The 57,671-nt window shown below is 52.7% G+C and carries 50 protein-coding genes (2 of these 50 running past the window's edge); 19 read left to right on the top strand and 31 right to left on the bottom strand.

The window, feature by feature from the left end; genetic code table 11:
- A protein-coding gene (locus tag HVE01_RS05175) for a MurR/RpiR family transcriptional regulator (RefSeq protein ID WP_146942822.1) crosses the window boundary here: on the top strand, positions 1-517 show its 3' portion. It extends 371 nt beyond the left edge of the window; 517 of the gene's 888 nt are visible here — the last part of the coding sequence; its start codon lies beyond the left edge, outside the window; the stop codon is at positions 515-517.
- Between the two features lie 23 nt (positions 518-540).
- Here HVE01_RS05175 and nirD read toward each other — a convergent pair whose 3' ends face one another.
- The 4 genes from nirD to HVE01_RS05155 form a co-directional block, all read right to left on the bottom strand.
- Entirely contained in the window at positions 541-930 is a 390-nt protein-coding gene (nirD, locus tag HVE01_RS05170) for a nitrite reductase small subunit NirD (protein ID WP_146942820.1), read from the bottom strand.
- 62 nt (positions 931-992) lie between these two features.
- Complete coding sequence (gene nirB, locus HVE01_RS05165) at positions 993-3,515, bottom strand: nitrite reductase large subunit NirB (RefSeq protein ID WP_146942818.1); 2,523 nt, start codon at positions 3,513-3,515, stop codon at positions 993-995.
- Entirely contained in the window at positions 3,515-4,822 is a 1,308-nt protein-coding gene (locus HVE01_RS05160; protein ID WP_146942816.1) for an NAD(P)/FAD-dependent oxidoreductase, read from the bottom strand. The genes nirB and HVE01_RS05160 overlap by 1 nt, the downstream gene beginning before the upstream one ends.
- Positions 4,823-5,306: 484 nt before the next feature.
- Positions 5,307-7,418 (bottom strand): TonB-dependent receptor, encoded by a 2,112-nt coding sequence (locus HVE01_RS05155; RefSeq protein WP_146942815.1) that lies wholly within the window; start codon positions 7,416-7,418, stop codon positions 5,307-5,309.
- Between the two features lie 650 nt (positions 7,419-8,068).
- Here HVE01_RS05155 and HVE01_RS05150 point away from each other — a divergent pair.
- From HVE01_RS05150 to arfA, 3 genes are all read left to right on the top strand, one after another.
- Positions 8,069-10,807: a nitrate reductase gene (locus HVE01_RS05150; protein WP_146942813.1), complete on the top strand. Its 2,739-nt coding sequence runs from the start codon at positions 8,069-8,071 to the stop codon at positions 10,805-10,807.
- Positions 10,767-11,654, top strand: coding sequence for a uroporphyrinogen-III C-methyltransferase (cobA, locus tag HVE01_RS05145; protein WP_146942811.1), 888 nt, complete (start codon positions 10,767-10,769; stop codon positions 11,652-11,654). Before HVE01_RS05150 ends, cobA begins: the two co-directional genes overlap by 41 nt.
- 174 nt (positions 11,655-11,828) lie before the next feature.
- Positions 11,829-11,978 (top strand): alternative ribosome rescue factor ArfA, encoded by a 150-nt coding sequence (gene arfA / locus HVE01_RS05140; protein WP_083001613.1) that lies wholly within the window; start codon positions 11,829-11,831, stop codon positions 11,976-11,978.
- Between the two features lie 160 nt (positions 11,979-12,138).
- Here arfA and HVE01_RS05135 read toward each other — a convergent pair whose 3' ends face one another.
- The 8 genes from HVE01_RS05135 to HVE01_RS05100 form a co-directional block, all read right to left on the bottom strand.
- Positions 12,139-12,387 carry a hypothetical protein gene (locus HVE01_RS05135; protein WP_241006797.1) on the bottom strand — a complete coding sequence of 83 codons (249 nt, stop codon included), beginning with the start codon at positions 12,385-12,387 and terminating at the stop codon, positions 12,139-12,141.
- A gap of 302 nt (positions 12,388-12,689) precedes the next feature.
- Positions 12,690-14,540, bottom strand: coding sequence for an ABC transporter ATP-binding protein (locus HVE01_RS05130; protein WP_146942807.1), 1,851 nt, complete (start codon positions 14,538-14,540; stop codon positions 12,690-12,692).
- 165 nt (positions 14,541-14,705) lie between these two features.
- Positions 14,706-16,313 (bottom strand): gamma-glutamyltransferase family protein, encoded by a 1,608-nt coding sequence (locus HVE01_RS05125; protein ID WP_146942805.1) that lies wholly within the window; start codon positions 16,311-16,313, stop codon positions 14,706-14,708.
- Between the two features lie 8 nt (positions 16,314-16,321).
- Positions 16,322-17,845, bottom strand: coding sequence for a tripartite tricarboxylate transporter permease (locus tag HVE01_RS05120; RefSeq protein WP_146942803.1), 1,524 nt, complete (start codon positions 17,843-17,845; stop codon positions 16,322-16,324).
- Between the two features lie 8 nt (positions 17,846-17,853).
- Complete coding sequence (locus HVE01_RS05115; protein ID WP_146942801.1) at positions 17,854-18,351, bottom strand: tripartite tricarboxylate transporter TctB family protein; 498 nt, start codon at positions 18,349-18,351, stop codon at positions 17,854-17,856.
- A 27-nt stretch (positions 18,352-18,378) separates the two neighbouring features.
- Positions 18,379-19,329 (bottom strand): Bug family tripartite tricarboxylate transporter substrate binding protein, encoded by a 951-nt coding sequence (locus tag HVE01_RS05110; protein WP_125746069.1) that lies wholly within the window; start codon positions 19,327-19,329, stop codon positions 18,379-18,381.
- Between the two features lie 96 nt (positions 19,330-19,425).
- Positions 19,426-19,956, bottom strand: a complete 531-nt coding sequence (locus HVE01_RS05105) for a chromate transporter (protein WP_125746071.1) — start codon at positions 19,954-19,956, stop codon at positions 19,426-19,428.
- Complete coding sequence (locus HVE01_RS05100) at positions 19,953-20,510, bottom strand: chromate transporter (protein WP_146942799.1); 558 nt, start codon at positions 20,508-20,510, stop codon at positions 19,953-19,955. The genes HVE01_RS05105 and HVE01_RS05100 overlap by 4 nt, the downstream gene beginning before the upstream one ends.
- A gap of 187 nt (positions 20,511-20,697) precedes the next feature.
- Between HVE01_RS05100 and HVE01_RS05095 the strand changes: the two genes are divergently transcribed.
- Entirely contained in the window at positions 20,698-21,366 is a 669-nt protein-coding gene (locus HVE01_RS05095; RefSeq protein WP_125746075.1) for a GntR family transcriptional regulator, read from the top strand.
- A 97-nt stretch (positions 21,367-21,463) separates the two neighbouring features.
- Positions 21,464-22,012, top strand: coding sequence for a DUF1415 domain-containing protein (locus HVE01_RS05090; protein ID WP_125746077.1), 549 nt, complete (start codon positions 21,464-21,466; stop codon positions 22,010-22,012).
- A gap of 58 nt (positions 22,013-22,070) precedes the next feature.
- Here HVE01_RS05090 and HVE01_RS05085 read toward each other — a convergent pair whose 3' ends face one another.
- The 8 genes from HVE01_RS05085 to HVE01_RS05050 all read right to left on the bottom strand — a co-directional run bounded on the left by HVE01_RS05085 (position 22,071) and on the right by HVE01_RS05050 (position 30,710).
- Complete coding sequence (locus tag HVE01_RS05085) at positions 22,071-22,565, bottom strand: GNAT family N-acetyltransferase (protein WP_146942797.1); 495 nt, start codon at positions 22,563-22,565, stop codon at positions 22,071-22,073.
- A 23-nt stretch (positions 22,566-22,588) separates the two neighbouring features.
- Positions 22,589-23,581: an LLM class flavin-dependent oxidoreductase gene (locus HVE01_RS05080; protein ID WP_146942795.1), complete on the bottom strand. Its 993-nt coding sequence runs from the start codon at positions 23,579-23,581 to the stop codon at positions 22,589-22,591.
- A gap of 133 nt (positions 23,582-23,714) precedes the next feature.
- Entirely contained in the window at positions 23,715-24,401 is a 687-nt protein-coding gene (locus HVE01_RS05075; RefSeq protein ID WP_125746083.1) for an SDR family oxidoreductase, read from the bottom strand.
- Between the two features lie 76 nt (positions 24,402-24,477).
- Positions 24,478-25,764, bottom strand: a complete 1,287-nt coding sequence (locus HVE01_RS05070) for a nitrate regulatory protein (RefSeq protein WP_146942793.1) — start codon at positions 25,762-25,764, stop codon at positions 24,478-24,480.
- A 115-nt stretch (positions 25,765-25,879) separates the two neighbouring features.
- Positions 25,880-27,232 (bottom strand): NarK family nitrate/nitrite MFS transporter, encoded by a 1,353-nt coding sequence (locus tag HVE01_RS05065; RefSeq protein ID WP_125746087.1) that lies wholly within the window; start codon positions 27,230-27,232, stop codon positions 25,880-25,882.
- A 301-nt stretch (positions 27,233-27,533) separates the two neighbouring features.
- Complete coding sequence (locus tag HVE01_RS05060) at positions 27,534-28,553, bottom strand: patatin-like phospholipase family protein (RefSeq protein ID WP_146942791.1); 1,020 nt, start codon at positions 28,551-28,553, stop codon at positions 27,534-27,536.
- Between the two features lie 105 nt (positions 28,554-28,658).
- Positions 28,659-29,756, bottom strand: a complete 1,098-nt coding sequence (locus HVE01_RS05055; RefSeq protein ID WP_125746091.1) for a CZB domain-containing protein — start codon at positions 29,754-29,756, stop codon at positions 28,659-28,661.
- A gap of 228 nt (positions 29,757-29,984) precedes the next feature.
- Positions 29,985-30,710: a murein L,D-transpeptidase catalytic domain family protein gene (locus HVE01_RS05050; protein ID WP_125746093.1), complete on the bottom strand. Its 726-nt coding sequence runs from the start codon at positions 30,708-30,710 to the stop codon at positions 29,985-29,987.
- Between the two features lie 127 nt (positions 30,711-30,837).
- Between HVE01_RS05050 and HVE01_RS05045 the strand changes: the two genes are divergently transcribed.
- Positions 30,838-32,478: a L,D-transpeptidase family protein gene (locus HVE01_RS05045; RefSeq protein ID WP_146942789.1), complete on the top strand. Its 1,641-nt coding sequence runs from the start codon at positions 30,838-30,840 to the stop codon at positions 32,476-32,478.
- A gap of 136 nt (positions 32,479-32,614) precedes the next feature.
- Here the strand turns inward: HVE01_RS05045 and HVE01_RS05040 are convergent, their stop codons facing one another.
- Positions 32,615-34,303 carry a peptidoglycan DD-metalloendopeptidase family protein gene (locus HVE01_RS05040; protein ID WP_125746097.1) on the bottom strand — a complete coding sequence of 563 codons (1,689 nt, stop codon included), beginning with the start codon at positions 34,301-34,303 and terminating at the stop codon, positions 32,615-32,617.
- A gap of 634 nt (positions 34,304-34,937) precedes the next feature.
- Here HVE01_RS05040 and HVE01_RS05035 point away from each other — a divergent pair.
- Together HVE01_RS05035 and HVE01_RS05030 are read left to right on the top strand one after the other, a co-directional pair.
- The gene (locus HVE01_RS05035; RefSeq protein WP_146942787.1) at positions 34,938-35,858 is read left to right on the top strand and encodes a LysR family transcriptional regulator; all 921 of its coding nucleotides are present in this window, start codon (positions 34,938-34,940) and stop codon (positions 35,856-35,858) included.
- 99 nt (positions 35,859-35,957) lie between these two features.
- The gene (locus HVE01_RS05030; RefSeq protein ID WP_146942785.1) at positions 35,958-36,998 is read left to right on the top strand and encodes a glutathione S-transferase family protein; all 1,041 of its coding nucleotides are present in this window, start codon (positions 35,958-35,960) and stop codon (positions 36,996-36,998) included.
- Between the two features lie 116 nt (positions 36,999-37,114).
- Here HVE01_RS05030 and HVE01_RS05025 read toward each other — a convergent pair whose 3' ends face one another.
- Entirely contained in the window at positions 37,115-37,597 is a 483-nt protein-coding gene (locus HVE01_RS05025) for a PRC-barrel domain-containing protein (protein ID WP_089038892.1), read from the bottom strand.
- A 49-nt stretch (positions 37,598-37,646) separates the two neighbouring features.
- Entirely contained in the window at positions 37,647-37,844 is a 198-nt protein-coding gene (locus tag HVE01_RS05020) for a CsbD family protein (protein ID WP_146942783.1), read from the bottom strand.
- A 507-nt stretch (positions 37,845-38,351) separates the two neighbouring features.
- Between HVE01_RS05020 and HVE01_RS05015 the strand changes: the two genes are divergently transcribed.
- Both HVE01_RS05015 and nfi read left to right on the top strand, forming a co-directional pair.
- Complete coding sequence (locus HVE01_RS05015) at positions 38,352-40,064, top strand: DEAD/DEAH box helicase (RefSeq protein WP_125746107.1); 1,713 nt, start codon at positions 38,352-38,354, stop codon at positions 40,062-40,064.
- A gap of 178 nt (positions 40,065-40,242) precedes the next feature.
- Entirely contained in the window at positions 40,243-40,935 is a 693-nt protein-coding gene (nfi, locus tag HVE01_RS05010) for a deoxyribonuclease V (RefSeq protein ID WP_146942781.1), read from the top strand.
- Here nfi and HVE01_RS05005 read toward each other — a convergent pair.
- Positions 40,928-41,644 carry a glutamine amidotransferase gene (locus tag HVE01_RS05005; protein WP_125746111.1) on the bottom strand — a complete coding sequence of 239 codons (717 nt, stop codon included), beginning with the start codon at positions 41,642-41,644 and terminating at the stop codon, positions 40,928-40,930. The two genes, nfi and HVE01_RS05005, sit on opposite strands and share 8 nt — an antisense overlap.
- 122 nt (positions 41,645-41,766) lie before the next feature.
- Between HVE01_RS05005 and tpx the strand changes: the two genes are divergently transcribed.
- Positions 41,767-42,270, top strand: coding sequence for a thiol peroxidase (gene tpx, locus HVE01_RS05000; protein ID WP_146942779.1), 504 nt, complete (start codon positions 41,767-41,769; stop codon positions 42,268-42,270).
- A gap of 21 nt (positions 42,271-42,291) precedes the next feature.
- On the opposite strand, the gene HVE01_RS04995 is transcribed toward tpx, so the two are convergent.
- Together HVE01_RS04995 and HVE01_RS04990 are read right to left on the bottom strand one after the other, a co-directional pair.
- On the bottom strand, positions 42,292-42,963 hold the full coding sequence (locus tag HVE01_RS04995; protein ID WP_125746115.1) for a gamma-glutamyl-gamma-aminobutyrate hydrolase family protein: 672 nt from the start codon (positions 42,961-42,963) through the stop codon (positions 42,292-42,294).
- 29 nt (positions 42,964-42,992) lie between these two features.
- Positions 42,993-44,000 carry an amidoligase family protein gene (locus tag HVE01_RS04990; protein ID WP_146942777.1) on the bottom strand — a complete coding sequence of 336 codons (1,008 nt, stop codon included), beginning with the start codon at positions 43,998-44,000 and terminating at the stop codon, positions 42,993-42,995.
- Between the two features lie 128 nt (positions 44,001-44,128).
- On the opposite strand from HVE01_RS04990, the gene HVE01_RS04985 reads away from it, so the two are divergent.
- Entirely contained in the window at positions 44,129-46,627 is a 2,499-nt protein-coding gene (locus HVE01_RS04985; protein ID WP_146942775.1) for a mechanosensitive ion channel family protein, read from the top strand.
- On the opposite strand, the gene HVE01_RS04980 is transcribed toward HVE01_RS04985, so the two are convergent.
- Positions 46,544-46,975 carry a hypothetical protein gene (locus tag HVE01_RS04980; protein WP_125746121.1) on the bottom strand — a complete coding sequence of 144 codons (432 nt, stop codon included), beginning with the start codon at positions 46,973-46,975 and terminating at the stop codon, positions 46,544-46,546. The two genes, HVE01_RS04985 and HVE01_RS04980, sit on opposite strands and share 84 nt — an antisense overlap.
- 65 nt (positions 46,976-47,040) lie before the next feature.
- Entirely contained in the window at positions 47,041-48,093 is a 1,053-nt protein-coding gene (locus HVE01_RS04975) for a J domain-containing protein (protein WP_146942773.1), read from the bottom strand.
- A gap of 112 nt (positions 48,094-48,205) precedes the next feature.
- Here HVE01_RS04975 and HVE01_RS04970 point away from each other — a divergent pair, with 112 nt between their 5' ends.
- The 6 genes from HVE01_RS04970 to HVE01_RS04945 all read left to right on the top strand — a co-directional run bounded on the left by HVE01_RS04970 (position 48,206) and on the right by HVE01_RS04945 (position 55,226).
- On the top strand, positions 48,206-49,636 hold the full coding sequence (locus HVE01_RS04970; RefSeq protein WP_125746125.1) for a hypothetical protein: 1,431 nt from the start codon (positions 48,206-48,208) through the stop codon (positions 49,634-49,636).
- 124 nt (positions 49,637-49,760) lie between these two features.
- Positions 49,761-50,450, top strand: a complete 690-nt coding sequence (locus HVE01_RS04965; RefSeq protein WP_125746127.1) for a CBS domain-containing protein — start codon at positions 49,761-49,763, stop codon at positions 50,448-50,450.
- 558 nt (positions 50,451-51,008) lie between these two features.
- Entirely contained in the window at positions 51,009-51,788 is a 780-nt protein-coding gene (locus HVE01_RS04960; RefSeq protein ID WP_146942771.1) for a ThuA domain-containing protein, read from the top strand.
- Complete coding sequence (locus HVE01_RS04955; RefSeq protein WP_146942769.1) at positions 51,785-52,834, top strand: Gfo/Idh/MocA family protein; 1,050 nt, start codon at positions 51,785-51,787, stop codon at positions 52,832-52,834. Before HVE01_RS04960 ends, HVE01_RS04955 begins: the two co-directional genes overlap by 4 nt.
- A 60-nt stretch (positions 52,835-52,894) precedes the next feature.
- A complete protein-coding gene (locus tag HVE01_RS04950) occupies positions 52,895-54,157 on the top strand; it encodes an ABC transporter substrate-binding protein (protein WP_125746132.1) in 1,263 nt (420 codons plus the stop codon).
- A gap of 76 nt (positions 54,158-54,233) precedes the next feature.
- Positions 54,234-55,226, top strand: coding sequence for a LacI family DNA-binding transcriptional regulator (locus HVE01_RS04945; RefSeq protein WP_146942767.1), 993 nt, complete (start codon positions 54,234-54,236; stop codon positions 55,224-55,226).
- A gap of 4 nt (positions 55,227-55,230) precedes the next feature.
- On the opposite strand, the gene cdd is transcribed toward HVE01_RS04945, so the two are convergent.
- The 3 genes from cdd to HVE01_RS04930 all read right to left on the bottom strand — a co-directional run.
- A complete protein-coding gene (gene cdd, locus HVE01_RS04940) occupies positions 55,231-55,656 on the bottom strand; it encodes a cytidine deaminase (RefSeq protein WP_268764130.1) in 426 nt (141 codons plus the stop codon).
- Positions 55,657-55,661: 5 nt separating this feature from the next.
- Entirely contained in the window at positions 55,662-56,387 is a 726-nt protein-coding gene (deoD, locus tag HVE01_RS04935; RefSeq protein WP_083001709.1) for a purine-nucleoside phosphorylase, read from the bottom strand.
- 160 nt (positions 56,388-56,547) lie between these two features.
- On the bottom strand, positions 56,548-57,671 hold the 3' portion of the coding sequence (locus HVE01_RS04930) for a phosphopentomutase (protein WP_146942765.1). 121 nt of this gene lie beyond the right edge of the window; the window shows 1,124 of its 1,245 coding nt (coding positions 122-1,245); its start codon lies off the right edge, out of view; its stop codon occupies positions 56,548-56,550.

The following is a 57,671-nucleotide window of genomic DNA, read 5'->3' as shown; positions in this document are numbered from 1 at the left end:
ACTGCAACGGTTGGAAGCCATCGCTAATACGCTGAAATCAGCTAGAAAAGTGTATGTGCTAGGGTTGCGTTCATGCCACTCCGTGGCGTGGCATTTCCATTACGTGATGTCACTGTTGGGGGACCGCTCGGTTCACCTGGATGGACCGGCAGGAACCGGCGGCGATGCGCTAATTCGCGCCACGCCCGAAGATGCCTTGCTGGTTGTCTCCGTCAAACCTTACGCAGTAGCGACACTGGAACTGACGCAGTTGGCAAAAGACAAGGGGCTGACGATTCTGTCGATCACCGATAGTGAAGTATCGCCACTGGTCGGGCTGTCAGAGCAGACGATTTTTTGCCCCACGGAAAGCGACAGCTTTTTCCATACGTTAACGCCCGCCTTAGCCATCTCAGAAGTACTGTGCACCTTATTGGCAGAAGCTGATCGATCACAGACACTCGAGGCGCTGCAGCGGGCAGATGAACATTTTTTGAGCTTGAATACCTACGCGAGTGCTATTCCTCGCCGGGAGTAACGTCATCGTAAAGCAGCTGTCAGTTACCTCGCTACCCAGACCTCCTCGCCCCTAAACGCGACTTTCCAGGTACGCAGCTTGATGTTCTCATCCTCTAAGCATTGGCCATCTTCAAGGCGAAAATGCTGCTTATAGAGTGGCGAGGCAACCACTGGATTGCCTTTAACATCACCGATAATGCCGCGGGCAATGACGTTAGCGTTAGAAAACGGATCAAAGTGGTCAAGGGCGTAGAGTTCTTTCTCGTGTCCTTGGGGGCGCTGCTTCGGTAAGTAGAAAATGGCCACTTGGGCAGGGCCTTCTGGGGTGTTTAACCAAGCAGCGACGCCGGAAAATGCTACCAAGTCAGCTTTAGTGCAGAGCGGCTGCCAGGTATCGGTACTTACGGTGTGTTTGAGTGCGGTCGCGGTCATCAGTTACCTCGTCAGCGTTATCTGGTTTGCGATTATGTAGTGTTTAAGCAGGGCATTAGTGTCTACGCGGGACGTAGCTGGCCGCGCTCGGAGGTCATAATGATCGACGGATCCGGGCGGTCGTCGTTGACGAAGCTGCGGAAGCGCTTGAGCTTCTCTGGGTCGCTAATCGCGTCGGCCCATTCGCACTGGTAGCTATCCACTACGCTTTGCATCTGGCGCTCCAGTTCGTCGTTGATGCCTAGGCTATCTTCCAGAATCACCTGTTTGAGGTACTCCAGGCCGCCATCGAGGTTTTCGCGCCACACCGAGGTGCGCTGCAAGCGGTCGGCGGTACGCACGTAAAACATCAAGAAGCGGTCGATGGTGCGGTAGAGCTGCTCGTCATTCAGGTCAGTGGCAAACAGTTCAGCGTGGCAGGGGCGCATGCCTCCGTTCCCGCACACGTAGAGGTTCCAGCCGTTTTCGGTGGCAATAATGCCGATGTCTTTGCTCTGGGCTTCGGCGCACTCGCGGGTGCAGCCGGAAACGCCAAACTTGATTTTGTGCGGTGAGCGTAGCCCCTTGTAGCGGTTCTCTAACTGAATCGCCATGCCGACGCTGTCCTGCACGCCATAGCGGCACCAGGTGCTGCCGACGCAGGATTTAACCGTGCGCAGCGATTTACCGTAGGCGTGTCCGGTCTCGAAACCTGCGGCAATTAGCTCGCCCCAGATATCCGGCAGGTCTTCCAGGCGGGCGCCGAACAAGTCGATACGCTGACCGCCGGTGACCTTGGAGTAGAGGCTGTATTTTTTGGCCACTTCGCCCAGCACGATTAACTTGTCTGGGGTAATCTCGCCACCGGCAACACGCGGCACTACTGAGTAGGTGCCGTTTTTCTGCATGTTGGCCATAAAGGTGTCGTTGGTATCCTGCAGTGGAATATGCGCCGCGTCGGTGATCGGCTCATTGAAGCAGGAGGCCAGAATAGACGCCACGGCGGGTTTGCAGATGTCGCAGCCCAGGCAGTGGGTGTCCTGATTGCCGTGTTTTTCGATCAATTCGCTGAAGGTTTTGATGCCTTCCACGCGCACGATGTCGTAAAGCTCCTGGCGGGTATGGGCGAAGTGCTCGCAAATCGATTTATCGATCTCTACGCCGCGGGCTTCTAGCTCATGATCGACCACGCTTTTGAGCAGCGCGGTGCAGCCGCCGCAGCCGGTGCTGGCTTTGGTGGCCGTTTTGACGCCGCCTAGATCCACCGCGCCCGCATCAATAGTGGCGCAAATATCGCCCTTGGTGACGTTGTGACAAGAGCAAATGGAGGCGGTTTCCGGCAGTGCGCCGGGGCCGAGAGTAGGCGCGGCGCCGCTGCTTTGCGGCAGAATCAATGAGGCGGGCTCGTCGGGCAACTCAATGCCGTTGGCGTAGTACTGCAGCAGCGTGTCGTAAACGCTGTTATTGCCCACCAGCATGGCGCCGAGCAGCTTTTTACCGTCGCTGGAGACCACCAGTTTGCGGTACTCCTGTTTGATCGGGTCTAAGTAACGGAACATGCGTGCGCTGGGGTTTTGATTGCCATGGGCGTCACCAATCGAGCCGACATCCACGCCCAGCAGCTTGAGCTTGGTGCTCATATCCGCACCGCCAAACTGGGTATCGCCACCGGTCAGCGTCGAAAACGCTGCTTTGGCCATTTGATAGCCGGGGGCGACCAGGCCGAAAATACTCTGCTTCCATAGCGCCACTTCACCAATCGCCAGAATGGCCGGGTCGCTGGTGCGGCACTGGTTATCCACTACCACGCCGCCGCGCTCACCAATCTCCAGCCCGCAATCCCTGGCCAACTGGTCGCGGGGGCGAATACCTGCCGAGAACACAATCAAGTCGGTTTCCAGTACCTTGTCGTCTTGGAAAACCATGCGATGGCGGCTCGCCTTGCCATCTTCAATACGCTGGGTGGCACGCTCGGTGAGCACCTGTACGCCCAGGGCTGCAATTTTTTCGCGCAGCAGCTCACCACCTTCGTTATCTACCTGCATCGGCATCAGGCGTGCCGCGAACTCTACAACGGCCGTATCCAGGTTCAAACCGCGCAGGGCGTTAGCCGCTTCGAGACCTAGCAGGCCGCCGCCTACGACCACGCCGGTGGTAGCATTTTCGGCGGCCGCCTGGATGGCGTCTAGATCATCCAGGGTGCGATACACTAGGCAGCCATCGCGGTCGTTACCGGGAATCGGCGGTACAAAGGGGAAAGAGCCGGTAGCCAGCACTAGGCGATCGTAAGGGTAACGACCCTGTTCGGTGACCACCTCTTGTGAGTTGCGGTCGATCTCAATGACGGCTTCGCCAGTGCGCAGTTCCACTCCGCTGGTGGCGTAGTAATCCGCTTCGCAAAGCGCGAGCGAATCGGCATCGCGGCCGCTGAAGTATTCGGAGAGATGTACACGGTCGTAGGCGCGATGGCGCTCTTCGCCAAACACGGTGACCTGATAGCGCTCAAGGGCAGCATTATCGACGAGCTGCTCGACCAGATGGTGGCCGACCATGCCGTTACCAATAATAATAAGCTGTTCGGGAGTTGCCAGTTTTTGGGTAGACATTATGCCACCTCTGAGGTCGGTAGATGGGAAGGGGCGTTCTGCTGGTCAGTCATGCTCGCCTGGAGCGCATCGAAATCAGCGGCACCAAACAACAAGGCTTGGCGGTAAGCGTTGAGATCGGTACCCGCGAGCGCCTGCTCGAAGTACCAAGGGCCTTGGCTGGTGTCGCCGTAAAGCACCGCGCCTTCAATCTGGCCATTGCGCAGCAGCAGGCGGCGGTAGTCGCCGTGCTCAAGATCGTGATAATTCAGTACTTCATGCTCGGCGCTGGCCTCGGTGGGCCCAAAGGCGTAGAGCGCCACACCGCTGATTTTGAGTTTGGTGGCGTTGGGGGCCTCTGCGTAGCCTTGGGAATGCGTGCCGCACAGCGTCGCGGTGAGCACCTCTACCTGTCGCCAGATCGGCTCCACTAAACCGTAGGTGGTGCCATTGAACTGGCAGCATTCGCCCAGCGCCGAGATCGCCGGGTCGCTGGTGGTGAGCCATTCGTCCACCACGATAGCTCGATCCGTGTGCAGACCTGCCTGGCGGCCAAGTTCCGCATTGGCAGTAATACCTGCGGCAATAATCACGCTGGAGGCGTTCAACTGGCGGCCATCGGCAAGATACACCTTGGCGACCCGGCCCTGGGCGTCGCCCTCTAGTCGCACTAGCTGTGCGTCAGTGATGATCTGTAAACCGCGCTGAGTGAGGGTGTCTTTAAGTAGGTGAGCAGCGGTCGCATCCAATTGGCGGTTCATCAGCCGCTCGCTGCGTTGGAGCACACTTACGTTGATGTCGCTGCCGCGTTTACGTAACCCCTCAGCCGCTTCAAGGCCCAGCAGGCCGCCGCCAATCACCACTGCATCACCGCCCTGTTGAGCGATGTCGCTAAGTGCATCAGCATCTTGCAAGTCACGAAAGCCATGTACGCCTTTAAGCTCAATACCCGGAATATCGGGCAGCGCCGGGCGCGAGCCGGTGGCGATGACCAAATGCTCGTAATCAAGCGATCGGCCGCTATCGGTGGTCAATGTTTGGCTTGCGCGATCAAGCGTCTCGACCTTTTCACCCAGTATTAGCGTAACGCCCTGGTCGGCGTACCACTGGGCATCACGTAGGGTAAGCGCATCCTGCTGCATTTCACCGGCCAACAGGGGTGAAAGCAGAATACGGTTGTAGGCAGGGGTTGGCTCGGCACCAATCACCGTGATTCGCTGTGGGCGTGTGGGCTGTTTTACCAACGCCTCGATGAGACGATGACTTGCCATGCCATTGCCAATGATCACCAGATGGTCGTTGGGTGAGCACCGGGAAGTGGTTTCCATGGGTGGCTCCTCTATGTCGTTGCGGCTGTGTCTTTGAACACCAAACAAAAAAACGCCCCTGACACTGCCTTTCGTTAAGAAAGGTGTGTCAGGGGCGTCGTTGCCCGTTGGCGTTGTTAAGTCACGTCGTTGATTACGCCGTGCAACCGCCGTTGGCTGCTAAGCTGTCGTATCTTGTTGTAGGCAAAAATATTGCCATCGCGCTTGCTTTATAAACTAATTTTATATTAATCATTGGCTTGCCATGTTTATGAAAGGTATGAGGCAATAGTCATGTAATATGACATGCCCCTTTTGGGTGCTGGTTGTATGGCTGATGCACAGCAATCTATTGCTGATCGGTTGATTAATAACGGCGCTATGCTGGTGGGCGAGTTTGAAGTGATTTGATCAGGATGCTGCTTCAACACATCTATGTTGAACGGTCTCCGCTGGCGGGACATTAGCTTGGCCCGCCAACGTTTGAAGATATCACCTAGTGAGGTTAGAACTCGTAGCTCAAGCGCCCATACACTGAGCGGGGCTCACCGGGCATGCTAGAAGAGCGCCAATAGTCTGTATTGAGGAGGTTGTGAACAGCCACAGAAGCACTCCAGTCATCCCATTGCCAGCCCATTAGAGCATCAACACGGGTAAAACCGTCCAGGTATGCCGCAGAACCGTCACGATTGTAGTTGTAGCGATCACCCAGGTGGGTAACACCTAGCTCGCCATACCATTGATCGTTTGGTACATAGCGGACGAAGGCATTGCTTGTTACGTTGCTGGTGTTGTTAAGATGGCGACCTACCTCGGTGGGGTTATCCACGTTATCAATCACTTTTGCCGACATAATGCCCAGCGAGCTGCGTAGATACCAGTTATCAGCTACTTGGCCTATTAGGTTCAGCTCAACCCCTTGAGACCGTTCCTTACCACGTACTGACCACAGGTAAGGATTGTTTTCAGGATCGGGGCGATAGCGGATATTGCGGTGTTCAATCTGGTAGAGCGACACCGTGGACGTCAATCTTCCGTCGAGCCAGTCACTTTTTAGACCGATCTCATACTGGCGGTTTTCTTCGGGATCAGTGTTGAAAGTATTACTATCCGCGGTAGCATCGATACCTAGGTAGCCTTGGCCACCGTAAGGTGAAAAGCTCTGGCTATAGGAGGCGTAAGCCGTGTGGTCGTTGTTGAGATCCCAGACAACGCCTGCATTGGGGCTGAATGCAGTATCTGTATAGCGATTGCTGGCGCCATCAATGTTGGTCGTTTGGAATGTGTAATCATCGATGCGTGCTCCCAGCATAACCTTGAGCGCTGGAGTGAGCTCAATCAAGTCCTGCATGAAGAGGGATTGAGTGTCTGTTTCATGAACATTATCGAAACGGATGGGGGCATTGGCGCGATTCGGTCGTGGCCAACCTGATGACTCGTAGGGATTAATATCGACCAAATTGCTTATGAAACCGACACGGGGCACCCGTTCTTCTTGGCTGTACTCTAGCCCAAGAGTGAGTTGATGTAGGAAACCTGCTGTTTCCGCTTCACCGGTCAAGCGTAAGGTATTGGTAAGCGTTGTGTTGTCGGTTTCTTGCCAAGCGTAGTTGCGCGATAGTAAGCCCTTATCCTCGTTAAAGCGTCCCGCATAGTGGTGATCGAAGCTCTGCTCAGCTTGGCGATACCCTGCTAACCAATTGATCTCCCAGTTATTGGTAAACTGGTAGCTCAGGTTAGAGCGGGCGAAATGCAGCGTGTCCTCAACGTAATCTCCCGGGTGGGCAAAGCCAGTATCATAATCAATGCCCATTAGATCGTAGTCTGTCTTGCTTGGTCCACGATCGGGCACTCGCCAGGAATTGTCGTAGGTGTATTGTGCTTCCCAGGTTAGGCGTCCATCGTCAGACATCATTAATACACTGGGGGAAAACATCTCATTCTCGGTCTGGATTCCAGAACGGAAGGAGTTGGCTCGGCCGATTTCGCCGGTAATACGGAAGGCGATGTTGTTATTGACTACTTCGTTTATATCCAGCGTTGTGCTGCGATCTGCCCAAGAACCATAGTTAACGCCTAGCACTCGGGTAGGCATAAAGTTGGCGGACTTACTGACCATGTTGATTACCCCGCCACCGGCACTTCGACCATAGAGTACAGATGCAGGACCCTTGAGAATCTCGACACGTTCGATATTAGCCGTGCTGCGGCGAACTTGACCGCTAGAGCGGATACCATCTCGGTAGATGTCATTAGCGTCTGCTTTGAAACCACGAAGGAAAATATTTTCGCCTCGCATGTCATAGCTAGCATCAACACCGGCGTTGCCCTCAAGGATAGAGCTCAGGTCGTTAGTGCCGTAGTTCTTGTTTCTCTGTATGTTGATGACGTCGATGGTTTGTGGCACTTCACGGATGGCAAGATTGTTGCGAGTAACATTCGCTTCTTCGTAGCCAATGAAGCCTTTGGTTTGGCTCAGTTCTGAAGTGGCCTCCACTACGAGCGTAGGAAGAGTGGCGGAATACTCTGTGTCGACATCGTTGGCCAGCACTAGCTGGGGCAACCCAGCCATTAACAGGGTTAGGTTAATTTTATAAAGAGTAGGTTTGGCAAGCATGTTTCCGGTATGCCTCGATGATCCGGTTAGCCAATACGACTTGGGGGAGCACCAATGTGGGTACCCCAAAATGAGGGCGGGAAGACTACCATATGATAATGATTAATAAAATGATAATTATTCGTATTTATTGTTTTAAAAGCGCTACTCCGCTTCATTTTTCTGGCTAGTCGTTCGGTTACCATCAGGATGTCATCAAAAAGGTGGGCTTGTATGAATGTGGTGTATACCAATGCCGCGGTATCTTAGGCAGTCTTGCCGGGGAGGGTACGATACCTCGCTTGCGCGGTTTTAGTGCTGGAAGGGGCGTGATGCACTTGTATCGACCATGATTGCTAGCCAATGGAGGATGGCGGCGGCATAGTAAAGCATTGGCTGTTTATTTAGGATTTTGTTTTTAATAGATATTTAATTTTTTAAGGTGTTTTTGGCTTGTGAATTGCTAAATATGAGTAAAAAGTAATAACAACTCATTGCAGGGGATTAGCCAAAAAACACAACAACTAATTGCAACGAACAATAGTAACTGCAGCAAACCACTGATGAGTATGGCACCAAAGTTGGTGCTCCTGTGACAACGGCGTCCAGGCAGGCTTCTTTAAGGGGCTCGCTTGGGCGCTTTTTGCTTTTTAACGCCGGAGGAAAATGCAATGCCAAAGGCTAATCGGCTCGCTGAAGGCGATATACGCACCACATGCCCCTATTGCGGTGTTGGCTGCGGAGTGAAAGCGACGATAGACAGTGGCACCGTCATCGCAGTGGAAGGGGACCGCGGGCATCCGGCTAACTACGGGCGTCTGTGCGTCAAAGGCACTGCGTTACATGAAACCTTGGGACAGCAGGGGAGGTTGACCCAGCCTCGCGTCGATGGTGCTGAAGTCTCCTGGGACACTGCCCTAAGCGCGACTGCCGATCGTTTAAATTCCCTACGGGCAGAACATGGTCAGCACAGCGTGGCGGCATATCTTTCTGGTCAGTTATTAACTGAGGATTACTACGTTGCCAATAAGCTGTTTAAAGGCTTTTTAGGCACGCCCCATGTGGATACCAATTCGCGGCTGTGTATGGCGTCAGCGGTAGCGGGCTACAAGCGCGCTTTTGGCGCTGACGCGGTGCCCTGTCACTATGAAGATATAGAAGAAGCGGAGTTAGTGGTGCTGGTCGGCTCAAATCTGGCCTGGAATCATCCGGTGCTTTATCAGCGCCTGAAAGTTGCCAAAGTGCGCAACCCATTGATGCGTGTGGTAGTCATCGACCCAAGGGTGACCGATAGTTGTGAAATCGCGGATCTTTATCTTGGTATCCAACCGGGCAGCGATGCTTATCTGTTCAATGGTCTGCTGGCATGGATGGCGCAGCGTCGTAAGCTCGATACTCTCTATCTTGAGCGCCACACCGAAGGGTTTGACGATGCCCTGGCGGCGGCCCAGCAAACCGCAGGCTCGGTAGCGGAGGTAGCGGCGACCTGTGATGTCGATCCCGAGCGTCTGGAAACCTTCTACTACTGGTTTGCCAGCCAGTTGCATGTTGTCACGCTCTATTCTCAAGGGGTTAATCAATCCACTAGCGGCACCGATAAGTGCAATGCCATCATTAATTGCCACTTGGCAGGCGGCAAGCTTGGTCTACCGGGGGCTGGGCCGTTTTCAATCACTGGTCAGCCCAATGCGATGGGCGGACGAGAAGTTGGAGGGCTTGCCAATCAGCTGGCGGCGCATATGGACTATCATACCCCCGGCGCACGTGATCTGGTCAGCCGCTTTTGGGCCACTGAACATTTAACTCCCACGCTGCCAGATGCCCCTGGCTATAAAGCGATTGAGCTGTTTGATGCTATTGACCGCGGTGAAATTACGGCGCTATGGGTAATGGCGACTAACCCGGCCGTTAGCCTGCCGGATAGTGCAAAAATACGCCGTGCGCTGGCATCGTGTCCGCTGGTTATTGTGTCGGAATGCGTTGCTAACACTGACCTGCTGCCCTATGCCGATATTGTGCTACCCGCGTCAGCTTGGTCAGAAAAGGACGGGACAGTGACCAATTCTGAACGACGAATTTCCCGCCAGCGCGGTATGCTGATACCTCCTGGCGAAGCCCAACACGACTGGTGGATTATCTGCGAAGTTGCTAAACGTTTGGGGTTTGCCGAGGCGTTTAGTTACTCCCATCCATGGGAAATTTTCGACGAGCACGCACGGCTCTCCGGTTTTGAAAACAGTGGCACGAGCAAGCGGTTGTTTGATATTTCGGGACTGGCAGGCAAAGGGCAGGCCGCTTATGATGCGCTCTCGCCGATTCAGTGGCCGGTTAATCAATCTGCGCCCCGGGGCACGTCAAGGCTGTTTGAAGAAGGTGTGTTTGCCACGGCCAATGGGCGAGCCAAATTACTGCCGATTACACCACGGTTGCCAGAACAAACGCTCAGCTCGACCTATCCGCTGCGGCTAAATACTGGGCGTGTGCGCGATCAATGGCACACTATGACCCGCACAGCTAGGGCGCCAAGGCTGATGAATCATCGGGCAGAACCGTTTATTGAGCTGCACCCAGTGGATGCGGCCAACGCCGGTGTTGCTGACCAAGGGCTTGCAATACTGTCGGCAGCGGAAGGCGAGTACCGTGGGCGAGTACGTATTTCAAATGCGCAGCGGCAGGGGGAAGTATTTGTGCCCATGCACTGGACCGACTGCTTTACTAAGCATGGCCGAAGCGGCGCGCTGATCACTGGCTATAGCGACCCTGTGTCTGGCCAGCCAGAAACCAAGCAAGGTGCAGTGGCGTTAACGAATTTGCCCATCGATTGGCAAGCAACGTTGCTGGTAGCCAATGACCAAACTATTAAGGATTCCCCTGGTTGGTGTAAAAACGCTTATTGGTCACGTATTCCCATGAGCAGCTGTGAGCGCTGGCAGCTCGCAGATACGGCGCCGATCACTGACTGGCTAGCAACAGCGGCATCGTGGCTCAATGTACCTGCGTCGCTGTGGTGCGAAGACAGTGGTAGCGGCAGGCTGCGCGCAGCAGGGATAGTGAATGGGCAGTTACGCTGGTGGCTAATGGTAGGGCCACCGCAAGAGTTACCTGGATTGGTTTGGCTGGAGGCGCGCTTTAACGACACGGCGCTAGATCTGCACCACCGCCAACGGCTTCTGGCAGGTGGCGATGATGGTGCGATGGATGCTGGGCCCGTGGTGTGTAGCTGTCATCAAGTAGGACAAACCACTATCATTAAGGCTATTCGTGGGGGCGATATCAGTGTGGAAGCCCTCGGCGCTCGATTGGCTTGTGGCACTCAGTGCGGCAGTTGTATTCCAGAACTGAAATCATTACTTGAAGAGGAGCGTCCCAATGCGTGCGCTAAGCAAACAACTAACCCAGAAATGGCTTGAGGCCTTTATGCGCCTCAGTCAGCGGGTGTTAGCGCCCTTTGGTCGCGAGTCAGCCGAGCGCTTACGCCTTCCGCTAAGCGGTGAGTGCCGTTCTGGAACGGTGTATTTGGTCGGGGCAGGAAGCGGCGATATGGAGCTGCTTACCCTGAAAGCGGCGCGACTGTTAATGCAGGCTGATGCGGTGGTCTATGACCGTTTAGTGGGCGACGATGTGCTGGGGCTGATACCGCCAGGCACCGAACGCTATTACGTGGGGAAAGCGAGCGGGCATCACAGTGTGCCCCAAGATGAGATAGGAGCGCTAATCGTCTCGCTTGCTCAGGCGGGTAAGTCAGTTGTACGTTTGAAAGGTGGCGACCCAGGCGTGTTTGGGCGCATGGGTGAAGAGCTGGGGGCGTTAGCGAATGCCTCGATCTCTGCTCAAATAGTGCCCGGTATTACTGCTGCTTCGGCGGCAGCTGCAGGGATGGGGATTCCGCTCACTGATCGTGGTCATGCCCAGCAGCTGCGCTTTATTACCGCGCAGCTGTGCCGGGAGGGCGGTACGCCAGACTGGGCAACCCTTGCTCGTCAGGATGAAACCCTAGTGTTCTATATGGGGCTTTCCAAAGTAGATGCTATCTGCCACGGCCTTCGCCAAGCGGGCCTACCCGATACGTGGCCCATTATGTTAGTAGCAAATGCTAGCCAGCCTGAACAGCAATCCTTAGTGGGCACGCTAGCGGATATACCCGCGCGACTCGCTGCTCAACCGTTACCCTCACCGTGCCTGATCATGGTGGGCAGCGTGGTGAGCATGGTGGCGGAAAGTCCTGCCGCGAGCGCGTTAACCACCCGTGTTGATTAAGTGTCGTGAGCAGCTCGGGAACTTGGCCGATCTCATTGGGTCATACAAGCGGCGAAACCAATAGGAATGGCAGGCGGTGGAAGCAAATGCGCCGCCTGATAAACGATTGTTGATGGCTATTTTTTTAAAAGCTGTTTTTTCAAAAGCTGTTTTTCAAAGGATGAGGAGTACATCGTGAAAAAAGGCAAGATACGCGATAACGCACTGAAAGCGCAGCTGCGCACACCGATGTTCAAAATGCAGCAGCAAACACCGAAAAAAGGCAAAGGCAGCTACTCCCGCAAAGGTAAAGCCTCAGCGCGAGGGCATCGCCAAGCCGCTTAATCAGGCGTTTTGGCGATGCCTTCCCCAGGCATCTAATTGCTCGGCCTTTTTACCGAGCAACTCTCATCAGCTTCGCCGACCTACTGGGTCGGCTTTTTTAATGCAATGTGATGGGTACGCATTCAAACGCCCCGGCCACTTCCTGTGACCGGGGCGTTGGCTATGTCAGGCTGCTCCCGCAGTGTGGACACGTTTCATAGGCAGCACGGGTGTCGGCCTGATGGCGCTGTGTGAGGTTGTGGAGCTCATTAACACCGTGAATAGATACCAGCTGGCCTTGCTCCCAGCGTAAGCCGATATCTTTTAACAGATGCGGATCATGAAAGCGCGGTTCTTCGTAAAAACGCCGTTGGGTACGATAGCGCTTAACCGCGTGGAGTAATTTACGGGTAATTGTGAGTGCTGCCATTGGGTCGGTCTCCTGGGTTAGGAGGCCGGGCAACATCGCGATCAGGGAGTATCAAAGGTAACGATAAAACACATGGCCGCGACATCTGCCGCGGCCAATTTTCTCACTACATTTCTGGCGCGCGACAACAATAAGCTGATACCGAATTATTAATAACTCGGTGCAGCTTATTCATTCGAGTCGCGGGGATTTGCCAGCGCATGAGAAGGTCTCTGAAAAAGTCTCGTTAGTAAAAAATAAAGCTACTTTTCGAAAGTAGCTTTATTTTTTAACCGATGCTGATAGAAGCGTCAACTGTTCAGTTAACGGTAACCCTTGGCTTGAAGCCGAAACAGTTTTGCATACCGACCATTATAAGTAAGCAGTTCTTCATGGGTGCCGCGTTCAGTAATACTCCCTTGGTCAATCACAATGATCTGGTCTGCGCTGCGCACTGTCGAAAAACGGTGGGAAATTAAGATCGTCATTTTATCGTGGCTATGCTCGCGAAAGCGGGCGAATACTTCGGCTTCCGCTGCGGCATCCATCGCTGCGGTAGGCTCATCCAATACTAAAATATCGGCATTGTGACGCATATAAGCGCGTGAAAGCGCTACTTTCTGCCACTGACCGCCTGAAAGTTCCTGGCCATTTTTAAACCAGCGCCCTAGCTGAGTTTGGTAGCCATGTGGCATGCGGTCGATAAAGCTATCCGCCATGCCATGATGAGCGGCTTGTTGCCAGCGTTGCTGGTCATCAAAGGCTTGGGTATCGCCAACCCCAAGGTTTTCGCCAACAGAGAGTTGGTAGCGCACAAAATCCTGGAAAATAACTCCAACCCGCGTCCGTAATGCCTGGGTGTCCCAGTGTTTGAGGTCGCTACCGTCCAACAAAATGCGCCCTTTGGTTGGGTGATAGAGCCGCGTTAATAGCTTAATCAACGTGGTTTTGCCCGAGCCGTTTTCACCGACTAAGGCAATACTTTTGCCCGGCGCTAAATGCAGCGAAATATTGTGCAGTACGTCACTGCCACCGGGATAGGCAAAGCTGACGTTTTCGAAGCGTAACCCATCACCAGGCGCTGTCCCCTTGGTAAGGTGGCCTTCCTCGCCTTCGGTGGGTTGCTCGAGATATTCGTAAAGATTGGAAAGATAGAGGTTGTCTTCGTACATACCGCTAATAGCAGTCAAACTTGCCGACAGGGCGCTCTGGCCTTGTTTAAATACCATCAAATACATGGTCATTTGGCCAAGGGTAAGCGCGCCCGCGACAGTTTCAATTACTACCCAGGCGTAGGCAGCGTAAAATGTTAGCGTGCCTAACAGGCCAAGGATAAATCCCCAGCCTTCACGGCGTAACGTTAGGCGGCGGTCTTCGGCAAATAGTTTGGTAAAGATATCCCGGTATCGCTGGAGAAACAGACCTTCTAAGCCGAAGAGCTTTACCTCTTTGATACTGTCTTCCCGAGCAAGCACCGTTTCTAAATAGATCTGCATACGGGTTTGCGGTGAGCGCCAGCGAAATAGCCGAAAGGCATCGCCGGAAAACTTCGCTTCTGAGAGAAATACGGGCAATGCTCCCACCACCAAGATGAGTAACGCCCAGGGGGAGAACTGCACCAGTAGAAACCCGAAGCTAGCCAGTGAAATAGCATTTTGTAGCAATCCAAAGGTTTTATTCACCAGCGCGAGCGGGCGCGTAGACGCTTCCCGCCGTGCCCGAGTGAGCTGGTCGTACAATTCTGAATCTTCAAACTGGCTGAGTGACAGCGTGCCCGCTTTCTCTAGAATCATCACATTAACTTTCTGGCCCAGCAGCGCACGCAGTAGCGATTGCTGGGCCGAAAGGCCACGTTGTGCCAGGGCAATAAACGCAATAATCAGCCCTTCCAAGGCGACTAAGCCTAATACAGGCGTTAGTGTTGCCCAGAGGTTGGGTGAACTCGCTGCCTGGTAGCTGTCCATCGCCGCCACGACGCCATCTACAATCAGTTGGCCGACCCAGGCAGCCACGGCAGGTAGAACCCCTGCCACCAAGGTGCATAACGCTAAGCCCAGCATCATCCAGCGTGAAGTTTCCCACACGAGTGCAAGCGCTCGTCTGCTATAGCGGAACACACTAAAGAAACCGCTCAGCGGTGAAGAAGAGGTAGTGTCGGACGGTATTGGCGGCATAGTGAGACAGGCAAGTACCTAGCAAGAAAGAGTGCCATGATGCGACGCTTTGGCGTTGATAGCCAGCCTACTACTGTGCGTTAACTGCACAGCAGTAGGTGGATATCGAACAGTCTTGCAAGGCGGATATTGAAAGGCCGTGGTGAACGTTGGGTAAACGAAAATTTAAAGAGGCAGTACCGCGCCATCAGTGCGCGGCTCGGTACCGCCTTGGAGCACACCGCTGTCAGGGTCGCGTAGAATGATTTGTCCGCGGCCAAAAGTAATCGAGTCGGCGACTTTAACGATGTGATGCCCGCGGCGGGCTAGGGCAAGTGCTAAGTGATTGGGGAAATCGGCTTCGACTTCAATTGTTTTGCCGTTGGTCCACTTCCAGCGCGGCATATCCAGTGCTGCCTGTGGGTTTAGGTGATCCTCTAGCATCGCTGTTACTACCTGCACATGACCTTGGGGCTGCATGTAGCCACCCATCACACCAAAGGGCCCAACGGCTTGGTTATCTTTGGTAATAAAGCCGGGGATAATAGTGTGGTAAGTGCGTTTGCCGGGTGCTAACGCGTTGGGATGTTGTGGATCTAGGGAGAATGACCAACCCCGGTTTTGTAGGCTGATACCGGTACCAGGCACCACCATTCCAGAACCAAAGCCTTCAAAATTGCTTTGAATGAATGACACCATATTACCGTCATCATCCGCTGTTGCTAGGTAGACGGTGCCGCCTTTTAGCGGATTGCCATGGGCCGGGTTAATGGCGTCTTGGCCAATAAGGCCTGCGCGTTGCGAGAGGTAATCACTCGATAGCATTTGCTCAACGCTGGGTTGCATTGCGGAGCATTCAGTAATGTAGCGTAAGCCATCTACGTAACCCAGTTTTGTTGCTTCGATACGGCGGTGCAGGGTTTCCACTGGATCTGTCGATTGGTCATCTAGTGACTCAAGTATTCCCAGCGCTTGGAGCACAATTAACCCGCTGCCGTTGGGGGGGATTTCCCAAATATCATGGCCCCGATACCGGACACTGATGGGTTTGACCCACTCCGGCTTGAAGGCTTGTAAATCTTCTTTGCGTAAGAAGCCGCCATGCTGACGTGAAAAGGCGTCCATCGCATCTGCTAGGCTTCCTTGATAAAACGCATCCGCGTGGCTGTTGGCAATTTCACGCAGCGTTTTTGCCATATCAGGAGAGCGCCAAACATCACCCGCTTTGGGGGCGTGCCCGTTGGAGGTAAAGTGCGTAAACCAGGGGGTAAACTCTGCTGCTTGGTATTGACCATAGCGCTTTACGGCGCTTTCCCATAGCTGACTCGCTACTGGAGATACAGCAAACCCTTCTTCAGCTAATTCTATTGCTGGTGCTAACAACTGCTCAAACGGCAGTTTACCAAAACGCTCTGAAAGCGCAGCCCAAGCGCCAGGCGCACCAGGCACAGTGACCGGTACTAATCCATGGGCAGGCATTTCCTCATGGCCTAGGGCCTTAACGGCATCGCATGAAATACTCTTTGGAGCAGGGCCGCTAGCATTGAGGCCATGTAGCTCACCTTTTACCCATACCAGAGCAAAGGCATCGCTACCGATACCGTTCGAGGTAGGCTCAACAACGGTTAACGTAGCTGCTGTCGCAATGGCAGCATCAATGGCATTGCCGCCTTTGCGTAAAATATCAATACCTACCTGTGCCGCAAGCGATTGAGATGTCGCAACCATCCCGCGTTTGCCAAAGGTAACCATGCGACGTGAAGCGGAAGGGTAATAGTGTGGGTCAGTGTGCATTAGTATTCCTATTTCGAGGTGGCACCTAAACGTTGAGCCATTAGGCGGCGCTGCTTCATATAGCTATAAATACTGTAAATCACAGAGGCAACCGCTAATGTAAGCAGCAGCGCTGATATAGGCCGAGTGAAAAAGAGTGTCCAATCAGCACTGGTCTGGAAAGCCCGCCTTAAGTTGGTTTCTGCTATTGGGCCCAATACAACGCCCAGTACAAGCGGCGCTAACGGATAATCCAATTTCTTTAGCAGGTAGCCCACGGCACCGATGCAGGCAAGCAGGTAAAGGTCTGATAAGCGGTTATTTAGGGTGTAAGTGCCAATCGCACAACAAGCGAGTACAACGGGAACAACAATATACTTCGGTACATTTAGTAGTCGTAAAAAAGCCTTCATCAAAACAACGCCGATTAACAGCATGAAGACAGAAGCTATCGCCATGGCAATAAACATGCTGTAAACCAAGTCGGGATGGTCAAGGATTAAGCGCGGGCCAATGCTGATGCCATGTACCATAATGGCTGCCATGAGAACTGCATCGGCGGGCGATCCCGGAATGCCTAATGCAATCAAGGGAATCATGCTACCGCCAACCGTTGAGGAGTTACCTGATTCAGAAGCAACTACCCCTTGGGGTTCGCCTTTGCCAAATGTCTCTGGGTGCTTAGAAGCACGTTTAGCTTGGTCGTAGGCCAGCAGGTTAGAAATTGAGCTACCAGCACCGGGTACTGCACCAATAAATACGCCGAGTAAGGATGAACGTATAACGTTGATGGGTTTCAGGGTGATGTCTTTTACGGTTTGCCAGAGGTGAGGGCGCATATCCCCGCTAATCAGTGCCCCAGAAGAGTGATTATTTCCCCCTTTATTCTCCAGCTCTGACAGCAATTGACTCATGGCATACATGCCAATTAAAACAACCAGGAAGGGGATGCCTGCCGTAAGGATTTCATAACCAAAGGTAAAGCGCTCGCGACCCATCAATGGATCAGGCCCTATTGTTGCAATACTGATACCAATAAGGCCTGCAATCAGCCCTCTAAGCAGGGAATCACCCACTAAACTGGCGATGACGGTTAAGGCAAAAATAATAAGGGCAAAATACTCCCATGGGCCTAACTTAACGGCTAGAAGTGCGAGCGGTGGCGCTGCGACGATCAACACTGCAATAGAAATAATCGAGCCCACAAATGAAGCAAATAATCCTAATGATAGCGCCTTGCCGGGGTTACCCTGTCTTGCCATGGGAAAGGCATCAAACGTGGTCGCAACTGACGAAGGCGTTCCTGGAATGCCCAGTAAAGCGGCGCTAAATAAGCCGCCGCTTAAGCCCCCAACGTAGACAGCAAGCATGACCGCGATACCTTGCATTGGCGGCATAGCAAAGGTGAGTGGCAAGGTAAGGACAATTGCCATCGTTATCGTAAAGCCAGGGATTGCCGCGGCAACAATACCTGCAAACGTCGCTACTGCCATGAGTAATAGCGTATAGGGTTCAGTGACACCCCCTAGCGCTACGAGAAAAGCGTCAGTCATAGATCACCTTACCATTGAGCTCGGGGAAGATAGATATTGAAGACCTCAGAAAATAAATAGTAAGGTCCAGTCGAAAAGAGGATGGCAACGAAAATGGCAATCAATACGATAGTAGGTTTTTTGGGCGCTAGATAAAATTGAGCAATAAGTAAATATGCAAAGGTGCTAATAATAAAGCCAGCGACAGGCATGATTGCCACATAAATAATAAATAACACTAGGTTAAATATAACGGCCTTTAGCGCAATTAACCTTTTCCAAGCAATGCTAAAGGATAGGCGTGGTAAGCCGTGCTTGGAAATGTCAGAGATAGCAGCGACACCACATAAAATTGCAATGCTAACGAAAATGATTTGTGGAAAGACCCCTGCACTCATGGGCTCCCAACGAGAGGCCGGCAATGAGCCGGCCTTGAAGGCCATCAATAAAGCACCTAGGGCGATAATGAGATAAGACAGCAGCTGTAAAGCAGAGGTCAGCGCTATTTCAGGGCTTCTGCGTTCCATAATGGCCTCCTCAAGCGTGGTGTTACCTTAATCAAGAAGGTGGGCGTTATTTTCAATGAATGCATCATTGCGCTCTAAATAAGCGGTGTAATCTTCCCGGTTAAGGTAACGAACGGTGCCGCCTACGTTCTCAATATCGGTTTTAAATTCCGTACTGTTAGCGACATTTTTAAGTGCGCTTTCCAGCGTTGTAATCACCGATTCTGGTGTGCCTTTTGGGACAACAACGCCACGGGTGACCAAAAACTCCAGATCATGGCCTAGCTCTTTCAGCGTAGGCGTATCAGGTAGCTCTTCGATGCGTTCAGAGGTCGCGGCTGCCAGTACATTCAAATCGCCATTTTCGACGAAGGCGCGAGCGGAGTAATAATCTTCAATAGCCACTGTGATATGGCCGCCTGCTAGTGCGCGTAACCGCTCTCCGGTCCCCTCATACCCCACATAGCCAAACTGAGTGCCAGTGGATTCTTCAAACTGCACAGCCCATAAGTGTGGAATACCACCCAACGTAACGCCCATTCGGTACTCACCTGGACTTGAAGTGACATCTTCGAGCATGTCATCAAGTGTTTCCCAACCCGTATCGGCATTGACTACGATGACTGAGTTATCGCTGGTCATCATGGAAACGACATCAAAATCGTCCCAGTTGAGATCGGTAACCCCCGAGTGGTGCGCAATCAGCAAACCTTCATGTATTTGCGAAATCGTGTATCCATCACTATCTCGCCGGGAGGCTTCGCGCAGGCCTACCGTGCCACTAGCGCCAGGCATATTAATCACTGGGACAGCCTGCTCCAGCTCTGTTTCAAGGTGCTTGCTAACAAGGCGCATTAGCAGGTCGCTGCCGCCACCTGGCCCCCAGGGAACGATAAATTCAATCGGCTTCTCAGGATAATGGTCTGTGGCTGCCGCAAAGGTAGGCAGAGAGAGTGCTGCAGCTATCGCGGTAGTGGTGAAGAGTGATTTAAAGGTCATTGGATTCCCCATTTATAGTGCTTGAGTTATTGTGAGCTGTGGCGCGTTAAACTTAAGTGCATGGCTATTATTGTTTTAAAACTTCTGCGTCTTCTGCTACGGAATAATGATCCCTCCATAAGCCAAAGCGCCCATAACTACAAAGGCGGGATGCATGTTGAAGCGCAACAAGGCAATAGCGGCCGCTATGCCGATAATCAGCGTGTGGATGGCCCCGCTAGTGTTAAGGCTTTCGAGTAGAAAGCCCAAGGTTAACCACGCCATCATGATGGCGATGACCGGGCGCACCCACTGGCTCATACGCTTGACGCGGGGAGAGTCACGATGACGGTAAAGCAGCCCCAGCGCCCCGAGCATCAGCAGTAAAGAAGGAATAACCGTGGCAGAAACAGCCACCAATGCACCGCCAATGCCTGCGATGTCATAGCCAACATAGCCCGCCATTTTGGTTGCAATAGGGCTGGGGAGGGCGTTGCCCAAGGCCAGGGTTTCGGCGAACTCTTGAGAGGTCATCCAGCCATAACGGCCAACCACCTCGGCTTCAACAAGAGGAATAATCGCGGGGCCACCGCCATAGCCAATAATGTTAGGAATAAAAAACGCTAAGAAAAGCTCCCAATAAATCATGCTGAGCCCTCGACGCGTTTTTTAGCCGTTGGACGCAGTAAGGCTGTTAATAGGATGGCACCAATGACCCAGCCAGGATGCACACCCAGCCAATAAATTAATCCACCTGCAATAACGGCCATTAGCGCGCTTGCTAGCCAGCCAAGAGCTGCTTGAGATTTGTCGAAAAAATCCCAGGTTAATTGCCCCATCATGATCATAACGACAGGAATAACTGCCTGCCCCATGCCACGTATCCAGGCAACGTCGCGATAGCGACTAAAAATACCGAGCATGACAATCATTGCCACAATCATAGGCACAATCACGGCAATAACCGCCGCAATACAGCCGCTGATGCCGCCAACCCGGTAGCCGATATAGCCAGGCATCTTAGTCGCGATAGGGCCGGGCAGCGTGTTGCCAATGGCAAGTACGTCGGCAAACTCCTCATCGGTTAGCCACTTGTGCCGGGTCACAACTTCAGCACGTACTAGCGGTATCATGGCCGGCCCCCCGCCGAAGCCGAGGAGGCCAACACGCAAGAAAGCCCAAAAGAGTGCCGACTGTTTCATATGCGCTGTGCCATTAGCAGCATCTCAGTTAAAAGCATCCATTCCGCCTCTTAATCGTTTGTTTTGTTGAAAATCGATTTTTATGAATAAAATAGAATATAGGCTAGGCTATTGTGAGACGTCAACACCTAGCCCTAGAATCTCCGTTAACAGACGCGTTCGCGAAGATGCGCAAAAGGATCACGGAATGAACAAGCACATCCCTCCTGCTGCTGATACAGCCTCCAGCCCTATTTACGATGCGTTGCGCAGAGATTTAGTCGGTGGCCGCTTTGCGGCGGGAGAAAAATTAGCCATTAATGCGCTGAAAGAGCACTACCAGGTAGGGCTAAGCCCGCTGCGTGAAGCATTAAATAAACTGGCGGCGTACGGTTTATTAATCCAAGAAAACCAACGTGGCTTCAGGGTTCCGAAGCTGTCGAGGGAAGAGCTGGATGATATTGCACGCTTGCGCACTGAACTAGAAGGCATGGCGTTTGAGCGTGCTATTGCCCACGGCGATGCGGTCTGGGAAGCCGATCTTTTGGCGGCGGCTCATCGCTTAAAACGTGCGGATGTATCACTCGATAAAGGGGAGGAGTGGGAGCGTTTACATACTCAGTTCCATCGCACTCTGGTGGCGCCTTGTGGGTCGGTGTGGCTACTGCGATTTATAGAGCAGCTGCACGACCAGTTTGATCGCTATCGCCGCTTGGGGCCCAAAATGCCCTCTATTCGGCAAGAGTTGGACGAGCAACACCATCAATTGGTGGAGCTGGCGTTAAACAGAGATGGAAAAGCGGCTCGGGCCCTAATGGATGATCATATTCATAAGTCTTATGAAGTGGCGTTGGCACGGTTTCAGGAACACGTCTGAAGCATTTACTGGTTCTTGCAGGTACACTCTTTCTTACCGGTACACGAGCAGGTTCTAACCGTGGTAACAGCCACTCTAATGTAAGGTAGTAGGCGTGATGCAAGAGGCGGATAATCAGATAGCAGAGCAAACGTTAGCGTGGGTACGCAGCTTTATTGTGGAGCACAATATATGCCCGTTTGCTAAGCGCGAGCTTGATGGCGGTAGCGTTCGGGTCGAGGTGGTACGCTCGAAAAAAGTCGACGTGGCATTGGAAGAACTAATAGCCGAAGTAGAGTGGCTGAACGAGCATCCAGAAACGGAAACCACACTGCTGGTATTTCCTACGCTGTTTAAAAGCTTCGATCACTATCTGGATTATGTCGAGCTTGCCGAAAGCCTGCTGGTCGACCTGGGGTATGAAGGTGTCTATCAGCTAGCAACCTTCCATCCTGATTACTGTTTTGCCGATGCTGAGCCTGAAGAAGCAGCGAATTACACTAATCGCTCGCCCTACGCGATGGTTCATCTATTGCGCGAGGCCAGCGTCGAAAAAGCGATTGCTTTTTACGGTGATACGGAACAAATCCCAGAACGCAATATTGCTCACTTAACCGAGTTAGGCAGCGCCGCCGCTGAAGAGCTTCTGCAGCGCTGCCTTAAATAACCCGGTGATCTCTCTATGATGTCCTACCAATAAAGCGTGCCTGGTTATTAAGTGGTCACTATAGCGCTTTGTACATCACGTAGCTATCGACTAACCCCAGGGATGCGTGCCGATAGGCGTTAGGAATCGTGCCGACAATCGCGAACCCTAGCCGTTGCCACAGGGCGACGGCCACTTGGTTTGTGGCCACCACGGCATTAAATTGCATCGCTTCAAAGCCATGTTGACGTGCTACCTGCTGCGAGTGTTCGCACATCTGGCGGGCGACACCTTTCCCCCTAGCAGCAGGCGTTACCATATAGCCGCAGTTGCAAATGTGTTGGCCAGGGCCTGCAGCGTTGGCTTTTAGATAGTAAGAACCCAGTAACTCGCCTTGAGTATCTTTTACCGCAAATGACGCTTTGGGCTGCTGGCACCACAATCTATAAGCTGCTGCAAAGGTAATGTCAGGATCGATAGCGTACGTTTCTTGAGCACTAACGATGGACTGAAAAGTAGGCCAGAAGACCGTGAAGTCCTCTTGCGTCATAGGTGTAAAGCTAAGTGTGGTCATAGTTTTGGCGTTTCATTAATAAGTTATCGAGCGACGTCAGCCACGATTTCATAGCTACGCAAGCGGTCGGCATGATCATAAAAGTCGCTATTGATCATTAACTCGTCAGCGCCAGTACGCGCTTGAAAGGCCTCTAGCTCAGCTTTGACCGTATCGGGCCCGCCAATGATGGCGGCACCTAGGAACTGGCTTACTTGGGAGCGCTCCATCGGCGACCAGTCCATCTGCTCAACCGGGGGCAGCGACTGGGTCGGCTTGCCTCGAATAAGGCTAAGAAATTTCTGCTGGGAGGTCGTTGCTAAGTAATGCGCCATGGCATCATTTTCAGCAGCGATAACGGGTAACCCTACCATGGCATGGGGTTTATCTAAGTGCTCCGACGGCCGGAAGTTATCACGATAAAGCCGCAACGCTTCGAATAAGTATCCCGGCGCAAACTGGGCCGCAAACGCAAAGGGGAGCCCGAGTTTTGCGGCTAGTTGAGCACTATAGCCACTAGAACCGAGTAGCCAGATAGGTACGTGGGTGCCTTGTCCAGGGACGGCTTTCACACGCTGCTGAGGGTCTGCATCCGTTAAGTAGCTTTGCAGCTCATTTAGCAGCTGCGGAAAGTCATCGACGCCCGCCTGTGCATTGCGGCGCATCGCCTGCATGGTGGCGCCATCTGAGCCGGGCGCACGGCCCAGTCCTAGATCAATCCGGCCTGGGTAAAGTGTTTCTAAGGTGCCGAACTGCTCGGCAATCACCAAGGGCGGATGGTTAGGTAGCATAATGCCGCCGCTGCCCACGCGTATCGTGGAGGTTTGCCCAGCAACATGACCAATTAATACGGTCGTTGCTGCGCTAGCGATGCCGGCAATGTTGTGGTGTTCAGCCAGCCAGTAACGCGTATAGCCGAGCTGTTCTGTCCGTTGCGCTAGGGACACGCTGTTGCGAAATGTTTCTTCAGCGCTACCACCTTGACGAATCGGTGCTAAGTCGAGCACGGAAAGGGCGGTATTAGCGAGTTGGCTCATGGGGCACCTGCATTAAAAAGCGTATGGGCGGCTCAATTTACGGCGTGATTTATTAGCACGCTAGGTATTCCAGTGTTATGTGGGCAGGTAAGAAGAAATGCAAGGTGCCATTATTGCCCGTTCGTAGTGTCGCTTAATCAGTGGGTGGCGTTGGCCGAATTAAAATCTCGTTCACATCGACGTGTGGTGGTTGAGAAAGTGCATAAATCACGGCGTTGGCAATATCGCGATCTTCAAGCGCATGCTCTGGTGACTTATCAAAGAAAGGGGTATCCACCATGCCCGGTTCAATCAAGGTGACGCGCATGCCCGTTCCGCGTAGCTCTTCACGCAAGTTATAGCCTATACCTGTCACTGCCCATTTTGTGGCGCTGTACATCGAGCCTGGAATCGTCGTTCGTCCAGCAGCTGAGCCGGTTAATAGTACATGTCCTTTGCTTCGCTTTAGCGCGGGAAGGCATGCCTGAAGCGTTAACCCTACACCGTAAATATTGGTCAGGATCATCTCACGCCAAGCGTTGTGATCTGCACCGCTAAAACCGCCGGGAGAACCACCGCGCCCCGCGTTGGCAAAGACTGCATCGATGCGCCCAAATGTTTCAATCGCTTGATCGACCATTGCTTGCTGTTGCGCCATGTCGGTGACATCCAGCGCACACGCCAGCACGTTTTCTGGGCCAAGCTCCTGGGCCAGTGCAGTGAGTTTTTCGGTAGAGCGGGCGGCAAGTATCAGTTTATAACCTTCACGTGAGGCTGCTCGCGCGGTGGCGGCACCAATTCCACTTGAGGCGCCAGTGATCATTAGGACACGGTGCTGCATAGCGTGTGCTCCTAGCTCATTCAGGAAGGGGAGATATTAGAATGGCTAATTGCCCGCAGTGTTGCAAATAGCTGTTTCAGCTTGGGTGCGTGTGTTCGTCTTTGCGTTTGAGCATAGAGGAAAGATCGAGTATTGACTGCGCCATATCGGCCATGCTTTTACTGTGATCCATCGAGGTTTTACGTAAAAAACGGTAAGCCTCTTCTTCGGTCATTTCCTGGTGAGCCATGATGAGGCCTTTGGCGCGTTCGATGAGCTTACGTTCACGCAGGGCTTTGCGGGTATTTTCCAGCTCATCACTGAGCCCTTGAAGGTGGCTCGACTGGGCATGGGCAAGCTCAATTAGTGAACGTCCTAATGGAGAGGTTAAAGCACTAGCTGTCAGCTCACCTAATGGTTGTGTATCGCTTAAGGCAAGAAGCTGTTCACAGGGAGCAAGAGTAGGCTGGTTAAGAGGTGTTTTAGCTTGTTCTAACGTCGCATGCACTTGAGCAATTTTTTGATGACATAACGCCGTTAATTGGTGGTTTAGGGTGTCTTCAACGGCTTTGATGCTATCAATGCGTAATGTGGTTAGGTCGTACCATGTTTCACTAAGTGTTTTGTTTACGCGGCCTTCTTGATGAGAGTGTTGGCAGGCATGTTGGTAAGCAATATTGCGAAGCTGCTGAATCCCATCGAGTGTTCGCGGCGAAAGAGTCTGCAGCCAAATAAGCTCAGCCTCGGATGAGGCAAACTCTTCAAAGGTATCGAAGCAGCGTTGCTGATCGCGTACTAATTGGTGAATCAATTCGCGATGGGCATCGTCGAAATGCCCATGAGTAAAGCCAAAGGCACCACAGGCACGCTCTTGCCCAGCGAGTTCTTTGCCTTGCATAAGGTGGAAAATAGCCACTAGTGCACGAGTGATATCCGGGTCTACTGAGGTATCTGCTGCTTCAAATACAATGGCGAGGAGTCCACTAATTAAGTGGTTAAAGGCTTGGGTTGCCGCATCGGGAGAGATCGCAAACGAATGTATGGCTTGTCGTAACGCGTTTAGGTCATCTAGGGCAAGCCACACCGCCGCGATCCGCCTAAGTAAGCGTGCTGCTGCCTGTGGTCGTGCTTCTTCGGCAAGTGCTTCTAGCCGCTGGCGCATAACGGTCTCGGCTTCTTGGCTATGCTGTACAAATTCCTTCCGCCGAGAGGCAAACCGTTTACCTTGCGAGACAAGGTAAATCGTCGAAGCACCTCGTTCACGTTGGAGCGCATGGATAAAACCGCTAATGTCGCCAACGATCTCTGAGGTGGTGGCTAAATGGTGCAGGCTATCGATATCGCACCGAAGGGCGGTTAAGAGTAGTTGTTGGGCTGTAGACATAGTGGTTTCCTTTTACTCCCCGCCTGAGATGAATTCCCCTCTGTTGCGATATGTGCCGCGAAAACATGTCGTAAAACATCATCGCGGATAAAGCATCCAGAGGGGGAAGTGAGTGCTAACGCAGCGAGAGTGCGCCTGCGTTCGTATCGTTGCCAACCGCATCACGATAGGCAGTTGCTTCTTCAGCTTCTGTGGCATCGCTGAAACGTACTACCAGTACACAAGAAGCAAGCACTAATACGGTAATGCCCAGGTAAAAAAGCCCTTGCTGATAACCAAGACTTTCACTCCGGAACAGAAAGGCGGCGGATACGGCACCGACATTTCCACCCGCCCCCACGATACCGGCAACAGCACCGAGTGCTTTTTTATTGATAAAGGGCACCACGCCAAATGTTGCTCCTTCGGCCATTTGAACAAACAGGCTAAAGACCAGCATGATGCCGATTGCGAGGCTTAAGACGTGCATTTGTGAGAAGGCAATGAGCGCTATTCCTTCACATACTAAGGCGATAAACAGCCAGCGGACTCGACCTTTTAAACCACCTTGTTTGGCGAACAGGTCTGAAAAGACGCCGCCAAGGGTACGGGCAAAAATATTCATTAGGCCAAATAAACCAGCGATTAAACCAGCGGTCGCCAGGGTCAGATCAAATTTGTCGAAGAAGTAAATAGCGGCAATATTATTGATGGTTAGTTCGACGCCAAAGCAGAGCCCGTAAACAATAAACAGCGCCCATACGCGAATATCTTTTGCTGCGGTCAGAAAGCTGTGTACAGCGCTATTTTCACCTGTGGCTTCGGGTAGTTCGCCGCGGGCGCGCAGGTCGCTAAAGTTGCCATCGGGAGCATCTTGGGTAAACAGCCAATAGCCAATCCCAGTAAAAAACAGTACGACACCAGGCACCACCATTGCCAAGCGCCACCCTAGCGTTTCACTAACGCCAAGCATTAGTAGACCTGAGAAGATCAACGGCATCAGGATTTGCGTCGTACCGCCGCCCAAGTTTCCCCAGCCAGCACTGGTCGCATTGGCGGTGCCAACGACATTCGGCGCAAACATCATCGTGGTGTGATATTGGGTGATCACAAAGGATGCACCGATGGCGCCGATGGCCAGCCGAGCGAGTAAGAAGGTCTCAAAGCTATTGGCAAAACCTATGCCCATAACGGGCACAGCGCCCAGCATCAACAAACCGGTATAGGTTTTACGAGGCCCAATTTTATCGCACAGTACGCCAATGAGCAGGCGGACAATAACGGTAATAGCAACGGAGGCAATAATGGTATTGCCGATTTGCGTTTGGGTGAGTGATAAGTCTTCACGGACCACCGCCATCAGTGGCGCGATGCCAAACCAGCCAAAAAAACAGATATGGAACGCGAACCAGGAGAAGTGGAACGCGCGCATTTGAGGGGTAGAGAAGTTTAATAGCCGAATGCGGTTAGCTTTATTGCGAATGTCCATGGATGGCCTCACAGAGCACGATACGAGTGGGTCAAAACATGGCGCTTGGAAAGGCGCTATGTTGTTAACGAGAACATGCCTTCGCCATTGAAGGGCAGGTTCGACGCACTCGTACCCGTTGGGCCTGGTCCACGCCTACCATCATTCAGTAAGAGTTAAGCAAGTAGTTCGCCATAAGATTATTTTAATTTTAAAATCAGTTTCTTATGTTTATTTTTTTGATAGGTGGAGCGTTGCGGCAAGCGGGTAATGCACCAAGGTGGCGCATCTGCAGCAAAGGCGTGCGGCACGTCAGTGCTGATTATTCGTGCAAATAAACAGCGTCAATATCCAGTGTTGAGCGTTCACCTATCGACTCAAAGTGAGTTTCTAGCCAGCGCTCGGCGGCATCGCGCCCTTGTTCAAACAGGTAACATAGGAATGCCCACTCTGAGTTCATTTTGCTCGATACCGAGAGGTCCTCTAGCGCCTGTTCGCCACTGATACGGTGGAACAGAGCTTGCTGATAGCAGTTTTCGATACCCTGTTCATCCAGTGTGCGCTTAAGCACTGCAATCATGCGTATTTCTTTAATCAGGGCGGAATTAAAGGTAATTTCGTTTAGTCGATTCATTATGGCTGAGGCAGATGTGGGTATTTCTTCTCTGCTGATGGGGTTAATCTGCACCAATAGAATGTCGCGGGCGCTGCACTCTTCCATTAAAGGGAACAGTGCTGGGTTACCCATATAACCGCCATCCCAGTACGCTTCACCCTCTATCTCAACGGCTTGAAATACAAATGGCAGGCAAGCAGAGGCCATCACCGCATCCACACTCATCTCTTCGCGGCGAAAAACGCGCTGCTTTCCGGTGCGAACGTTAGTGGCGGTCACAAATAGCTTAAGCTGCTCACAACGTCTTACACGTTCGAAATCAATATGCTCGGCAATAATGTCGCGCAGTGGATTAATATTGAGAGGATTCAGTTGGTAGGGGGACACCAGGCGGCTTAAAAGGTCCATGGCCACATAGCCCGGTGAATGATCGAGAGACCAGTTTCCGGTAAGCACATCAAGTGGTGAGCGGCGAATTGGGCTCGCCATCCCTGCTCGACTAACCGCTTTCCAAAACTGGTGTAACGCTTGGCGAGCTGCCTCTTTATTACCGCGGGTGAGGGCATCTGCCATGACCACGCCATTCATTGCGCCAGCGCTTGTGCCACTGATGCCCTCTATGTCGATACGGTCATCTTCAAGTAGGCGATCGATGACTCCCCATGTATAAGCACCGTGGGCTCCACCGCCCTGTAAAGCGAGATCTAGCTTTTTGATCTGCGACATTGCTTTCCCTGCTGAGTGAGTGATTAAAAGCGCAGTTAACCCACTCAGCATGGCATAAAAGGGCGTGATATGTGTACGCCTGCTAGGCAGGCGTACAGCACGCTATCAAGGTGAATCTGCTAATGGCGAAGGGCGTCCATTTGAAAGGGGAACCTCATAAACAGCATGTTCCATCAATTTATCAAGCTGGAGCGCTAGCTGGCTGCTGGCTTCTTCCATCATAGCCAGCGCCGCAAGCTGGCCATTGTGATCACCTTGGCGGGCAAACTTAAGAGCTTCTAAACCGCTTTCATGAAAACGCTTATGGGGTGCCGCCAGCGCTTTGTAAGCCTCGGTATGCTTATAGCGATGACCGTCACCCATAAAGTACCAATGCCCAAGCGTGCAGTGCTGGTGATCTTCTAAGCTCTCTTCCAGATGAGCAGAGAGTAGTTGACTATAAAGGCGGCTTTTCCATACCGCATGCTCGAGTTTGGCAGCGTGTAAATAAGCCGTGGTTGTACTGTGGTGTATGACCTTATACATATGGCGTGACTGATCTATCAACTGCTCAATGACCTGTTCTGCTGCTTGGGCAGCGCTGGTGAGTGCCTTTATTTCCTGCTGCTGATAATCTCGGATCTTTGCATCTTCATTGACTTGCAATGCAGTGCGCTCGACCCACTGCGCTAGCTGGTGTGCTAATTGCCGAGAGTGTTCTGATAACTCCTGCAGGTCCTGCACAATCGCTGGCATGCCTGCCGGTTGTTCATGAAAGTGGGCAACTTCCAAAGCCGCAGTAATCGCTAGCGCTTGTGTATGGCCTGCATTGTGTCCTAATTCGACACTCAGCTGGCGTATATCGTGAAAGGCTTGCTCTGTCACTAAAGGGGACGATAAATACGTGTCTGTTTGCTGGCAGCGTTGGCGGTGTTGTTGCAATGTTTGTGCGCTTTGCTCGGCTTTATGGAGACGCTCGAAGGTGTCTGTGAGTGTCGATTGCTCGGCAGCAAGGTGCTGAGCATGCACTTCTACGCCCTTGCTCAATGAGCAAAGCATGTCCGCGCCCCTGGCCTGAAGCATGCTGAGTGACTCAACTGGCGTCATCAAGCTGATCGCGCGACAGCTGTGACGCTTTTTTTCAGCATCCAGTTGGGCATTCAATGTTGCCACTTCCTGCTCTAGGCGATGGATAGTTTGATACGGGTGCATAAAAGCAAACATGGCCAGTACCTGCAAAATAGTAAATAGTTTTGTGATGTTTTGTCACAAAGTATTGCAGGTAGTTGCTGTGCTTGCCGGAGTTACCTTATATTAATGATAAAAACCAGCCTCTTGTGTTTTATGAGTCTATGTTTCTTAATGTATTTGGATCAGTCTTAAAGACCAGCCTAAAGGCTGGTCTTACACAGTGAGCAGCTTCGCCGCTCGGCAATTTTGCTAGAAAGATGATCAGCGTTGGGCTAGATGGCGAGCATTGTCGTTTGGGCAGCGCAGAAACTGCGATGTTGCTAACCACTCTTCATCCGGATAGTAGGCAAAGACATACTGGTTCTCTTTTAAACTGTCGATAAGCGGATACGTGATGTCTTCGCGTACGGCAGGGCAGCCGTGGCTACGTCCGAGTCTACCGGTCTGGGCGATAAAGTCGTCGCTAACATAGTCAGCGCCATGAATCACAATTGCTCGCTCAAACGCGAGGTCGTTCACCTCTGGCTCTAAGCCATCCAGGCGCAATGAATAGCCATTACGACCATAATAACTATTCATTGTGCGAAAGAGCCCGATGCTGGATTGATGGCTTTCGGGGGTATTGGAGAAGACCTCTGCCAACGCATCGCCTGAACCCTGCCCATGGGAAACCAGCTCTTCAAACAGCAGCTTATGTCGATGTAGGTCAAAGACCCAAAGCCGTGGCTCGGTAGACGGAAGTGAGTAATCAATGACGGCTAAGCGCTCAGCGGTTGGGTCAGCACAGCTAAGTGACTGAGCGGCGAGCCGCAGTGCCTCTGGCGTTGCCGATGGCGCTAGTTGGAGTAATTGATGATGCAAGGGCGAAATGCCGGGTGGCGCGGTAGAAGCGACCTGTGAAAAAAAGCTGGCGGCTTGTAAGGGAAGGCTCAATAACAGCAGTGGAAGCGAAACAATGACGGTAGAAGCACGTAGGTAAAAAAGCATAGAGTGCAATCCTGCAATAGATATCGACGAAGTAGACAGGTAAACGGCTATGATAAATAGATGTAGCGCAATAATGATGAATCGCAATCATAAATAGCGACGATGAATAGTAACGCAAGGAGGAGCGATGAACGAGACAACGTTAATAAGACGATGGGCGATAGGGATGGCCCTGTGTCTGACGCTGGTCCAAGCGCCTCAGTTGGTTACCAGCGCGCAAGCTGATACAGGCGCTCTTGAGCAGGCACTTGCTCAGCGTTTAGCGACTCAATCTAGTGAGTTACTGCCTGTTGAAGACTTTTATCAGCAGCTAAACCAGCGACTCGTCTGGCAAGATAGCAGTCGTGTTGAAGCACTGGTGCAGGCGTTAAATAGCCTTGAAGATGATGGTCTAACGCCTAGTGATTATGACGCAGATATCCTGCTGACTGCATTTCAGGCTAGCCAGCAAGCAGGTGCGTTGGCCCAAGCTGATTTTGATGTTCAGGCAACGACAGCACTTTTGCTTGCACTTGAGCACCTCTCGCGGGGCAAGGTGAACCCAAACGAGGTCGAGCCTAAATGGGATATCCCGAGGCCAGAGCGCCGCTACTCTTTGCTGCGCATTGTCCATGCGGTGGAAAATGGCGAGATTCAGGACGCGCTTGACTATGTAAGGCCCTCGTCAACGGAGTACGCTCAGCTACGCGATGCGCTACGCCAATACCGTACGCTGGCTGAAAAAGGCAGTGTTCCCTATCTGGCAAGCCGAGATGAGGCGTTACGCCCAGGCGATACTAATGAGGATGTACTGGTATTGCGACAGCGCTTGGCCTATTGGGGAGAAACCAACTTGCTGGGGGCGGATAGCAGTGCCTACCCAATGATTGAGGCGCAGTCAGCGGTTAGCAACCAGCGCACTTATGATGCTGAGCTAGAAAGGGCCGTTAAGCAATTTCAACGTCGTCATCAGTTGCAAGAAGATGGTGTTGTGGGTCAGCGCACACGGCTTGCATTGAACACGCCGGTCACGTCGCGTATTGATCAACTGCGTGTCAACTTGGAGCGGGCGCGTTGGCTCAAGCCTACCCAAACCGATGAGCCGCGTGTGTGGGTCGACATTGCGGGGTATCGACTGCACTACACTCGGCCCAATGGTGAGCACTGGGATGCCAGGGTGGTAGTCGGCACACCGCGGCGCGAAACGCCTATTATTCATTCGGCGATTAGCCACTTAACTATCAACCCGTCATGGACGATTCCACCGACCATTATGCGCGAGGATGTTTTACCTCAGGTTAGACGAGATCCAGGCTATTTGGCCCGGCGCAATATCCAAGTGATAAGTCACTCCGGCGAGCGGTTAGACGCTGCTGCTATTGACTGGCAGCGGCCAGGCGCAGTGATGCTGCGTCAAGTGTCAGGTGGCGGTAACCCGTTAGGCCGCGTGGTGGTACGTTTTCCTAACAATGAGATGATCTATCTTCATGATACACCTGCCAGGGGAGTGTTTCAGCGCGATCAGCGAGCGCTCAGTTCTGGCTGTGTGCGCGTTGAAGGCGTAACGGAATTTGCGCAGTTACTGCTTCAAGATAGTGGCAGTCGCTACCAATTGTCTTCGTTGCTTAACAGTGGTGGAAGTGATCGTAATGTTAATCTGCCGCAGCGTATTCCTGTCGCGCTGCACTACTTAACGGCCTGGCCAAATGCGCAAGGAGAAGTAGAGTTTCGCGATGATATTTATCGCCGTGACGCCGATCTATTGGCTGCATTGTCACGAGCGGTATAACGTGATGAGAGGATTGATGGCTAGATATTTTGTAAGGATGGCTTATCGGCAAGGTTGGTAACTCAGGCTTACTTCAAAGCAATAACGCCGCCCTATAAGGGCGGCGTTACTGTTTGATGCAAAGAGAGTAAGAAAGTTACTGCTCTTCTTCTTGACGCTCGTAGTTAGCAACACTGATAGTGCCTGTCTCACCGCTATCCAATGCCGCCATCATGGGCTCAGCCTGGCGCTGGAACGCAATCAAAGTATCGCCACTAAGGCTGGTGTTTTCAGGCAGCTCTACGTTCATCGCATTGACAGGCGTGTTGTTGACGATGACCTCATAGTGCAGATGAGGCCCTGTACTCCGTCCGGTGTTGCCTGAAAGTGCAATGCGTTCACCCATTTCGATACGCGCACCTTCGCTGACTAGCGGGCGAGAAAGGTGAAGATAACGGGTTTGATAGCCATTATCATGGCGAACCACAATGTAACGCCCTGCAGCATGATGGTTACCCACTTTTTCCACCCGACCATTGGCGGGAGCAATAACAGGTGTGCCAATAGGCATCGCAAAATCGGTGCCATTATGCGGACTTATGCGGCCAGTTACCGGATGTTTGCGGCGTGGGTTAAAGTTAGAACTTAGACGGTAATTGCCTTCAAACGGATAGCGCGAGAAAGCAGGATCTAAGCTACTTCCTTCAGGCGTATAAAAGTTGCTATCAGTGGCATTACGCAGAAGCGTCAAGTCCATGCGTTCGCCATCGTACTTAACAGCGAGCACGCGAGAGTCAAACGCTTCCCCATCAATCATGTCGGACTCAACTAGCACTTGAAAGCGATCCCCACGACGGCTGTCGCGTCGAAAGTCGAGTTTTTGCTCAAGTAGGTGGGTGAGTTCAGTAACGGCGCTGCTGCTTAGACCCGTTGCCTGGGCCGAGCGTGCAAAACTACCGCTTACGCTGCCCGCGTAGAGACGCTGTACTGCTTCACCCTGACGCTCAATAACCGTGGCGGCAAAGTGTTCTTCATCACGCTCTAGCAAGATACCGTCGCGGGTGTTTTTCATCATACGCAACGACAGCAAACGACCATTTTCATCTAACTTGTAATCAAAACTGTGGCCAGCACGCCAATGCGTAAGCATACGAGGGTCTGGAAGATCCTCTAGCATTGCCATTACTTCGCTGTAGCCAAGGCCTAGCTTGTTCTGTGCCAGCAACGCGAAGGTCTCACCCGACTCAACAATATGTGTTTTCCATCTAGGAACGTAGGGCTCGTCCGTAGCAAGTTCCAGCTCGAGAAAAGAAATATCACCAAATAGTTCATTGCCATAATCTTCATATGAAGTGGCATCGGCAATTTCCACGGAAGCCGTGTTATCCACATCGCCAGAAGCAGTTTTATCAACTTCGAGCATACCGCTGGAGAGGGTTCCTAGCACCACAGCGATATGGAGCGCGCTGTCATCCAGTTGGGCGCTAATGTGAGGTTGCGTCGTGTCGCTAGCCATTGAGGCTTCGGCGCTAGGAATGACATCCAGATCGACAATTTCTTTAGCAGCAAGGTCGTGCAGCGGAATATTTTCCCGCGTGGCATCAATCGCGCGGGAAGCGCGATCAATGGCTTCAGCAACAGGGGTGCGTTCTTGGCGCAGTGAGGGGACCCCAGGAGCAGAGTCGCTGGGAAGCGGTACAAGCACGCTTTCCAGTGGTGTATGAGCGTGGTTTAAATCGTGGTAGGTCGTAATTAACTTTTGTGTGCCCAGCACAGTGACCATTGTAGCCACGGGTAACAGTAACAATTTATGTGTGCGGGGCAGCGAATGAAGAATTCGCAACATGGGTAAATGGGCCGCCGAGTTCGTGATAAATGAGTAACATGAAAGAAAGTAAACCCAGGAACCATACCCCATGAGGGTAAGAGTGAACAGACTGTATGCCTGTACACTAAATGTACTTCATTGAAATACGGAAGTAATAAGCAAGTAAATCTGTTTATGAACGCCGTTCGCTAAAAAAAGTAACTTCTCGATAGCCGTGTTAGGGCTAAGTGGGCAGACTAATTAACCATAGGGAGGTGGCGCTAAGCAATATTTTCCACCAAATTTAAAAGTTAAATTAATTTTACAATGCTTTTGTATTATATTTGTATCATTTTTGTCTAAAAGTTTAGGCGACTTGAAAGCCAACCACTCGTCATCAGGTGGTCTTTAGCAGGTTTGTTAAGGGCGCTTAGTAATTGGCGGTGTGAGACGCTGTCTTTTTTGTAAAAAATTGTTTCTTTGTCGTGTTTGGCAATTTTAGTGTCGATTAACCGCGGCTTAAGGGAAAAAGAGTCAGCTAGACCCCCTTGGCGGACTGATACCTAGGAATAATTGTTTGCAAGCAAGTACTCAGCACTTTTTCCTGGCATTCTATATGGGTTTTTCGAAGATCAAGTGGACTATTTCGCTGTTTAGCGTCGAGGGAATCGAAATGTCTCGAGTAACTCTTGCACAGTGGCAGATGCTGGCAGCCGTCGTTGACCATGGTGGGTTTGCGCGGGCGGCCGAGGCTATTCATAAAAGCCCATCTACGCTTAACCATGCCGTGCACAAGTTAGAAGAGCAGTTGGGTGTTCAGGTGTTAGAGCCGGTAGGTAGGCAGGTACGCCTAACTGAGGCGGGCGAACTCTTATTGCGCCGAGCTCGCCAGTTAATTGAGAGTGCCGCTTCTTTAGAAGATGTTGCTACCCGTTTGGCTGCTGGCTTGGAAGCTGAAATCGTGGTCGCTATTGATCAGATTTTTCCAGCCGCTGCCCAAGCGAAAGCGCTTGAGCGTTTCTCAGAAATGTATCCTCAGGTCAGAGTACAGTTGCATGAAAGCGTGCTAAATGGTGGTACGGAGATGCTTCACGATGGCCGTGCCGATCTCGTGGTTTCAGGGATTGCGGCTCAGGGGTATTTAGGTGAACCACTGGTGAACGTGCGGTTTATCGCTGTGGCACACCCAAGCCATGAGTTACACCAGCTTAGCCGCTCGCTAGACCTGCGGGATCTAACCCAGCATCGCCAACTGGTCGTACGTGATTCAGCGCTACGCCAGTCGACTAATTCCGGCTGGCTGAAAGCGGAGCAACGATGGACGGTGAGTCACTTAAACACGTCTTTAGATATGTTGAAGCGCGGGTTAGGGTTTGCCTGGATGCCAGAAACCCGTATTGCTGATGAGCTTTCAAGTGGGCAACTCAAACCTCTGCCGTTGAGTGCTGGTGGGATACGTATGGTGCCCATGCAGTTGATATTCAGAGACCGAGATCGCGCTGGCCCTGCAGCCCACGCGATGGCGCAGGCATTGAAGCAGGGGGTGAGCGAACTCTGTCCTAAGGATTCGATTTCATCGAATGAATCGCCGTAAAACATCCGCTTGAGCATCGGGAAAGCGGGCGTATGCTAAACGCCATCAGTATTATTAATGCGTTTACTACATACGATTATTACAACAGGAGACCGCCCGATGGGACTGCTTGTTAACGGCGAATGGGTTGATCAGTGGTACGACACTAAGAAGCATGGTGGCGAATTTGTCCGTGAGTCTGCTCAGCTGCGCGACTGGGTGGGTGACGATTCCATGAGAGAAGTGCTGTCAGGCGGCGCATCGTCAGGCAAACAGTGGCAAGGGCAACGCTACCCCGCGCAAGCAGACCGTTATCATCTTTATGTCTCTTTAGCCTGCCCTTGGGCGCATCGAGTTCTGATTATGCGCAAATTAAAAGGGCTGGAATCACTTATTGGTGCCTCTCATGTCAGCCCTTTGATGCAGGATAAGGGTTGGACGTATAACCAAGCTGAGGGCTCCAGCGGGGATCCTGTCAACCACGTCGACTATCATCACCAGCTCTACACGATGAATGACTCTACCTATACGGGACGCGTCACCGTACCGCTGCTTTGGGATAAGCAACGTAGCGCAATAATCAATAATGAGTCGGCTGATTTGATACGCATTTTTAATCACGCGTTTGATGAGTTGACCGGTAACGATTTAGATTTTTACCCTGATGACCTGCGTAGCACCATTAACGACATCAACGACGATGTGTACGAGCATATTAATAACGGTGTCTATAAGTCGGGTTTTGCGACGGATCAGCAGGTGTATGAAAAGCATGTGCAGGCGCTGTTCGATGCCTTAGATCGAATGGAAAAACGTTTGAGCGAGCATCGTTATCTAGCGGGGGAGTGGTTAACAGAGGCGGATATTCGGCTTTTCACTACGCTGATCCGTTTTGATGCTGTCTATTACGGTCATTTTAAGTGCAATTTAAAGCGTATTGAAGATTATCCAAATCTAGCAAATTACGTTCGCGAGCTGTATCAGTGGTCGGGCATTGCAGAGACCGTCAATATGGACCAGATAAAACGCCACTACTACTACAGCCATGACAAGATTAACCCTACACGCATTGTGCCTGCCGGACCGCTATTGGATTTAGAGCGCCCTCATGATCGTCAGCGTTTGCCAGGGCAGGGCATCCGTCGTCGGGCTTCATACTAGTTGATAAGCAGAGCGCTGCTCAGAAATTGCCTCTCAAATCTCGTTACTAACAAATGGGCCACCCAGTTGCTGGGTGGCCCATTTGGCTAGTTAAGCGCTAGCTTAAGCGATTTAAGTTACTGGTTGTCATTAACGGCTTCGCGAGTAGTTTGCCAAGCGCTTTGGGCACCTTCTTTGGTCGTTTGCCACGCATCGCGAGCACTGTTTTTAGTCTGCTCCCACCAATCACGATTATAGGTAGGGAAGGATTCGACTTCCTCTTGGGAAGCCTCGAGCATAATACGGTGCTCGGTACCACCATCACTCTCGGTATGGGTTTCCAGGGTAAACTGATCGGTATTAATCACAATTTCACGACCACCCAGACCCAGAACTGCGCCGCTTTCAACGACTAACGCTGAAATGCGCATTTCTTCATCAAAAAGAATATCTTCCACTTCACCTATTTCTTCACCAGAACCACCAACAAAAAACACCTCTGCATCCATGATGTCATCTGCAGAATACATGCCTTGGGGTTCAGTTGAGGCTTGAACACCAAAGGCTAAGCTGCCTAAAAGGGCGGTACTGATAGCGGTGGTAAGCATTGTCTTACGCATAGCATCTCTCCGTGTAGCTATTAATGTGCGCTTAATTAGACGACAAACGTTAAAGATCGTTCGCCCATTGATCAGCACGGCGTTCGGCTTCTTCCCGCTCTATGCCATATTTCTGCTGTAGCTTGCCAACAAGTTGGTCTTTCTTGCCGCCAATCTGGGTAAGTTCATCGTCAGTTAGTTCTCCCCAGCTTGCACGAGCTTTTCCTTTCATTTCTTTCCAGTTGCCTTCAATTTTATCCCAGTTCATAGCATCACTCCTTGAAGTTAGTGAACATCGTTAGGCACCTCTCAGGTTAGACGAACAGGGAGTATCTGCAAGCCAGACTATTAAAAATGGTTAAAGTAAAAAAGCTGGTCATGATCGGCTGGCGGTGTTAGGATGCGCCCTCCTCGCATGTGTTGACCCCTCCATCACGACGATAAGCGATTTCCTGCGTAGCTTTGACTACGAAGCGAAGTGCTTGCGGGAACATCTTGCCAACTGCAGATGTTCATTGCTGTGAAGATGGCGCGCCTCCAGCATTTCACCAAACGGGTGAAATCGGCGCAGAAGGTCGCCACAGCGGTTAGCCCGCCTATGCGATGTTTGCTAACCGAATGCTAGGTGCGACCGGCGTCTCCGACTCCACTGATGATGATATCCGCCTTGCGGATCCTTGTTCATTAATAGGCATTGTCACGCGTATTAACGAGCAGAGTCAGAGACGCTTACGATGTTTTTTGCCGGAAAAACCGGCCTACCAAGGTGTGATTAATGACCTCGACTTCTGTCGCTTCGCCGAGCTTCGGCGATCTTGCTCTGTTGCCTGCCGTTCTCTCTGCTGTTGAAGCACAAGGCTACGAAATTCCCTCGCCGATCCAGGCGCAGACAATTCCTGCGTTGCTGGAAGGCCGCGATATGCTGGGCCAAGCGCAAACCGGCACCGGCAAAACTGCTGCATTTGCATTGCCATTGTTATCGCGTTTAGAACTTACCCGTCGTGAGCCTCAAGTACTTGTTATGGCTCCGACCCGTGAACTTGCCCAGCAGGTTGCTGCGTCGTTCAGTAAATATGGCCAAAACCTCAAGGGCCTTGAAGTCGCTATCCTTTGTGGCGGCCAAGAGTACCGTGAGCAGTTAGGCGCACTAAAGCGCGGTGCCCAGGTTGTTGTTGGCACCCCTGGCCGTATTATCGATCACCTTGATCGCGGTAGTCTGAAACTCGATGGCCTTTCGGCACTTGTGCTGGATGAAGCTGACGAAATGCTGCGCATGGGCTTTATCGACGACGTAAAACGCGTGGTTGCCGATACCCCTAAAGATGCTCAGCGTGTGTTCTTCTCGGCAACGCTGCCGACTGAAATTGAGCGCATTGTTAACCGCTATCTAGTTAACCCGGTGAAAGTCGCGATTGAGTCGCGTACGACGACCGGTGAAAACATTGAACAGCGCATTGTACGCGTCGATGGTGGCGCTAAGCTTGAAGCGTTGGCACGTATCCTTGAAGTTGAGCCGGTTGATGCCGCTATTGTCTTCGTGCGTACTCGTGCCGCTTGTACCACGCTGGTTGAGCAGCTAACAGCGCGTGGCGTTAATGCCGCAGGCCTGTCTGGCGATCTAGACCAAAGCCTGCGTGAGCGCACCATTACACGTCTCAAGCGCAGCAAGGTTGATGTGCTAATTGCGACCGACGTCGCTGCTCGTGGTCTTGACGTGCCGCGTATTACGCACGTGATCAACTACGATCTGCCACAAGACGCAGAAGCCTATACCCACCGTATCGGTCGTACCGGTCGTGCGGGCCGTAGCGGTATCGCAATTACGTTCGCTGGTTTCCGTGAAGGCCGTAAAGTGGGCTGGATGGAGCAGGCTACCGGTCAGAAAATGACGGAAATGCCGCTGCCAGACGAAGCTGCTATTCGTGCTCACCGTGATGACGTGTTCCATCATCGCGTTGTAGCGGCCCTGACCAAAGGTGCTGAAGAGCAGCGTGCACTGGTTGAACGCCTAGTGGAAGAAGGCCATGATGCCATTGAATTAGCCTGTGCTTTTGCTGCGATGGCGCGTGCTGATGAAGCGCCGATTGGTCGCTTGCAAGCCCCGCGTAAAGAGCGTGCCCCGCGTGATGGCGCGCCTGGTGGTAGGTCCGGTGGCCGTCGTGAGCGTTCAAGCGCACCTAGTGAAGGTATGATTCGTTACCGTGTTTCTGTTGGCCATAAGGATGGCGTTAAGCCTGGTCAGCTGGTAGGTGCACTGGCGAACGAAGGTGGCATCGAAGGTGCCCGTATCGGTCGGATCGATATCCGCAACGCTTTCTCGGTAGTTGAGCTACCCAGTGGCCTGCCTTCCACTATTCTGGCGAAAATGGCACGTGCCCGTGTCGCAGGTCGTCCGTTAGAAATTAGTGAAGACAGCGCGCCTGAGCGTGCTCCACGTCGTCGTCGTGATGACGGCGATGCGCCGATTCGTCGCCGCGAACGCGCTTAAGTTATTGTGCTTAAGTTATTGTATAGCGCCATAGATAGATAGTGGTGCTTTAAAACGACGTTTAACGATCGTTCTATCCCCTTACGCCTAGCGGCTTAAGGGGATTTTTTTTGCCTGTTATTGCTGCTGAGAAGTTGAGCTACGTTAGTATGATGATGGTTCAGTAAAAGGAGGCTGCATGGACGCACCGCTACATGACTGGAATTTAGCTCCAAAAGAAGCCGTAGCGCTGCAAAAAGTGCTGGCGAAACGACTTGAAACCACGGATCGTATCGGCTCTGTACATCACATTGCTGGGGTCGATATTGGGTTTGAAGCGGACGGTGAGATCACTCGTGCGGCAATTGTTGTCCTGAAATGGCAGCCTGACACCCCACAGCATCTAACTATGGTAGAGCAGGTGGTTCATCGTGAGCCAACACGGATGCCTTATATTCCCGGGCTGCTCTCTTTTCGCGAGATCCCGGCCGCCCTGGAGGCATTCGCAAAACTTGCGATCACACCCGAACTGGTAATGGTCGACGGGCAGGGGATTGCGCATCCTCGGCGGCTGGGTGTCGCTGCTCACCTGGGACTATGGCTAAATTTACCGACGATCGGCATCGCTAAGTCCCGATTAACGGGGCAGCATGAAGAGGTGGGAAACACGCAGGGAGACTGGGTGCCGCTAACATCAGGTAACGAGGTGATTGGTGCTGTGCTACGCTCGCGGAAAAATGTGAAGCCAGTGTTCGTATCGCCTGGACATCGATTATCCCTTGAAACATCACTGGACTGGGTGGTGCGCTGTTTAGGACGCACCAAGTTACCAGAACCCACGCGATTAGCGGACCGACTTGCGTCCAGGCGTGACCAAAAGCGGCTTACGTAAAGCTCAGGAAATGGCGCAGTAGGCTAGAGGCTGCTTGAGTGTCAGTGATGGCGTTAATGAGTTCGTCAGGATTGTCGCCTTGGTCGCGCAATGCGGCTTTCTGACGCTCGATATAAGCATGCATCACTGGTTGGGTGAATTCTGGATGAAACTGCACGCTCCATTGGCGGGGGCCATAACGTAATGCTTGATGAGCATCGTGGCAGTTATGCGCCAACACCGAGGCGTTGGGTGGCAGCTGCATGACCGACTGGGCGTGGGTTAGGTGAGCCGAGAAGTGTGTGGGGAGCTTGCTAAACAGAGGGTCTTGATGACCTGCTTGGGTCAGCTGTACTTTGCGGGTTCCTGACTCTCTGCCTGCAGGGTGGTAATCGCTAATACCGCCGAATGCTGAAGCCATCAACTGGTGGCCGTAACACACACCAAGCATCGGGACGTTCTCGGCTAACGCCTGCTCAAGCCAAGGTTTTAGTGCTTCGCTCCATGGCTCCTGTTCGCTCACCATACTGTGGGAACCCGTGAGCATAATGCCGGCGAATGAACTGGGGGTAGGAGGAACGCCTTGTTTGCGCGCATCCCAAACCCTGAGTGACAGGTCGGTCGGAAGTGACGTCGAAAGCTGATTGATAAAGAGTTGCTCGAAATCACCGTATTGATCGACCACTTCAGGGAAAGCATCACCGGTTTTGATAATAACTAAAGAGGCCATGGCGTTCTCGTTATCCTGTCTAAGGGAAGGTTAGGGAGGAAAGGTTAGCCCCGTTAAGGCATTACCCTGTAAGGTGATAGCTCTCACCATACACCGTTTTCACTTTATATTAGGAGCTTAATATGCAACAGATAACCCGTGCTGGCGAGCCGATGGATGTGGCGGGAACGCTACCTGCTCCAGGTCAAACTGCGCCGCTGATGACGCTGACCAATGCTAATTTAGAAGATGTTACCCTTGATACGTATTCGGGCAAGCGCAAAGTACTGAATATTATCCCGAGTGTCGATACGCCCACTTGTGCGGTGTCTACTCGACGGTTTAATGAACTGGCCGCGCAATTGGATAATACCGTGGTACTGGTGGTGTCTGCTGACCTGCCATTTGCGGCCAAGCGCTTTTGTGGCGCAGAAGGGTTGGATAACGTTGAAACCTTGTCTACCTTCCGCCATCGAGAGTTCCAAGAAGCGTGGGGTGTCGCATTGGCGAATAGTGCAATGGAAGGATTGTGCGCCCGTGCCGTGGTAGTGCTCGATGCAGATAATCGCGTGTTGCACAGTGAGCTGGTCAGCGAGCTGAAAAATGAGCCTGATTATGAAGCCGCGCTGGCAGCCTTAAAAGGCTAGTCAGAGGCAGTACGTAGGTTGCTAATGTGTGCCTTGTTTCGCTGCCGCCACCAGTGCACTAATTAAACGTTGCTGGGGGCGGTTGAAAATAAGCCACTCAGGATGCCACTGCACGCCAATTAGAAAATCATGTTTTGTGGACTCAATTCCCTGTACTAGTCCGTCCCGGTCGCGGGCGACAATATTGATGCCGTTACCTGCCTGATTGACCGCCTGGTGGTGCAGGCTATTCACACGACACCATGTGACGCCTAATAGTTGATAAAGCTTACTTCCCCCGACAATATCTACTGTCTTGCGCGGTAGCACCGTGCGCCGTCGTTTCAGGCCTTCGTGGGTAGTATAAATATCAGGGTCGAGGGTACCTCCCAGATGGACGTTGATGAGCTGAGCTCCTCGGCAAATTCCCAATACCGGAGTGTTTTGTGGAATAAATCGGCCGAGTAGGCTGAGTTCCAATTCATCGCGGGCAGGGTCCAGCCGCACATCCAGCTGTACTTCACCGCCGTAAAGGTGCGCTTGAATATCATCGCCACCGCCAATAATTAGCCCGTCAAGATGGGCAGGCAAGGGGCGTGACGGGGACAAGCGAAGCGGTTTGCCACCATGTCGCCATACGGCGAACCAGTCAAACCACCACGCTAGGTGGCTTTTTTGATCAGAGGTTGTAATCCCAATAAGCGGTCGAGACATGCCGGCACGTTCTCACTCAGGCAGTGTGTTTAGGATGACTTAAATAGGCCAAGCAGCTTCGTTTTACAGCGTTTCCACCAAGGTTGACTGTGTTCAGCAATATACTCATCGCAGCGAGCGCGCAGCACCTCACTGTTTGCGGCTAGCTTTTCTACCTCAACCCAGCGATTCCACTCCACAACCGACCCCCAGCCGGGCTGAGAAAGCTGCGCATTGGGTAGCCGGTAATGAAATGTCGGGCGTGGTTTAGTGAGTTGGCTATGCAGCAGCTCATTGGGATGGTCAGGACGCAGGTGCGCAAACAGCGGCAGTAAATCCAGCTCTCGATTGCGTGTTGGGTTATAGTGCAGATAGTCATCGATAAACGTATCTAAATCAGGCTGATAACCAGAATCCAGGACTTTAAGGGCGTACTCTTTATGAAATGGGTTAGCGTGAGGTAGTACTTCACGGGTAATGTCGACTTTGATTTCATCGCGCAGCCAACTGGCGAGAAGCAAGTAGGCTTGCATCATGGCTAGAAGGTAATCAACCTCAAACCGCTCTACTTCAGGGTTGAGATGCAGCCCAAATCCGTAGAGCAAACTGGCATCCGTACCTTTCGCGCCCTTGTCGCGCAGGGCACTAAATAGTTGGTCTAGTTCAGCTAACTTATCCCAGGGGATCGGCGGACAGACAATTTCCGTAGGCACTAAGCCTGTTACCATGTCGCCAATCAGTTCACGGGTTTTTTGATGGAACTCTATTCGCCGATGGTGCTGCTGGCGTGCCCATTCGCTATCGCTTTCATGGTGTTCTTCCAGTAACGTCTTATCGGGGTGAGCATATTGGGTATCCAGCTCAATACCGAACTCGCCCCATCGTGTCGCTTCAACCAGTAGCCGGTGGGGACTTACCACGTTAAGCTCACCCCCAAATAGTTCGCGTACCAGTTCAGCGGTATCATGCGGTGGAAGTCCGGCGAATTCGATTTCCACACCGACACGCCTTGTTTTTCCATCACTGTTTGTACGCTTAGGAGGGGCTTGCAGCGTCATCTCGGTATCCTTGAGGTGAACGTTTAAGCCAACAGCCTATCATAGTCACGCATTAAGGCTGAGAGTATAAAGTTAAGTAAACGCTAACTAATCGGCGTGTTATGCCGGTTTATTTTCGGGAGTCAAGCGTGCGACAGCACTGGACAATCAATATCGTGTTAGGCGTTTTTTTGACGCTACTCATAGGTGTGATGACCTTCGCGCAGGCGCAGAGCGTTTCTCTGCCAAGCCTGGGGGGAGGCAATGATGCATCAGAAGAGCAAAGTGTCAGTAGTGAACGCTTCCAAAGCTCGCTTAGCGATGTGATCGCAATGCTGGAAAATGAAGAGCAGCGTAGAGCGCTGCTCGACTCCCTGCGTGAATTGCAGCTTGCCACCGAGGCTGGCGAAGAGGACAAAATCGTTCATCAAGGCCTGCTAGGCGCATTAGCCGATACGCTGACCGATATTGGCGAGCAGGCTCAAGCTGGTGACTCGCCAGTTGATGAATGGTCACGACAATTGGTTCAAGGGGCTGCCGACTTACGCGCATTAAATGATGGTGCTGACCAGGGGGAGGCGCTACGTGCAGTGGCCGAAGGCGCCGTCCTTGGTGTTATTTGGGGGACGCTGCTGGTCGTCATGATTGCGTTTGGGCGTTTGATCGCCACACGACGAGAATGGCCGCTTGATTTGCCTCGAGACCCGAAAGCATGGTTATTGGCAGTGCACTTTTTACGCCGCATGCTGCCTTGGGCACTGTCATTCGCGATTACCCTAGGGATTGGGCAGATATTACCTTACAGCCCAGGCCGAACGGTTGTGTTGGTTCTGGCTTACGTTTGTGTGTGCGGTCGCGCGTTGTCGGTAGTGATTGAAACGGTTATTGCGTTTTTCAGCCGCGGCCATCGTTTTACAGCGGTACAGGTGCTGCAACAAAAAGCCTTACGGGGTCTGTTTGTCATTGGCGCATTAATCGCCTTAGGCGATGCGGTGAACTCCACTCGCTTGGTCGAGTTGCTGGGTAGTGAGCTTTCCAGCTTAGTGTCGGTGCTTGCGAATATGTTGGCTGCGCTGCTTTCAGCGCGCTTTATCTTTAAATTTAAACGACCTGTTCGTCACTTGATCTGCAACCGTCCTTACAAGCAGCGCCGTGATGCCAGTGCCGCCGTTGAGATGATCCGTGCGCTGGGCGGCCTTTGGCATATTCCTGCACTGCTGATGGTCGGTGGCTCATTACTGGCGATCTTTATTACCGTGGGTGATGTGGGTACAGCGCTTGCGCGCTCGATTATCTCGGCAAGCTTATTAGTGTTGACGTTAGTGGTAACTGGCTTGCTGAGACGTCAGTCTGAGCGCTTGGGTAAACGCCGTCATCGGCGTCGTTACAGCCAATATCGTAAGCGTTTAGAGCGCTTTGGCTTTGTCCTTGCCCACCTTTGCGCCTGGATGGTGTTCGCTGAACTGTTTATGCAGGTTTGGGGCGGTTCGCTGTTTGGCCTTGGTCAGCAAGCGGTAGCCAGTGCCCGTATTGGCCAAGCCTTGATAAGTCTGGGGGCAACTGTGCTGCTGGCTTGGCTGGTATGGATCTTTGCTGATACGGCTATTCAGCGGGCGCTAACGTCCTCCGCACGCTCTCGCGGTAGGCGAGTGAATCAAGCTCGGGCGCAAACCATCACGCCGATGATCCGTAATGTTATTTTTGTGACGATTTTGATTATTGCGGTGATTGCCGGGCTAGCAAACCTTGGTGTTAATGTCACACCACTGCTCGCGGGTGCGGGTGTCATCGGTCTGGCGATTGGTTTTGGTGCCCAAACGTTGGTGCAGGATTTAATCACCGGGATCTTTATTCTGATCGAAGACTCCCTGGCGGTTGATGACTTCGTTCAGATTAATGGCCATATGGGGACCGTTGAGGGCTTAACGCTACGTACTGTGAAGCTGCGTGATTTAGATGGTGTTGTCCACATTATTACCTTTAGTCGTATTGAGTCGATTCATAACATGTCGCGTCAGTTCGGTATTGCGCTGATGCGGATTCGTATCCCTTATGCGATGAAAATTGATGATGCAATTACGCTGATGCAAGAGACCGCGCAAGAGTTACGCAAAGACCCCATGATGCGCCACTATATTTGGTCGCCTTTAGAAATGCAGGGCGTGCAGGGCTTTGAAGATGGTTGTCCTATTTTGCGCATGCGTTTTCGTACAGCACCCGAAATGCAGTGGGACGTATCGCGAGCTTTTAACCTGTTACTGAAGCAACGCATGGAAGCGCAGGAAATCGATCTAGGCGTACCGCGTCTCAGTGTCAGCATGGAGGCGCGTTCAGAAGATGGTCGGCAAGATCGTAAGCCCGGTGAGACTGGGAGAGAAGAGCCTGCAGGAAAAGAGCGCACCGGCACGGATTTCACGCTCGATGAGCCGGGTGACAAGAGCTGGGCAGGGGATAGTAGCGATGAAAGCGGCGATAGCCCACGTAAACGGCCCGCGCCGCCAAAACCCGCTCCGCGCCCGACAGAAGCAGAACTGCGCCGAGACGAGCGTGAGCGGACAGAGGCGTCATCCCACGCTAAGTCCAAGGCCCAAGGCGAGCCCAAAGGCGAGACCTATGCCAGCACCTATGGCCAACAAGGCGACGAGTAGCCATGGACCCTTGAAACGCCGCCAGCGGTTATAAAGTGATACCGCAAGACTAACGCGATCAATCAGCTCGTCATGGCGCGAAATAGCATGATCGGGTGGCAGGGAAAAGTCGTTGGCCACATCGCCTTGCCAATGAGCGCCGTGGGTGAGCCCAAGTCTTGCCCGCAGTTGTCCTATGTCGCTGACGGTTTTATGGAGCTTGTTATAAGCGTCGCGGTGTTCGGCAACGCCAAGTACGGTCTCAGCGTCCTGGCGCAACGCGCTGTTTGGGCAGCGAGCCACCGCGCTATTGATTTCTTGGTCACTCGCGTCGGGTGTCAGTGTCAGTCGTTGGTACAAATCGCGCATAATGTTCGAGTCGATACTCGCTGTCGGTTGAGGTGCCTGGCTCTTAATGGTTAACAGTAGGCTGATCAGAGGTTTTGCATCAAATAATCGTAGGCGCTTTTGATGCGCTGAAAGCGGGTTGATGCCAGTGCTACTTGATGTTCACTACCCGAATAGAAACGGTCAGGGTGATGCAGCTGCGCCATGCGGCGATAGGCACGGCGGATATCGGCACGATTAGCCCCGGGTGTTAGCCCTAAGACTGCCAGCGCCCGAGTGTGGCGATCGGCTGGTGAAGAGGGGCGCTCCCGCTGTTGGCGACGGGCTTCTTCCTGGCGCTTCTGCTCTTGTTGCCAGCGCTGACGCTGTTGGGCCTGTTCTTGTCGTTTGCGGCGCTCTTGTTGTTTATCCTGTTCCCGCTTGTTCTGTTCCTGCTTGTTCTGTTCCCGCTTGTTCTGTTCCCGCTTGTTCTGTTCCTGCTTTTTCTGTTCCTGCTTGGCCTGCTGCTGTCTTGCCTTCTCGCGGTGTGCCTCCTCCTGTTGGCGTTGCCTATGCTGCTGCCTTTGTTGCTGTTGCTCTTTATTAGCACGCTGGCGCTCTTCAGCTTCTTTTGCTTGCTGCTCAGCCGCCTGTGCATCACGAGCTTTGCGCGCGTGATATTCTGGATCGTGAACCTGCCAGTAAGCATCTCGACTGGGGTCCTCCGCTGATTGCAGTGGTTTGCCCGTTAACTCATGAAAGAGAGTGCCGAATGTGGCAGGCGTGACATTTAGCAAATCGGCGAGAAAGCCCAGAATATAATGATTACTCAAGGATAGCTCGCCATCGTCGGTGGCTAACGTGATCGCTTGGTAAAGTATGCTGAGACTGCGCTCGTTGGAACACTCTTTGCGCACAACCTCGGCCGCTAGCTGAATGGCTTGAAGGTCTTGACTATGAGCAATGCTCATCACTGGCCCAAGTTCGTGACCGTGACGAAATTGCGCGGTAACTTGAGCCAATCGGCGTCGCCGCTGGCCTTCTGACACCTGCTGGCGATGTACAAGCACCCAGGCTAACAGTAGTAGTGTTGCCGTATCCACTTGACTGCGGCTCTTTAGCAGCAACAGCTCAAAGGGTGAAAAACGGGCAATGGACATTCCCTGGCTCCAAGGCAAAGAGGTTAGCCGTAGAAGTGCTTTAACGGCCATCCTGATAATGATTGGCCATGGTATATCATCGCGTTACGCAATGAAGTAGGAGATTCGTTAGGTGATCAATGTTGAGCGTAAAAATAGCTTCCAGCTGAGGCTCACTCGACGGCTCAAGGAAGAAACGTCCCACACGCTCGATGTTTACCTATTTGTACCCAAAGAGCTTGGGCTTAGCACTCATGTCATTTCAGAAGAGGCGTTTTATCACGGCGCGATCAGCGTTTCACGCACTTACTACAGTGACGAGTACCATTTACCGCTGGTCCATAGCCGTTTAGCGAGCCGTAATCAGTTAGGTAGTGATTCCTATCGGTTGAGTTTAAGTTTGTACGCTTACCAATACGTTGGGGCGTTAGAACGAACGACTCAGGCAATGCTGGTCAGCGCCCGAAAACTACGCCATGCAACTAGCGATCAGCGCCAGGAGAGCGGCGAGCTTCAAGAGCTTGCCGATGCGCTCCGTGATCAGCTGTATGAAATGAGCGATTTGAGCGAAGGCATTCTAAAACGCTTACGGCGCAATTCGCCCACCGACGAGCGGCTCTATAAGTACTTTGCCAACATCGATAATTACCTTTCCTGGTTTACCGAACAACAACTGTTGGCATTGGTAGCGCATATGCCACGTGGTGGTGAGTTTAGTGAGATAAAGCGTCGCTTTATCATCGTCTGCCAGCGTGAGAGCGACTATCGAAAAGAGCAGGAGTATAACGCTGAACGGGTGATGGAAGACCCTACTCGGATGTCGAATAAAATGCGCTTGCTAAGGCGGCTTATTGAACACCCAATTACACTCAAACAGCGTGCTCTAGAGCTTGGGAGCGGCGAGCAGAAAGCAGTCAAAGCATTGGCGACTGCAGTGGTAATGACGTTTGTTTCGCTTGGTGTGCTCCACTTACGCAGCGCACTGGGCGATGTTACTGCGTTGTTTGTCTTGGCGTTGGCGCTGCTTTATGCGATGCGGGAAGTGTTTAAAGACGACCTGCGTAACACGTTATGGCGCTGGCTTCGGCGCGGAAGGCCAAAGTGGCGGCGGCAATATATCGACCCCACGCGCAATCAAGCGGTGGGCCGGCAGTTAGAGTGGTTCGACTATAAACGCTATGCCGCACTAGATACTGATATTCAGCAAATGCGCCGTCGCACGGTCGCTCAGCGTGAAGAAGAAGTACTTCATTATCGTTCCAGCTCGCGTATGTCGCCCACCCGCTTTTTAAGCGGTTATGAGCATACCCGTGAAACGCTGCATATCGATCTTTCCATGCTGACGCGCTTAATGAGCAAAGAGAAGCACTTTATTTACCGTCTGAAGGAAGGGCAGGCCGTTAGAGAAAGCGTCGAGAGACGTCACCTGTTTAACTTGGTCATTCGCGAGACGGGGAGTGAGGACACAACTTATCTAGCTCGCTGGAAAGTGGTAGTCAGCCGTTCTGGGATTGTCGATGTCGAGAAAGTCGCTGAGGAAAGCGTAGCAAAAGTCAGCAAATAAACTGCGTTGGATCAATAGATGTGCACTGAGGCTAAGCCTGCATAGCAAAATCACCCGGAGCGCACTAGTCTCAAAAGGGAGGCAATATAATTTGCGACTGCGACCCTGTCGCCTGGAGGATATCGTGCAAGCTATTGATATTATGACACCCAACGTGGTGTGTGTAGATCCCGACGCAAATGTGCGCGATATAGCGCAGTTACTACTCGAAAACCGCATCAGTGCCGTACCGGTGGTCGATGACGAGCGTAGAGTGTTAGGTATCGTGAGCGAAGGCGATTTGATGCGTCGAGTGAAAGATGAAGCGGACGATAACCACTCTTGGTGGCTCTCGCTCTTCAGTGGCGGAAAAGATCCGGGGACATATATTAAATCCCATGGGCGTAAGGCGCATGAGGTAATGACACCCAACCCATTAACCGTTGAAGAACATGCACCGCTGCATACCATCGCTCGTTTGCTGGAGAAGCACCACATCAAGCGGGTACCCGTGGTGCGCGACGGTAAGCTCGTTGGTATTGTCAGTCGCGCGAACTTACTTCAAGGGATTGCTAACGCGGTTGTAGCGCCCACCCAGTCGCCACAGGATGATCGCTCTATCCGTGAAGCCATTCTTAAAGAAATCAACAATAACACCGGCGTACGGACCGAAAGCTTTAGTGTGATTGTTGATGGCGGAAACGTAGAAATTTGGGGGTTAGTAGAGTCTGGAGAACAGAAGCAGGCAGTGACCGTAGCGGCTGAAAATACCCAGGGCGTCAAGCGTGTTGAAAATCATCTTGGCATGATGCCGCGTGGAGCAGGCTACTTCTAATACGTTGTGTTTCTTACCTAAACAGCCCGTTGCTTTATGTAGCGGGCTGTTTTATGGGCGCTAATGCGTAATGCCAGTCAGTTAAGGCTGACTGGCATTACGCATTAGCCCCATATCACAAAGCGGCCATCTACCAAGCACTGCACATCATTCCCGAGCCAGCGCACGTCATTCCCGAGTCACCGCACGTCATTTCCGAGTCACCGAACCGTCATTTCCGAGTCACCGCACCGTCATTCCCGAGTGGGGTTATCGGGAATCTACCTTGACCTGCAGCAGCCTGAAACCTCAGGTCAACATGGATTCCCGCTAAGGGCCTGCGGGAATGACGAAGTGGCAGGAGCTGTGGGAATGACGAGGGCGGCTTGGAGGGCTGGGGTGGTGTCATCGTCAGGCACTTATTGAACAAAAAACCAGCTCATCGGCTAATACGCACTCTTTTTACGAGCAAAAGCTACTAAAGTTGCATTTGAGTAAACGTTTACTCTTTGCAAGTAAACGTTTACTTTTAGCCTTGTGCATCATTTTTGAAGATGTTTTATTGCGCAAGGAGAATCTATGAGCATTAACGTGACTATATGGGGGGAAAACGTCCACGAGCAGACCAATGGCATCGTGGCGCGTATTTATCCTAAGGGTATGCACCAGTGCATCGCCGAAGGTTTAAACGAAGCAGAAGGCATCAATGCCACTGCTGTCACATTACAAGACCCAGAGCAGGGCTTGAGCGAAGCAACGCTTGAAAGCACCGATGTACTGCTATGGTGGGGCCACGCCGCCCATGGCGATGTGTTGGAGGAAACGGTTGATCGCGTTCAAAAACGCGTACTCCAGGGCATGGGGTTGATTGTGCTGCACTCGGGGCACTACTCGAAAATTTTTAAGCGCTTAATGGGAACTACGTGTTCACTAAAGTGGCGTGAAGCGGGCGAGCGGGAACGGCTGTGGGTAGTGAACCCAGGTCACCCGATTGTTCAGGGCCTGGGGGACTACATTGAGCTGCCCCATACCGAAATGTACGGCGAACCGTTTGCGGTGCCCAACCCCGATGAAGTGATCTTTATCAGTGCCTTTGAGGGGGGCGAGGTGTTCCGCTCCGGCCTGACCTATAAACGTGGCAACGGCAAGATTTTCTACTTCCGCCCTGGCCATGAAACCTATCCGATTTATTACGATGCCCAGGTGAAAACCGTGTTGAAAAACGCCGTGAACTGGGCACGCCCGGAAGGCTCGCGATGGATCGACAGCTGCCCTAATGTACCCGCTGACCAAGCGCCTAATCCGGTCGAGATTAAAGGCGAAAGCCTGCATAAACCCGGCGAGGAGGGCTTTAAATGATCCGTTTAGCGATAATTGGTGCAGGCAGCATGGCTGGCGAGCATGCCAAGCATTTTGGTCGTCTTGAAGGAGCCGAAGTGGTGGCTGTGTGCGACCAAGACCTTGCCAAAGCCCAGGCGTTTGCCGAGCATCATGGCATTGCCGATGTGTATCAAGACCTGCAGGCCATGCTGGCTCGGGATGATATTCACGCGGTAAGTAACGTCACTCCAGATGGTGTTCACAAAGCCACATCGCTGGCCGTTATTGCCGCAGATAAACATATCCTGTGTGAAAAACCGCTGGCGACAAATGCACAAGATGCCCATGAAATGGCGGCCGCTGCCCAGGCCGCTAACGTGATCAACATGGTCAACCTAAGCTATCGCGATGCCCCAGCGATTCAGCACGCGCGGGCGCTGATTGCGGGAGGGGCGATTGGTCAAGTGCGTCATGTCGATGCCAGTTATAGGCAAAGCTGGCTAGTGAGTAACGCCTGGGGACGCTGGAATGAAGATAGCCAGTGGCTGTGGCGGCTTTCTGAAGCCCATGGCAGCAAAGGCGTATTAGGCGATGTTGGTGTGCATATTGTCGACTTTGCCAGCTTCCCCGTTGGCGACATTACCCGCGTTAACTGCGAGTTAACCTGCTTTGAAAAAGCCCCAGACAATCGCATTGGTGAGTATGTGCTGGATGCCAATGATACCGCGCTGGTGAGGGTGACATTTGCCAATGGTGCGAGGGGTACTATTCAGGCCACGCGCTGGGCAACAGGGCATCACAACTCGCTGGCGCTGAGTGTACACGGCGATAAAGGAGCGCTCCGTATAGACCTGGACGCCTCAAAAGATGACGTGCAGGTATGTCTCGATGATGACGTACATCCTGCCCGCTGGAGCACTGTGAAAGCACCGCACACGCCGAGTATTTACCAGCGCTTCGTCGAGAGCATTCGCAGTGGGACTAATGATCAACCCGACTTTGCGCGCGGCGCGGCAATTCAAACCGTGCTTGATGCCTGCTTTGTTTCAAGCCAGGAAGACCGCAGCCTAGCGATTGCCAGCTAGGTGGATGGCTCGACCCTTTAACTAGCTCCCTACCTACCAATAACAATAGAGGTGAATGCTATGCGTTATTACCTGCGCTCGTCAGCGGTACTATTTGCCCTGCTGCCCACAACGCTGCCTGCCATGGCGGCTGAAATTACCATTGCCTGTGGCGATGGTGGGGCGGCAGATTTTTGCCCAACCCTGGCAGAACGGTGGGCCGATGCTAATGGTCACCAAGTGAATATCGTCACCACCCCGGCATCACCCACTGAGAAGTTGTCGCTTTATCAGCAACTATTAGGCAGCCAATCGCAAGATGTGGATGTGTTGATGGTGGATATTGTGTGGCCAGGGCTACTTGCCGACCATTTGGTTGACCTAAACGACTACCTGCCGGAAGGCGCGGCTGACGGCTTTATTCCCTCACTGATGGATAACAATACTGTGCAGGGCAAGCTGGTGGCGTTGCCGTGGTTTACGGATGCAGGGTTGCTCTATTACCGCCAGGACTTGTTAGACAAATACGCTGCCGACGTACCAGCAACTTGGCAGGCGTTGACGGACACTGCGCGGCATATCCAGCAGTCTGAGCGCGACGCAGGTAATGCGCGCATGCATGGGTTTGTGTTCCAGGGACGCGCTTATGAAGGACTGACCACCAATGCATTGGAGTGGATAGCCAGCCACGGTGGCGGCACTTTTGTGGATGCCGATGGGCAAGTCACCATCAATAATCCCCAAGCAGTAGAGGCCATCGCGCTAGCAGCCTCTTGGGTGGGAGACATCAGCCCTGAGGGCGTGCGCAACTATATGGAAGAAGAAGCTCGCGGGGTGTTCCAATCGGGTAACGCCGTGTTTATGCGTAACTGGCCCTATGCCTGGTCGTTGGGGCAGGCCGATGGCACACCCATTCAAGGCAAGTTTGGCGTCGCGCCGTTACCTCGCGGGCCCGAAGGGCAGTCTGTCGCAACGCTTGGCGGCTGGAACTGGGCGGTTTCACGCTACTCAGAGCATCCTGACATCGCCGCTGACCTAGTGGCTTATCTCGCCGCTGAAGAGCAACAGAAAGCTCACGCCGTTGAATTTGGTCGAAACCCGACGCGTCCCATGCTCTATGAAAATGCTGAGGTGCTGGAAGCCCACCCGTTTATTGGCGAACTTTATGAAACCGTTATGAACGGTGTGCCACGTCCTGCGAGCGTTACTGGGGAAGCGTATCCGCGGGTGTCTAACGCCGTGTTCAACCGTGTGCATGACGCCCTAGCCGGTGATATTTCCCCCGAACAAGCAATTCAGCAGCTCGATAGCGAGCTTGCCCGGATAGGGAGGCGTGGTTGGTAGCTGGGTTTGCCGCAATGCTCAGCGATTTTCGGCACAATTTTTGGCACAATCATAAGCCTAATCGCTGAGGCATGGCATGAAACAGACCAAACAGAGCGCTCAAACGGCGACCATACGCGAAATAGCCCGACGGGCCGATGTCTCTATTGCTTCGGTCAGTCGGGCACTTAATGGTAAGCCAGGGCTAAGCGACGCGTTGCGGGAAAAAATTCTTACCATCAGCCGCGACGTGGCGTACCAGCCCAGCGCAGCGGCCAGGCAACTGATTAGTGGCAAGGCAGCAGTGGTAGGAATTTCCCTGGGGCGCCAGGATATTGAGCTACGTCCTTACTATATTCTGCTCTACCAACACTTAACCGTCGCTTTGCACCAGCAGGGCATGGTGCCGATCTTTTTCCACCACGATCAAACTGCCGAGCTTCCAGAACGGGCGGGCGCGGCTATTCTGTTAGGGGAAACCTCTGAGGATGAGCGCCCCAGCTTGTTAGAAAATGCCGACGTGCCTTTTGTGCGTATTGGCAACCCTGGGCGGGGCTTTTCGGTCGCACCGAATGATGCCCAAGGGTTTTATGAAATGACGCACCACCTTATCGCTCAAGGACGTCGGCAGCTTGCGTTTGTCGGTGGTGAGCTGGAAGTGCCTGGGCCTCATAGTCGTTTAGAGGGTTACCGACGGGCGCTGGATGAGGCCGGACTCTCTGAGCAACTAATTAGCCTACCACATCGATTCAGCTCAGATTCCCTGACCAGTTATCGTTATTTAAATCGTGCGTTGGCGCAGGTCACAACTGGGCAAGCGCTGCCGTTTGATGCGCTAGTCTGCGCCACCGACGAACTGGCGTTAGGGTGTATCGCCGCGCTTGAAGACCGGGACATAGATGTGCCTCGCCAAGTTGCAGTGACCGGTTTTGATGATCTACCAGCGCTTGCTTCTGGGTTAACCACCATTCGTCAAGATATCGCAGCAATTGCGACAATGAGTGTGGAGCTGTTGGGTGAAGCGCTAGCAAGCAAAGCGCCCCGGCATGTATCGCTACCGGTGACGCTTGTCATGCGGGAAACCGCCTGAGCACTTAGCGCGGTGGCAATTGCTCGGGGCCGAAGGCATCGGGAAGCAGTGTTTCCATGGTATAGGTTTTTAGCACGTCGCCCTGGTGTGAAAGCACCATAATTTGCGTTTCTGGGGTAGCGAATTCACGAATGCGCTGACGGCAGTCGCCACAGGGTGTACACAGGTGCTCGCCTGGTCCCATCACGTACACCTTGGCAAGCTCGCGCTGACCAGCGGTGATCATGGCGGAAATCGCTGAGGCTTCCGCACACAGCCCTTTGTAGTGCGCCACTTCCACGTTAGCGCCTGCAAACTGCTGGCCATCCGGGCACTCCATTACCGCGGCGACTGGGTGGTTAGAGTAGGGCGCATAAGCGTTGCCCAAAGTGGTCAGCAGCGTGTCAACCAGTGCCTGATCCGCTTGGCTCATGGCATTATCCTCATCAATGGCTATTAGGCCTTGGCAGCGTCGTCACGCAATACGGTGTCTAGCGCAATCGTCATCATGTCGTTGAAGGTGGTCTGACGGTCGGCGCTGGAGAGCGACTCGCCTTTGAGGATATGGTCGGACACCGTACAGATGGTTAGTGCGCGAGCACCAAACTCTGCGGCAACGCCGTAAAGGCCTGCCGCTTCCATTTCCACACCCACGATGCCGTAGCGCTTGAGCAGCTCGGCCATGTCGGTCTGCGGGTTGTAGAACAGGTCCGCTGAGAAGATATTGCCGACTTTTACTGGCACGTTCTGCGCCTTGGCAGCTGCTACGGCATGGCTTGTCAGCTCAAAGTCTGCGATGGCCGAGAAGTCGTGGTCATTAAAGCGCATGCGGTTCACTTTGGAATCGGTGCAGGCACCCATACCAATGACCACGTCACGAACGTTGACGTCGTCGCGTACCGCGCCGCAGGAACCGACACGAATAATCGACTTAACGCCGTAGTCGGTAATCAGCTCTTTGGCATAAATAGACACCGACGGAATGCCCATGCCGTGTCCCATAACCGAAATTTCGCGGCCCTGGTAAGTGCCGGTGTAGCCGAACATGCTGCGTACATCGTTCACCTGGCGAACATTTTCCAGGTAGGTGTCGGCAATGTATTTGGCGCGCAGCGGGTCGCCGGGCATCAGAACGGTATCCGCGAAATCGCCCATCTCAGCATTGATATGTGGTGTTGCCATAAAACGCTCCTATCTAAAAAATGATTGGCCCGAACAACCCTAGGCGGGGGCGCTGTAAACCCTTCCCTGGGCGCTACTTTCGCCATCCTTGGCGAAAGACCCCCGCTACGGGTTGATACTGGCCTTGCACAATAGTGTGCTAATGATTTGTCATCGGCCTTTAAGCCGCTTTAGGTAAAAAGCTCTTGCCGTCTTCCATCGCTTCAACGGCGAAGAAGGCGGCTAATGTCTGGCCGATATCGGCAAAGGTGCCGCGCTCACCTAGCGGGCCAGGGGCAAACCCTGCGCCATGCACCATCACCGGCACATATTCGCGGGTGTGTTCAGTGCCTTCCCAGCTGGGGTCGCAACCGTGGTCGGCGGTGAGCAGCAACAGGTCATCATCGTTGAGTGCGGCAAGCAGCTCCGGTAGGCGGGCATCGAAATGCTCAAGCGCGGCGGCGTAGCCCGGCACGTCACGGCGGTGGCCGTAAACCGAATCAAAATCAACAAAGTTGGTCATGATCATGGTTGGGCGGTCGCTGGTTTCTTTCGCGGTGCGGGCTACTTCGGCGAGCGTGGCTTCCATCAGGGCGTCGTGGCCGCTGGCTTTGACCTTATGGGTAATGCCGCAATGCGCGTAAATATCCGCGATCTTGCCAATCGAGACCACTTCGCCACCGGCATCGGCCAGTTTCTGCAATACGGTGGGGCTGGGCGGCTCAACGCTGTAGTCGCGGCGGTTGCCGGTGCGGGCAAAACTGGCGCTGTCATCGCCGTTAAACGGGCGGGCAATCACACGGCCAATGTTGTAGGGCTCGAGAAGCTCGCGCACGGTTTCGCATAGGGCGTAGAGACGCTCTAGGCCAAAGTGCTCCTCGTGGGCGGCGATCTGAAACACGGAATCTGCCGAGGTATACACAATTGGCTTGCCACTTTGGACGTGCTCTTCGCCCAGGCGGGCGATGATCTCGGTGCCAGACGCGTGGCAGTTACCGATTACGCCGGGCAGGTCAGCTTGTTGAACGATTTTTTCCAACAGCTCGGCGGGGAAGCTGTCGGTCTTATCAACAAAATAACCCCAGTCAAAGCGTACCGGTACGCCAGCGATTTCCCAGTGGCCGGAAGGGGTGTCCTTGCCGCTGGAGATCTCTTTGGCGTGGGCGTATGCACCTTTCAATTGAGCTGGCAGGCTAACGCCTTCGGCGACCTTACCCGTTGCATCGCGGTGGGCGTGGAACAGGCCTAGTGACGCCATATTAGGCAGTTTCAGGGGACCTGAGCGCTCAGTGGTATCGGCGTCAC

It is taken from the genome of Vreelandella venusta, from assembly GCF_007989605.1.
GTDB classification, from domain to species: domain Bacteria; phylum Pseudomonadota; class Gammaproteobacteria; order Pseudomonadales; family Halomonadaceae; genus Vreelandella; species Vreelandella venusta.
The sequence above is the reverse complement of the archived record's forward strand: the minus strand, read 5'-3'. Positions and strand labels throughout refer to the sequence as shown.

Coding starts and splice junctions, on each gene's coding strand:
- HVE01_RS04955 (WP_146942769.1), top strand. CDS start 51,785: ATGATCCGTTTAGCGATAATTGGTGCAGGCAGCATGGCTGGCGAGCAT.
- HVE01_RS05100 (WP_146942799.1), bottom strand. CDS start 20,510: ATGAAACAGTCGGCACTCTTTTGGGCTTTCTTGCGTGTTGGCCTCCTC.
- HVE01_RS04950 (WP_125746132.1), top strand. CDS start 52,895: ATGCGTTATTACCTGCGCTCGTCAGCGGTACTATTTGCCCTGCTGCCC.
- HVE01_RS05075 (WP_125746083.1), bottom strand. CDS start 24,401: ATGCAGCACCGTGTCCTAATGATCACTGGCGCCTCAAGTGGAATTGGT.
- HVE01_RS05160 (WP_146942816.1), bottom strand. CDS start 4,822: ATGGAAACCACTTCCCGGTGCTCACCCAACGACCATCTGGTGATCATT.
- cobA (WP_146942811.1), top strand. CDS start 10,767: ATGCGTGCGCTAAGCAAACAACTAACCCAGAAATGGCTTGAGGCCTTT.
- HVE01_RS04995 (WP_125746115.1), bottom strand. CDS start 42,963: ATGTCTCGACCGCTTATTGGGATTACAACCTCTGATCAAAAAAGCCAC.
- tpx (WP_146942779.1), top strand. CDS start 41,767: ATGCAACAGATAACCCGTGCTGGCGAGCCGATGGATGTGGCGGGAACG.
- HVE01_RS05115 (WP_146942801.1), bottom strand. CDS start 18,351: ATGGAACGCAGAAGCCCTGAAATAGCGCTGACCTCTGCTTTACAGCTG.
- HVE01_RS05035 (WP_146942787.1), top strand. CDS start 34,938: ATGTCTCGAGTAACTCTTGCACAGTGGCAGATGCTGGCAGCCGTCGTT.
- HVE01_RS04945 (WP_146942767.1), top strand. CDS start 54,234: ATGAAACAGACCAAACAGAGCGCTCAAACGGCGACCATACGCGAAATA.
- nfi (WP_146942781.1), top strand. CDS start 40,243: ATGGACGCACCGCTACATGACTGGAATTTAGCTCCAAAAGAAGCCGTA.
- HVE01_RS05055 (WP_125746091.1), bottom strand. CDS start 29,756: ATGTTTGCTTTTATGCACCCGTATCAAACTATCCATCGCCTAGAGCAG.
- HVE01_RS05025 (WP_089038892.1), bottom strand. CDS start 37,597: ATGCGTAAGACAATGCTTACCACCGCTATCAGTACCGCCCTTTTAGGC.
- HVE01_RS05015 (WP_125746107.1), top strand. CDS start 38,352: ATGACCTCGACTTCTGTCGCTTCGCCGAGCTTCGGCGATCTTGCTCTG.
- HVE01_RS05040 (WP_125746097.1), bottom strand. CDS start 34,303: ATGTTGCGAATTCTTCATTCGCTGCCCCGCACACATAAATTGTTACTG.
- HVE01_RS05065 (WP_125746087.1), bottom strand. CDS start 27,232: ATGGACATTCGCAATAAAGCTAACCGCATTCGGCTATTAAACTTCTCT.
- HVE01_RS05105 (WP_125746071.1), bottom strand. CDS start 19,956: ATGATTTATTGGGAGCTTTTCTTAGCGTTTTTTATTCCTAACATTATT.
- HVE01_RS05150 (WP_146942813.1), top strand. CDS start 8,069: ATGCCAAAGGCTAATCGGCTCGCTGAAGGCGATATACGCACCACATGC.
- HVE01_RS05125 (WP_146942805.1), bottom strand. CDS start 16,313: ATGCACACTGACCCACACTATTACCCTTCCGCTTCACGTCGCATGGTT.
- HVE01_RS04960 (WP_146942771.1), top strand. CDS start 51,009: ATGAGCATTAACGTGACTATATGGGGGGAAAACGTCCACGAGCAGACC.
- HVE01_RS05020 (WP_146942783.1), bottom strand. CDS start 37,844: ATGAACTGGGATAAAATTGAAGGCAACTGGAAAGAAATGAAAGGAAAA.
- HVE01_RS05135 (WP_241006797.1), bottom strand. CDS start 12,387: ATGGCAGCACTCACAATTACCCGTAAATTACTCCACGCGGTTAAGCGC.
- HVE01_RS05045 (WP_146942789.1), top strand. CDS start 30,838: ATGAACGAGACAACGTTAATAAGACGATGGGCGATAGGGATGGCCCTG.
- HVE01_RS05155 (WP_146942815.1), bottom strand. CDS start 7,418: ATGCTTGCCAAACCTACTCTTTATAAAATTAACCTAACCCTGTTAATG.
- nirD (WP_146942820.1), bottom strand. CDS start 930: ATGACCGCGACCGCACTCAAACACACCGTAAGTACCGATACCTGGCAG.
- HVE01_RS04990 (WP_146942777.1), bottom strand. CDS start 44,000: ATGACGCTGCAAGCCCCTCCTAAGCGTACAAACAGTGATGGAAAAACA.
- HVE01_RS04980 (WP_125746121.1), bottom strand. CDS start 46,975: ATGCGCGATTTGTACCAACGACTGACACTGACACCCGACGCGAGTGAC.
- HVE01_RS05060 (WP_146942791.1), bottom strand. CDS start 28,553: ATGTCGCAGATCAAAAAGCTAGATCTCGCTTTACAGGGCGGTGGAGCC.
- HVE01_RS05070 (WP_146942793.1), bottom strand. CDS start 25,764: ATGTCTACAGCCCAACAACTACTCTTAACCGCCCTTCGGTGCGATATC.
- HVE01_RS05110 (WP_125746069.1), bottom strand. CDS start 19,329: ATGACCTTTAAATCACTCTTCACCACTACCGCGATAGCTGCAGCACTC.
- deoD (WP_083001709.1), bottom strand. CDS start 56,387: ATGGCAACACCACATATCAATGCTGAGATGGGCGATTTCGCGGATACC.
- HVE01_RS05090 (WP_125746077.1), top strand. CDS start 21,464: ATGCAAGAGGCGGATAATCAGATAGCAGAGCAAACGTTAGCGTGGGTA.
- HVE01_RS05050 (WP_125746093.1), bottom strand. CDS start 30,710: ATGCTTTTTTACCTACGTGCTTCTACCGTCATTGTTTCGCTTCCACTG.
- nirB (WP_146942818.1), bottom strand. CDS start 3,515: ATGTCTACCCAAAAACTGGCAACTCCCGAACAGCTTATTATTATTGGT.
- HVE01_RS05030 (WP_146942785.1), top strand. CDS start 35,958: ATGGGACTGCTTGTTAACGGCGAATGGGTTGATCAGTGGTACGACACT.
- HVE01_RS05005 (WP_125746111.1), bottom strand. CDS start 41,644: ATGGCCTCTTTAGTTATTATCAAAACCGGTGATGCTTTCCCTGAAGTG.
- HVE01_RS05080 (WP_146942795.1), bottom strand. CDS start 23,581: ATGAGCCAACTCGCTAATACCGCCCTTTCCGTGCTCGACTTAGCACCG.
- HVE01_RS05095 (WP_125746075.1), top strand. CDS start 20,698: ATGAACAAGCACATCCCTCCTGCTGCTGATACAGCCTCCAGCCCTATT.
- HVE01_RS05120 (WP_146942803.1), bottom strand. CDS start 17,845: ATGACTGACGCTTTTCTCGTAGCGCTAGGGGGTGTCACTGAACCCTAT.
- HVE01_RS04975 (WP_146942773.1), bottom strand. CDS start 48,093: ATGTCCATTGCCCGTTTTTCACCCTTTGAGCTGTTGCTGCTAAAGAGC.
- HVE01_RS05130 (WP_146942807.1), bottom strand. CDS start 14,540: ATGCCGCCAATACCGTCCGACACTACCTCTTCTTCACCGCTGAGCGGT.
- HVE01_RS05085 (WP_146942797.1), bottom strand. CDS start 22,565: ATGACCACACTTAGCTTTACACCTATGACGCAAGAGGACTTCACGGTC.